This window comes from Vibrio sp. 1-1(7), assembly GCF_013048485.1.
In the GTDB taxonomy this organism is placed as follows: domain Bacteria; phylum Pseudomonadota; class Gammaproteobacteria; order Enterobacterales; family Vibrionaceae; genus Vibrio; species Vibrio fujianensis.
The window spans coordinates 173,015-230,685 of record NZ_VHSP01000004.1; the positions used below are offsets into that span (position 1 = coordinate 173,015).

The following is a 57,671-nucleotide window of genomic DNA, read 5'->3' on the forward strand; positions in this document are numbered from 1 at the left end:
ATCATTGCACCCCATGATTGCTATGGCGGCACCTATCGACTGCTCAACTCCAGAGCGAAAAAAGGGGATTTCAAGGTGCTATTTATCGACCAATCCGATCCGCAAGCTTTAGCGGATGCGTTCGCTCTAAAACCTAAACTGCTACTCATCGAAACACCATCAAATCCACTCGTTCGCGTGGTTGACATTGCCGATATTTGTCAACAAGCCAAAGCCGTGGGCACACTGATTGCCGTCGACAATACTTTTCTTACACCGATTTATCAAAAACCACTAACCTTAGGGGCTGATTTTGTCATTCACTCCACCACCAAGTATCTGAATGGTCATTCTGATGTGATTGGTGGTGCTATTATCAGTAAAACCAGCCCGCATGCAGAAGAGCTAGCATGGTGGGGTAACTGCCTCGGTTCTACCGGTACCCCGTTTGATAGTTACATGACACTTAGGGGGCTACGTACTTTAGCAACCAGAATGCGTGGACATGAAGAAAGTGCGCAACGTATTTTAACTTATCTACAAAGTCAGCCTTTAGTGGCCACCATTTATCATCCCAGTTTAACCTCTCACCCTGGCCATACTATCGCTAAACAGCAACAAACTGGTTTTGGTTCAATGCTCAGTTTTGATTTTGCAGGCTCATTTGCTCAACTCAAAGCTTTTGTCGGTCACCTTGCTCTTTTCTCGTTAGCTGAATCATTAGGCGGGGTCGAAAGTTTAGTCTGTCATCCTGCCTCCATGACCCATCGCGCAATGGGAGAAGAGGCGTTAGCAAAAGCGGGCGTTTCAGAACAATTATTACGTTTATCCGTTGGCCTAGAAGAGGTGACAGACTTAATTGCGGATCTCGATCAAGCCTTTAAAAAAGTACAGGAGAGCTGTTAATGGAGAGACAACTGCATAAATTTGGAGGAAGTAGCCTCGCCGATGCCGCTTGCTACCAAAAAGTGATCGGGATTCTGAAAACCTATTCACAAGCAGAAGATCTGATTGTCGTCTCCGCGGCAGGAAAAACGACCAATCACCTCATCGCTTTTTTAGAACAACGAGCAACCGATGGCCGTATCGCTCATGAATTATTACAGTCATTACGTCAATACCAAAGTCAACTGATTGAAGCCCTATTACCCGATAATAGGGCCGCCATATTACTAGAAAAACTCAATGATGAGTGTTCAGCACTCAGTGAATTGCCTACGCCACTGTCTAGTGCTGAGCGCGCTGCCGTACTTGGCCATGGTGAAGTGTGGTCTGCACGCTTGCTGGCTGCTTTACTCAATGATCAACAGCTTCCAGCGGTAGCTCTGGATGCACGCGATTTTTTGCGAGCAGAAAACGGCCCACAGCCAGAAGTCGACCGTGCACGCTCCTACCCCTTGCTAAAAGAAGCATTAATACAACAGACACAGCAACGAATCGTGATTACTGGGTTTATGGCACGTAATCATCAAGGTGAAACGGTACTGCTGGGGCGAAATGGTTCCGATTACTCCGCAACGGTCATTGGTGCTTTAGCTGGCGTTTCCCGCGTGACCATTTGGAGCGATGTCGCAGGCGTATATAGCGCCGATCCTCGAATCGTGGACAATGCTTGTTTGTTACCATTACTGCGTTTGGATGAAGCCAATGAATTGGCACGACTAGCAGCGCCCGTTTTACATAGCCGAACCTTACAGCCGGTTGCACAAAGCACCATGGATTTATATTTACGTTGTACTCATCAACCTGAATCAGGCTCGACACGCATTGAACGTATTTTAGCGTCTGGACGCGGCGCAAAAATTATAACCTCATTAGATGATGTATTACTGATTGAGTTGTCATTACCATCAGGACAAGACTTTCAACGTCTACAACAAGATATTCAATCACGCCTACAGCGCGCTCAACTCGAACCTCTTGCCTTTGAAATTCAAGCCGACCAGCAGCAACTTCGCCTTGCCTATACTCGTGAAGTCGCCAGTGAAGTGTTCACCTATTTACAAGATTCCGCTCTCGCGGCAGAAAGTAAACTCAAAGAGGGGTATTGCTTATTGGCTGCGGTTGGCGCGGGTGTGACCCGTAATGCTCAACACAACTTTGCATTTTATCAACAACTTAAAAATGCACCGGTCGAATTTATCTGCCCTGCCGAATCAGAACTTAGCTTAGTCGCAATACTACGCCACACCCCGCTAAATCAACGTGTGATTGAACTACATAATCAACTATTCCAAGCTCAGAAACGCGTTGCGATTGCACTATGCGGTAAAGGCAATATAGGATCGAGCTGGTTAAAGCTATTTACAAAACAAAAAACCGCACTGGAAAAACGCTACGGCATGAATTTCGAACTAGTCGCCGTCATTGATAGCCAAACCTATTGGTTTAATGAACAAGGAATAGATGCCCGTAAAGTCGATGATGATTATCAAGATGAAGCTCAACCTAATGATGGACAAACGTGGTTAACGCAGTTAGGTCGATTATCTGGCTATGATGACGTGATCGTGCTCGATGTCACCGCTAGTGAAGAACTTGCTTATCGATATTTAGAGATTGCTCAGCAAGGGCTGCATCTCATCTCAGCTAATAAAGTCGCGGGGTCCGCTAGTAGTGAATACTACCAGCAAGTCAAAGAAGCCTTTAGCAAAATTGGTCGCCACTGGCTTTATAATGCAACCGTCGGCGCAGGCTTGCCTATCAACCATACCGTACGGGATCTGCGGGAAAGTGGGGATGAAATCACCGCACTCTCAGGGATATTCTCCGGTACCCTTTCTTGGTTATTTCAACAGTATGACGGCACCATTCCATTCAATGAATTAGTTGACCTCGCTTGGCAGCAAGGCTTAACAGAACCTGATCCTCGACATGATCTGGACGGCTCAGACGTAATGCGTAAATTGGTTATTTTAGCGCGCGAATCAGGACTCAACCTTGAACCACAACAAGTCAAAGTAGAATCACTGGTACCGGAAAACTTACAACGACTATCCTTGGACGACTTTCTCGATCAAAGCCAGCAATTGAATCTAAATTTAGCAGAGCGTCTCACTCGCGCTCAGCGAGAAGACAAAGTGTTACGTTATGTGGCTAGGTTAGAGAAAAGTGGCAAAGCGACCGTGGGTGTTGAAGCCTTAGATCAAGAACATCCTTTGGCAAATCTACGCCCTTGTGACAACATTTTTGCGATTGAAAGTCAGTGGTATCGAGATAACCCATTGGTCATTCGTGGTCCAGGAGCTGGGCGGGACGTCACCGCGGGAGCCATTCAATCCGATATCAATTTACTGGCCCGATTACTCTGACACGGCTCGCCTATCTACGTTTTCAGCTCACCCATCGTGGTGAGCTTTTTTGTATCAAACCAGAGTGATTATAAAAGCGACGACAGCCCGATCATAGTAGGCTAAATTATCTTACATTAGCCTCACAATATGATCGATTCACAAGTCGCTGAGACTTGAAATCCCTTCACCTTGAAGATGAAAAAACTTCATATGATGAATGTTGACATTAAAAACCATTCAAGAGATGCTACAGACATATGGACGTCTATACGTAAATAATACTTAGGTTAAGTATTCGCCGCAGGGAGAGAAAAATGGGATACACACACGCAAGTCATATCGATGCTCTAAATCAAAGCATTTCTGAAGTTTCAGATATTAATGTCTCTTTTGAATTTTTCCCACCCAGCACTCCCAAAATGGAAGAAACATTGTGGAATTCGGTGCATCGGCTAAAAAATCTTAACCCTAAATTTGTTTCTGTCACTTATGGTGCCAATTCTGGCGAACGTGACCGGACTCATTCGATTATTAAAGCCATTAAAGAACAAACAGGGCTGATTGCCGCACCACACTTAACCTGTATTGATGCCAGCCGCGATGAATTAATCACCATCGCTGATGACTATTGGCACAACGGTATTCAAAGTATCGTTGCACTACGAGGTGACATTCCTCTCGGTGGCGGTAAACCAGAGATGTATGCCGCTGATTTAGTGGCTTTGCTAAAATCTCGCCATGACTTTGATATTTCGGTGGCCGCTTTTCCAGAAGTTCATCCTGAAGCCAAAAGTGCTCAAGCCGATCTCCTTAACCTAAAACGTAAAGTCGAAGCCGGAGCAAATCGAGCCATTACTCAGTTCTTCTTCGATGTGGAAAGTTATTTACGCTTTCGTGATCGCTGTGTCGCCGCCGGCATTGATGTGGAAATTGTCCCAGGTATTTTACCCGTTTCTAATTTCAAGCAAGCCTCTCGCTTTGCTGCGCAAAATCATGTCAAAGTCCCGCAATGGATGGCAAAACAGTTTGATGGTTTGGATGACGATCCCGTGACTCGTCAACTGGTCGGCGCGAGCCAAGCGATCGATATGATCCGCATCCTGAGCCGTGAAGGCGTGAAAGATTTCCATTTTTATACTCTCAATCGTGCCGAGATGACTTATGCACTCTGTCATACCCTAGGGGTAAGACCTCGCTAAAAAATGGCGAGTGATAAAAAAACACGCCGATTCAAGTCGACGTGTTTTTTTATTGATTGAGCATGTAACCGCTAACGGCAGTATCCTTACTCAACCTCTTCCATTTTACCCAACAAGCTGCGAATACGCTCTTGCCACTGTGTGTGTTCTTGTTCCATTTGTTGTGCTTTCTGCTCTAGTGCTTCGCGGCTGGATTTTAGCTCATGCACCTCAGTCACTAGCTGCTGTTTTTCTTCTTTCAGCTCTTCGACTTCCATTTGCAGTAAAGCGATTGTATCAACCGCCGTTTGAATTTTTGCTTCTAGCTGTTCTAGTACTTCAAAAGACATGCTACTTACCCTTTCATTGATTCAGTTGAGTGAACAATCTTCACTTTATCGCTCCATTCTACTCAGCCGAGCGCAGAGAAACACTCACTATATTCGATCTAACTCATCATTTGGCTAAAAAAAACTCATAATTTTACTTGAGACTCACATTGCTACTTTTCTCTGATAAAAAAGCAGGCTAAATACGGGTTTTTATACCTGATTTTGATCCACTGCAACTCCCAAGCTTAGTAAATAGCAAACGTTTTCTTATTAGTGTGCTAAAATCCGCGCACATTTTTCCCTCTTTCAAATCTCAGCTTGGAGTGATCATGAAACGCGATTTAGCAATGGCCTTTTCTCGAGTAACTGAAGGTGCGGCATTAGCTGGTTATAAATGGCTTGGCCGTGGTGATAAAAATAGCGCTGATGGCGCTGCCGTTGAAGTCATGCGAACGTTATTAAATAAAGTCGACATTAAAGGTGAAATCGTTATTGGAGAGGGCGAAATTGACGAAGCCCCAATGCTCTATATCGGTGAGAAAGTCGGGTTAGGTGGCGATGAAGTGGATATCGCGGTCGATCCTATCGAAGGGACCCGTATGACGGCGATGGGACAATCCAACGCTTTAGCCGTACTTGCGGTCGGAGAAAAAGATAGCTTTTTAAAAGCCCCTGATATGTATATGGAAAAATTAGTGGTTGGCCCTGGCGCTAAAGGCTGTATTGATTTAACTAAGCCATTAGTTGAAAACCTGACCAATATTGCTAGCGTCTTAAATAAACCACTCAATCAACTCACCGTGATTACTTTAGCAAAACCTCGCCATGATCAAGTGATCAACGAAATGCAGCAAATGGGGGTGCGCGTCTTTGCCGTTCCCGATGGTGATGTTGCTGCCTCTATCCTTACCTGCATGCCAGACAGCGAAGTTGATGCCATGTACTGTATCGGAGGGGCTCCTGAGGGCGTTGTCTCTGCTGCAGCGATCCGTGCTTTAGATGGCGATATGCAAGGTCGCCTTTTACCACGTCATCAAGTGAAAGGAGAAACAGAAGATAACCGCATTTGGGGTGCGAAAGAACTGGCTCGCTGCCAAGCAATGGGGGTAGAAGCCAATAAAGTTCTCGCCCTAGAAGAGATGGCACGCAGTGATAATGTGATTTTTTCCGCCACCGGCATCACTAAAGGGGATCTACTAGAAGGCATCACTCGCCAAGGCAATATAGCCACCACTGAAACACTATTGATTCGTGGCCGCTGTCGTACGATTCGTCGAATTAAATCCACCCACTATTTAGAACGCAAAGATCCTGAAGTGCGAGAAATTATTTTATAACCGAATGGCGTTAACTCACTCCGATAAAAAAAGACCGCCTAAGCGGTCTTTTTTAAGTCATCACAAATCAAGCGAGAACTTAAAATAGCTCTTCTGCGACTTTGAATAGATCTTGACGCACAGGGCGTTTCATCGTTTCAATCGCTTCAATGATGTCATGGTGAACCAACTCTTCTTTTTGGATACCGACACAACGGCCACCGTAACCTTCTAGTAAGAGATGCACCGCGTAGTTCCCCATACGAGAAGCTAAAATACGGTCAAATGCGGTTGGTCGCCCGCCACGTTGAATATGGCCCAAAACCGTTGCCCGAGTTTCACGTCCGGTTGCTTTTTCAATTTCTTTTGCCAACTGGCTGGCATCGGTCATGAGCTCAGTCAATGCAATGATTGCATGCTTTTTGCCTTTAGATATTCCATCTTGAATATTAGAAATCAATTGCTCCATATCCAAACCAGTTTCAGGCGTAATCACATACTCACAGCCACCGGCAATCGCAGACATCAGCGTCAGATCACCACAGTGACGGCCCATGATTTCTACAATTGAGATACGCTGGTGAGAAGAGGAGGTATCACGCAGGCGATCAATCGCATCAATAACGGTGTTAATCGCAGAAAGGTAACCAATGGTGTAATCGGTTCCGGCAATATCGTTATCGATCGTGCCCGGTACACCGACACAAGGGAAACCCATTTCAGTCAGTTTTTTGGCTCCCATGTAAGAGCCGTCACCACCGATTACCACAAGAGCATCGATGTTATGTTTCTTTAAGTTCTCAATCGCCTTTTTACGCACTTCTTCATCACGAAATTCAGGGAAACGAGCCGATCCAAGAAAGGTTCCCCCTTTATTGATCACGTCAGAAACACTGTAGCGGTCTAGTTGTTTGATATTATCTTGGTATAAACCCAAATAGCCATCATAAATACCATAAACACCTAAGCCAGCACCTAATGCGGTACGGACAACGCCGCGAATTGCAGCATTCATGCCTGGTGCATCACCACCACTTGTCAAAACACCGATATTCTTAATCATGCTCACCCTCGATTTTTTGAGAATTTAATACTCATTTTTAACGTTGCTCACTAACGAAAAAGAGCAACAAAATCTGTTTAAATTATCTGTTATGTTACCTTGCCCAAGCAGGAATACTACTGTTATTTGAGCGTATTTTGTAACTTTACTACTTCTGTAAGAGTATTACAGCTTTACCCGATAGCTTTGTTGATTCATATCAGGATCACGTTTTTTAGTTGTATTGGGTAAAAGATAGTCAAACTCAACTCATCTTTCCTTACCAAGCATGATGTTTTTGTTTTTTCTCCGCCCCAAATACGACGGAATAAGGATCCTGATGGATCAAGACATCTGCACCGGGAAACGTTTGGCACAATTTATCTTCAACTTGATCGGAAATATGATGCGCCTCAATCAATGGAATTTGATCTTCCAACTCAAGATGTAACTGAATGAAGCGAATCGGCCCGGCCATTCGCGTGCGTAATTGATGCACGCCCAGCACCCCGTCTACCGACAATGAAACAGCTTGAATCTGGGCTAATTCTTCATCAGGTAACTTTCTATCCAATAACGTTTGTACCGCCTGATACGCCATATGAAAGGCACTGTAAAGAATGTAAATACCGATGCCAATAGCAAAAATAGCATCCGCTTGTTTGAAACCAAACCAGCTTAAACCTAATGCCACAATAATGGCCGCGTTCATATAGAGATCGGTTTGGTAATGCAGTGAATCGGCGGCAATCGCTTGGCTGGCGGTTTTTTTCACCACGTAGCGCTGAAACATCACTAAAGCAAAGGTAACGAGCATGGCGAACACACTGACATAAATACCGTATTCAGGCGACTGTAATTCATGCGGCCGGAAAAAACGCTCAACACCGTTCAAAATTAAGAAACAGGCGGAGCCAGAGATAAACATCGCTTGCGCTAAAGCCGCCAAGGACTCAGCCTTACCGTGACCAAAAGTATGCTCCCGATCGGCCGGTTGTAAGGCATAACGAACCACGATTAAATTAACGACGGAAGCGGCAATGTCCAATAACGAATCAACCACTGACGCCAATAAACTCACCGAGCCTGTCACCCACCAAGCGGCTATTTTCACTAGCAATAAAAAACTAGCAACCAAGGTTGCCGTCCAAGCAGCAAGTGTGACTAGACGCGCATATTCCTTTTTCATTACCGATCACCGTTACGTTACGAGAGATATAAGAGACAAAGAATTAATTATACACATGAAGGGGCGATCAGCGGCAGATTTCATGCTCAGTAATAAGGCACATAACAGACAAAAAACCCAAGAAGAATACCAGCAACCATAAAGCGTCATTGAACGCTACAAAAACCAAAAGCAGCACATTCAGCGCTGCTTTTGTTGCCGTCAAGTCAGTGTTAAGCGTAATTAAAAACGCCCCTTACCTCTTGAACCATCATGATGTCCGCGAGGCCGATCATTGTTTGCTCTTGGATTTTGCTGCCAGTTTTCATCCATGCATGTTTGCTGTAATGTTTGTAATTTGTCTTTCTGCTCATCCGTAAGAATACTCATCATCTGGTGGCGATTTTTCATCCTATCGACCCGATGCTCTATGTGTATATCGACCATCTGTTTTGCCAATTCAGTTGCCGCAGCTTGATCAAAATCAGCGGCAAGCATCAATTGACGCTCTTGCTCACGTAACGAACGCATTGCATCACGAGGGCCAGATGTACGCTTTTCTTGCATGATTTGACGATGTTGCTCACGCAGAGCGTTTATTTGACTTTGCTGCTCTGGCGTTAACTGAAGTTCTCTCGCCATCGTACGCTCATGGTGCATGCCACACAGACCATCGTGATTCGGTTTTCCTTTACCACCGCCATATGCGAAAACACTCGCAGAACCCAGAGTTAAAGGTAAGACCATTGCCGTCAACACCCATTTTTTTGTCATATTCATCATCATGTCCTCTCTATGAAGGTTACCGCCCAGCTTCTGCGATAACTAAAGTCTGGTACGATAAGAAAATCTGCCTACGCAGTGCTTAACTTGATCATAGGCTCTGGTAAGTAAAGTGGTGTTTAGCGTGAGTAAAGAATCGTAAAGAGTAAACTCTCTGCTGCTGCTTTGTTTACTTTCACAGTAAACTATCACTAACCTGATGTGAATGAAGAGGCATTTATGGCACATATTCTTCTGATTGATGATGATACAGAACTGACCAGCTTGCTCAAAGAAGTGCTGAGTTATGAAGGGTTTGAAGTCTCAGAGGCCAATGATGGGTTATCTGGGCTTGAAGCTCTAAATGAGCATGTTGACCTGATTTTACTGGATGTCATGATGCCCAAATTAAATGGCATGGAAACGCTGAAAAAACTCAGGGAGCAATGGCAAACACCAGTTTTGATGCTGACAGCAAAGGGAGAGGAGATCGATCGAGTGATCGGTTTAGAACTTGGTGCCGACGATTACCTGCCTAAGCCTTTTAGTGATCGAGAACTTCTCGCTCGTATCCGTGCGATTTTACGTCGCACACAAAGCCATTTAGCGAATAAATCGCTTGATGTTATCGAATGCCAAGACATCCAACTCTATCCCGGTAAACAAGAAGCCTACTGCCAAGGCCAACTGTTAGACTTAACCAGTACCGAATTTGCTTTGCTGGCTCATTTTGTGCAAAACCCAGGAGAAACATTGACCAAAGAAGCACTTAGCCTCGATGTATTAGGTAAACGACTCGCCGCCTTTGATCGAGCCATTGATATGCATGTTTCTAATTTACGAAAAAAATTACCGGCTCGATCCGATAACAAACCACGGATCAAAACCTTACGGGGTCGTGGCTACTTAATGGTTCAGGAGGATTAATGCGTCTTCCTAAAATCAATAACTTATACGGACGTATTTTTGCTATTTTCTGGCTAACCATGTTATTGGTGATTATCGCAGTGCTGTCTCTCCCACATCTCGATCCGAGAAAATCCCGAGATTTGCCCGCAAATAGCCACCAACGCATGCTCGATTATAAACGCAATATTGAAGATCGATTTAGTAAGCAAACTCAATTATCCAGTATCATTGCTCAGTTGGAAGCAATGGGAAATATGCATAATGACACCCGCCCTCGTTTTTTTATCGCCGATCAAGAGGGAAATATACTCACCACTAAACGGCATGAAGATTTTAAACTCAAAGCACTCAGAAATTTCACCACCAGTATCGAATCCATTGACAAACCTCAACAACGTTTATATGGACGCTATATGATCTCAGGCCCGGTGCCCATTCATCTCGCTCAACAAGATTTATTACTGTATATCGGTTTACGCTGGGATGAGCCACCGCCCTTCTTATTACGCTTATTTGACAAACCCTTGCATCTTTTACTGTCGGTCATGCTAGTCAGTACGCCATTATTACTCTGGCTCGCTTGGGCACTCAGTCAACCAGCCCAACGGCTTGCCTCGGCGGCACAGCGAGTCGCAAGGGGAGAATTTGTGGTTGACCCTAATCTAGAAAGAGGCACCACAGAATTTCGTCAAGCAGGGCGTAGTTTTAATCAGATGGTTGAAGCCGTCAATCTGATGATTTCTGGCCAACAACGTTTATTGTCAGATATCTCCCACGAATTGCGTTCACCACTCACTCGCCTGCGCATGGCCAATGCCTTAGCCACTCGAAAGCAAGGACAAAGTAGTGAATTAGAACGAATCGATACCGAAGCTCAGCGGTTAGAGCGTATGATTGGTGAGCTACTCACGCTCTCACGCATGCAAACCAATAGCCATCTTAGTCGAGAGATTCAACCATTAAGCAGTTTATGGGAGGCGATCCTAGAGGATGCACAGTTTGAAGCGGAACAAATGCACAAAACGCTGATTCGTGATCCGATTCCAGAACGGTACATTTCAGGTAATCCCAAACTCTTAATGAGCGCTTTGGATAACGTGGTTCGAAATGCAATTACTTATGGTACTGATCATATTGAAGTACGCTTTATCGCCGAGCCTCATCAACTCACTATCACCGTCGAAGATAATGGCTCCGGCGTTCCCGAGCATGAATTAAATGATATTTTCCGACCGTTCTATCGCGTTTCAACCGCTCGTGACCGACACAGTGGGGGAACCGGATTAGGGCTAGCGATTACAGAAAGTGCGATTCGCCAACACAGTGGCCAAGTGATCGCCAGCCGTAGCTCATTAGGCGGGCTAAAAGTACAAGTCACGTTACCGATCCAGCCTTGAGTCAGGTATACTCAGCGACTCCATTGAAAAAAGTAGCTCACTATGTTTGACATTGCTCTTTATGAACCAGAAATTGCCCCCAATACTGGGAACATCATCCGTTTATCGGCGAACTGTGGGGCAAACTTGCATCTAATTGAGCCATTAGGCTTTGATTTAGAAGAGAAAAAAGTTCGCCGTGCTGGGTTGGACTATCATGATTTAGCGCGAGTCACGCGTCATAAAAATTATCAAGCTTTTCTCGATTATTTAGCCACTCGTGGCCATTATCGTATTTTTGCTTGTACCACCAAGACCACTGGCCATCATGTTGATGCACAATTTCAAGCTGGCGATGTATTGCTATTTGGCCCAGAAACACGAGGACTACCAGCCGATCTGATTGAAAGTTTGCCTATGGCTCAGCGCATCCGCATTCCGATGATGCCAGAAGCTCGTAGCCTTAACTTGTCTAATGCGGTCGCTATCATTGCTTTTGAAGCTTGGCGACAAATGGGATTTAACGGTGCTCAATAACGCAGCGCTTAGATGACTCTCACTCACCATTAAACGCCCGTTAAAACAGACCAAAACAAAAACTAACGAAAAGCAAAAAGGTCGCCTAAGCGACCTTTTATATATTCTGATAAGTATCAGTCTATTATAGAGTTACAACTTGAGCAGCTTGTAAACCTTTTTGACCGTTTTCAACGATAAACGATACTTTTTGACCTTCGATAAGCGTTTTAAAGCCTTCAGAAGCGATAGCATTGAAATGTACGAATACATCTGCGCCACCGTTGTCTTGAGATAGGAAACCAAAACCTTTAGTTTCGTTAAACCATTTTACTGTACCAGTTGCTTGATTAGACATAATTTGTCCCTTAATTTATAAAATTCATTGAATGATGCGCTGATGCGCCAATTCGCTTTAGCATGAATTATTTAATGTAACGAATCAGGTAAGGGAAATATTAGGACAACAACTTTTACGATGGGATACTAAGAATTTACTTTTACTTTTGATTTCATTAATAACTCTTAACTCTAGAGCCAGGACACTATAGGGTTTTATTCGATAATAAGCAATCGTTTTATTCCAAAACTGAAAAATAATTCTCCATACTTTAGCTAACGCAGAGGCCAGAGCTAACGCAGAGGCAAGCGACACGCTATTAACTAGTTAAGTCGAGGTGACTAGTTAAGTCGAGGCGGCGCATCGTGATCATCATCGTCATTTTTACGTTCAAACTCCCCATCAAAAGTATCGCCGTGTGACGTGCTATGACCGTCAAACGTTGAACTGCTGCTATAAAACGTTGCACCGTCCATGGAGTGAACCACCACCTTACCCATTAAATAATTTGCCAAGTAAGCGCGCGGAACGGGTAGCAACAAAAGTAACCCAAGAAAATCGGTCACAAAGCCCGGCGTGAGTAATAATATACCGGCCACGGCCAACATAACCCCTTCCATGATCTGCAGAGCAGGCAACTCACCCTGCTGCATTCGTCTCTGCACCGCTGCCAACGTTAATATCCCCTGACTACGAACCAATGATGCGCCAACGATCGCCGTTAATACCACAAATGCTATTGTCGGCCATAGCCCGATAAAGCTCCCCAACTGAATAAATACAGCGATTTCGATAATCGGCACCGTTATAAAGGCAACCAAAAAAATAGCAAACACACTCGCTCCTTAACTTACACAGCTTATCGCTCAACAGACCCTAACAACGAGCGCTTCACGTAACAGATAAACCATAGCTAACCGTTGGTCTTATAATTCTCACTCACGGTAACGTGATGAAAAAAAGACTGCAACTTCTCCGCCTTATTTCTCACATTTTAGTTAGACATTTAGGGCCAAAAAACGAATTCTGCTTAAGGAGAATCATTCCTATTTCCCGCCAATTCGTAGACGTTTACTTCTTTTTCTACCCAGATTGAGATCGCCGTGTGATATCCGGTAAATCTTTTCATATCATTGGTAAAAAAGGTGATCCACTTCCTGTTTTTTATATATCACTCAAGTATTATGCCCGAAGAAGTCAGGACAGATTTTTCAGCCCCAAATTCTGATGAATGGATTCTTAAGGCAGATGTGGCTAAGCATTATCAATCTAAAGTTAGAATTATTATCTTAAGGATCCTGTTATGGCTACCCTATCCGATGCCCCTATCAACACCCCGAAAGCAACCCGAATCGAAGAAGATTTACTCGGTCAGCGCCATGTTCCCGCTGATGCTTATTACGGTATTCACACATTACGTGCGATTGAAAACTTCAATATCTCTAATGTTACCATTTCTGATGTCCCTGAATTTGTTCGCGGCATGATTATGACTAAAAAAGCAGCCGCGCTGGCGAACAAAGAGTTAGGCGTCATTCCGAAAGAGGTAGCGAACTACATCATCCAAGCTTGTGATCTAATTTTAGAGACCGGTAAATGCATGGATCAATTCCCATCCGACGTATTCCAAGGTGGCGCAGGCACTTCTGTCAATATGAATACTAACGAAGTAATTGCCAACGTCGCACTCGAGCTAATGGGGAAAGAAAAAGGTCAATACGAATTCATTAACCCAAATGATCACGTGAATAAAAGTCAGTCCACCAACTGTGCTTACCCAACCGGCTTCCGCATTGCTGTGTATAACAGCGTACTTAAACTGATTGAATCAGTTGAATATATTAAAGGGGCTTTTGAACTCAAAGCCGAAGAGTACAAAGAGATACTCAAAATGGGCCGCACCCAATTGCAAGATGCGGTTCCCATGACCGTGGGTCAAGAATTCCACGCTTGGGCAGTGACGCTCAACGAAGAAATTCGCGCCCTACAATATACCTCAAAACTGTTGCTTGAAATTAACTTAGGTGCCACAGCCATTGGTACTGGGTTAAACACCGCTCCAGGTTATCAAGCAGCCGCAGTTAAGCACTTAGCGGAAGTGACTGGCCTTGAAGTGGTTGCTGCAGAAGACTTGATCGAAGCAACCTCTGACTGCGGTGCGTATGTCATGACCCATGGCGCACTGAAACGCTTGGCGATGAAACTGTCTAAGATCTGTAACGACTTACGACTACTTTCTTCTGGCCCTCGTGCGGGCTTAAATGAAATTAACCTGCCTGAATTGCAAGCCGGCTCTTCTATTATGCCAGCGAAAGTAAACCCCGTGATTCCTGAAGTGGTTAACCAAGTGTGCTTTAAAGTATTTGGTAACGACAATACCATCACCTATGCAGCTGAAGCGGGCCAGTTACAACTTAACGTTATGGAACCGGTTATCGCACAAGCGATGTTTGAATCGATTTCTCTGCTTTCTAATGCTTGCGTTAACTTACGCGATAAGTGTATCGATGGTATTACGGTCAATAAAGAGATCTGTGAGAATTACGTCTTTAACTCTATCGGGATTGTCACTTATCTAAACCCTTATATTGGTCACCATGAAGGTGATATTGTCGGTAAAATCTGCGCCGAAACAGGAAAAAGCGTTCGAGAAGTGGTACTTGAACGCGGTCTGCTCAGTGCTGAAGAGTTGGATGATATTTTCTCCGTTGAGAATTTAATGCATCCTCAATATAAGGCAAAACGCTACGAATAGTAGCAACGTATTGATGAAGGCTCTGATTAACAGAGCCTTCTTACTTTCTGACGGTCAAAAAATGGAAAAAACTTATTCTATGTCATGGCATAATCATTTTTTTATTTTCTGTCGTTAATGAGTTTCCCTTAGCTAATGTGATGAGTTCGCTCATTTGACCGACAGCAAAAGGGAGTTAGGAATGATTAATAATCTTTAGGAGTATAAGATGTTTATAATTGAGTTCCTTATCGTATTAGGATGTATCCTAATTGGTGCAAGGATTGGTGGTATTGGACTTGGTGTGATGGGGGGGATCGGCCTTGCGATACTGAGCTTCGGCTTTGGCATGCATCCAACCAGCCCCCCTATCGATGTTATGTTAATGATTATGGCCGTTGTTGCCGCAGCTGCTTCTATGCAAGCGGCCGGTGGTCTTGACTACTTAATCAAAATCGCCAGCAATATTTTGCGCAAAAACCCTCGCCAAATCACGTTTATCGCACCTTTAGTCACCTACTTCTTTACGATGATGGCTGGTACTGGGCATGTGGCATACTCAGTACTCCCTGTGATTGCTGAAGTCAGCCGTCGTAGTGGCATTCGTCCAGAACGCCCATTGGGTATGGCGGTTATCGCCTCTCAGTTTGCCATTGTGGCTAGCCCGATTGCTGCCGCGGTGGTTGCTCTCGTGGCATTTTTAGAACCACAAGGTATCACTCTAGGTGATGTACTGATGGTCACCATTCCAAGTACTTTTCTTGGTTTGGCTTGCGCTTGTATCTTTGTCAATAAAATTGGTAAAGAACTGAAAGATGATCCTGAGTATCAACGTCGTCTACAAGATCCTGAATTCCGCGCAGAAATGGAGCAAGAGGTTGAAGTCGAAGATATTGTCATTACGCCTCAAGCGAAAAAATCTGTCTCTCTCTTCTTATTTGGTGCCATTATCGTCGTACTCATGGGCGCAATCCCAAGCTTACGTCCCCATTTTGATGGTTCACCAATGGGGATGGCCCATACAATCGAAATCGTCATGCTATCGATTGCGGCACTGATCATCTTAACCTGTAAGCCTGATGGCAATGCGATTAGCCAAGGTTCTGTGTTCCATGCCGGGATGCGTGCCATTGTCGCTATCTTCGGTATTGCTTGGTTGGGGGACACCTTTATTGCTGGTCACAGTGATATGGTGAAAGAAGCCGTTTCAGGCTTGGTTGAAGTCGCACCATGGACGTTTGCCTTCGCCCTATTTGCGCTTTCTGTGATGGTAAACAGTCAAGGCGCAACAACGGCAGTATTGGTGCCGGTAGCGATTACTCTTGGCCTACCACCAGCGATCATCATTGCGGTATTTGTGGCAGTTAATGGTTACTTCTTTATTCCAAACTACGGCCCCATCATTGCGTCGATTGACTTCGACCGCACGGGAACAACACGGATTGGTAAGTACATCTTTAACCACAGCTTTATGTTACCGGGCTTATTGAGCATGGTATTTAGTATTGGTTTTGGTCTACTTCTAGCCAATATTTTGCTCTAATCAGCGTGTAACGAATCAAAAAGCCGCGAGGGTTACCCTCGCGGCTTTTTGATGTCTGACAGAAATGGATTAAACCATTAAGCTGCGTTAGCTTGTGTGATCACTTGCAACGGTAAATGCAAACTGGGTTGAACAAATTCTTGCTGCGCGGCAATGGTTTGCAACTCCCATTCTTTCGCTTGATAGGTGGCCGCCAAAACGCCGTAGCAAGCATCATGGCAGTGCTGAAATGCTTGTTTTGCTCCCCAGCCTTTAACTAAACCAGCGGTGAACAGCGCGGAGATTAAATCCCCAACCCCAACGGGCGCTCGGTCAAATTCAAATTGAGGCCGTTGGGCTAAATAGACCCCGTCTTGAGTCGCTAACAACATATGGAACTCGGTGTTAGATAAACAGTATAAATGCTTCACCAATACCATTTTCGGCCCTTTACTGAGGGCTTTTTGGCAAGCCAGTAGCGCATCATCTAATGTTTGAATCTCCATCTCAGCAAACTGGCTTAATTCAAATTGATTCGGCACGATAACATCAGCCAACGGCATCAAACGAGTTAACAGATAGTCACTGATACCCGGAGCCACAATGCAGCCTTTGTCTGGAGCAGACATCACCGGGTCGCAGATGTATAGCGCTTCGGCATTGGCTTGCTTCACCTTGTTGACCGTTTCTTCAACCGCCAAACACTGTTCGGCACTGCCTTGATAACCCGTCAGAACAGCTTGGCATTTTTCTAACGCTCCAATGTTGGCTAACCCGCGTACCAGCTCTCGAATATCCTCTGCGGCAAAAGCTCGTCCAGTCCAACCTTGAGGGTATTGAGTATGGTTAGAAAATTGGACCGTATGAATGGGCCACACTTCAAATCCCATCCGTTGCATAGGAAAAACAGCACTGCTGTTACCCGCATGGCCAAAAGAGACGTGTGACTGGATAGTAAGGATACCTTGCATCGTTCCTAACCTTTTGTTATCAAGTTCAAAGACAGCGACTGCGTCAATCGCAAAGCAAATAGTGTATCTGACAATCTTGTATTGTCTAAATTATTTGTAAGAAAATATTAAGATAATTCACTTACTGTATCTTCAACAAGAGCTCGTATATAGTAGCGTTTTCGATTAACTCATATGTTGTGATAATGCGCCTGTTTCTTGCTCTCTTATTACTCTTAACGTCCGTCACTAGTTCGCCGCTATTCGCTGCATTTGAGACGAAAAGTGGCTTCGATTTTAACCCGCAAAACCGGTTTGTTTCCGTTGATAGCGCCTTTCCATTCGCCTTTTTCCAGCAAAATGATCAATTATTTCTCGATTGGCAAGTCAAGGAAGGTTATTACCTCTACCAAGATAAATTGTCTATTCACGTCGAAAAAGCACAACTCGGCGAATACACGTTACCTGACGGCTTACCTTATCAAGATGAATTTTTTGGCAAGGTGACTATTTATGATGCGCCACTCTCGCTGGTGTTACCCTTAAATAGCTATCAACCCGGTGCGCAATTAATTGTCGAATATCAAGGCTGTGCCAAGGCAGGATTTTGCTATCCCCCAGAAACACGCATCATTCAGATCGCGCCTTTCAAGGCTCAACCGACCCCCCTCAACCAAGACAATAATCCGTCCTTAACGCCGAGCGCCGTATCGACGACATCCGCAAGCTCACTGACTGAACAACTGGCCCAAAGCCGCTGGACACCGCTGCTCTTTTTACTACTCGGAATTGGGCTTGCATTTACCCCTTGTGTTTTACCTATGTACCCCATCCTCACCAGTATTGTACTCGGTGGAGGCTCGCTGTCTCATCGCCGCGCCTTGTTATTAAGCTTTATTTATGTGCAAGGGATGGCCGTTACATACACTTTGCTTGGTTTAGTCGTCGCATCGGCTGGCTTACAATTTCAGGCGGCACTGCAACACCCTTATGTCTTAATCGGGTTAAGCCTGCTGTTTATTAGCCTCGCCCTCTCGATGTTTGGCTTATACAGCTTACAACTTCCCAGTTCACTACAAACCAAACTTAACCAATTGAGCCAACAGCAACAAGGCGGCCGACTCGGGGGTGTCTTTATCATGGGCATCATTTCTGGTTTAGTCTGTTCACCTTGTACCACAGCGCCGCTGTCAGGGGCTTTGCTATACGTTGCCCAAAGTGGCGATCTGCTGACCGGAGCGCTTGCTCTTTATGCCTTAGCACTAGGCATGGGAATTCCGTTGATTCTCGTGGCCGTATTTGGTAATAAATTGCTGCCTAAAGCAGGAGAATGGATGAACCGAGTCAAAGTGTTATTTGGCTTCGTATTACTTGCTGCACCGATTTTCTTACTCGAACGAATCTTACCCTCTTTTTGGTCAACCATACTGTGGTCGTTCCTCGGCTTAACGGCGTTTGGCTGGTTGTATCACATCAAAAATAGCCTGCCTTTTGCCGGATGGAAACAGAGTTTACTTGGGATTATTGCCATTCTAGGCTTATTAGCATCTGCTCAGCCGCTACTTAACCACTGGTTCAATCCGGCCGGCTATCAAGTTAAGCAAACCGCCCCCATGTTTCAACGCATTGATAACGTTGCAGAGCTAGAAGCGCAACTGGCATTAGCCAAAACCGCAGGGAAGCCGGTCATGTTAGATTTTTATGCCGACTGGTGCGTGGCGTGTAAAGAGTTTGAAAAATACACCTTCCACCGGCCATCGGTTGAAAGCAAGCTGCAACCGTTTATCTTACTGCAAGCCGATGTCACAAAGAACCAACCGCAAGACATTGAGTTATTGAAATACCTTGAAGTATTAGGCTTACCCACCATTGTTTTCTGGGATGTTCAAGGACAACGGCTTCCTCAAGCCCGAATCAGCGGATTTATGCCTGAAGAACCTTTTCTCGCTCATCTGGATAAGTTCAACCTATAACCATCTTCATCGCTACACTGGGCCATCACTCGTTTGGCGCTATGGTTTAGCCGTGAATGGTTTGGCTATGAATAATTTGGCCGTGAATCAGCAAAAAGAGGGATACAGTTCAGAGTTTTTATGTCTCGCGATTGTCCCTCAAGTCAAACAAGGTAATAATTTCGATAACCAAATAGTCAAAAGTAATTAACATCATGGACTCAAGCTACACCATCATTATTGCAGATGACCATCCGCTATTTCGTAATGCGCTCTTCCAATCCGTACATATGGCTGTCAGCGGAGCCAACCTTCTGGAAGCTGACTCACTAACGGCTCTCCTGAGTCTATTAGACAAACAAGCAGACCCTGATTTACTGTTGCTGGATTTAAAAATGCCCGGAGCCAATGGCATGTCAGGATTAATTCAATTGCGATCCGAATACCCGGAGCTACCGATTGTGGTCGTGTCTGCCAATGAAGAACCGACCATCGTGTCACAAGTAAAAACCCACGGTGCTTTCGGCTTTATCCCTAAGTCGAGTGATATGCGAACTTTGATCAATGCGCTTAATCAAGTCCTCAATGGTGATCCCTATTTTCCAGAAGGGTTGATTACCAATCACGCCGCTTGTGACGATTTGACCGAAAAGCTTGCCGCATTAACGCCACAACAATACAAAGTGTTAGGCATGTTATCTGATGGGCTGCTCAATAAGCAGATCGCCTATGAACTGAATGTTTCTGAGGCAACCATTAAGGCGCATATGACGGCCATTTTCCGCAAACTTGGCGTGAAGAATCGGACACAGGCCGTTATTTTATTAAAGCAGGTGCATGAATAATTAATGGTCTAAGCTTCCTTCAGCCACTTCAGAAGATAAAGGCAACCGCAAACCCACCTTGGTAACCTGCCAATCCACCACATCCGCCACGATCCAGTGTAAGCCATACCACTCAAACTGGTCGCCTAAGACAGGAGTGGTACCCAAATGCTCAGTCACCAATTCTCGCAGCGTCATTTGATGATCGAGCTGACCAAGATCCAACCCATACAGTAGCGCAACATCGACCAACTTAGCGTCAATATCTAAGAAAAAATCCCCAAAGAAACGTGATAAAGAGGCTTTTTCCGGTGCTTCGCTAAATAGTTGACTCAATGCTTGAAGATCTTTTTCTTGCCCTAACACACACAGAATGTCGCCTTCTTGCAACTGAGTACTGCCGGAAGGGTGTAACAGTTGCTGTTGACGAAATACTGCAGCGATCCGAGTTCCTTCCGGCATAAATAAGTTACGCAGCGGTTCACCGATGCACCATTTATCTTGCTTTAGCGTGTAAACAAAAAGCTCCCATTCACTCGTAGGAAAAGCCTCGACACCGGTCCGATAAATCGGTTCTGGTTTCGGAGGCAACTCAACTTTCGCCAAACTCATCGCCTTAGTCAATGTACCGCCCTGCACAACCAAGGAGACCATGACCACGAAAAACGCTAAATTGAAGTAGAGTTGCGCCTCTGGTAATCCAGCCATCATTGGAAAAACCGCTAAAATAATAGGCACCGCCCCTCTTAAACCAACCCAAGAGACAAACCATTTTTCACGCGCAGTAAAGCTCTTAAACGGCAACAATCCAATCCAAACCGAGAGCGGTCGAGCAAAGAAAATCATCCCGAACGCCAACGCCAACCCGGGCAACATAATAGCCATCAGATTAGACGGCGTCACCAATAAGCCTAACACCAAGAACATACCGATTTGAGCGAGCCAGGTCATGCCATCAAGCACATTGAGTATTGAATGACGACTACGCGTTGGGCGGTTACCAAGCAAGAGCCCCACCAAATAGATAGACAAAATTCCACTGCCCCCTAACGCATTAGAAAGGGCAAAAATAATCAGTCCACCGCTGACCGTCAGGATGGAATAAAGTCCTTCTGGTAATTGCGTTTTGTTAATCAGTTTCCAGAGCAACCACCCACCCACTAAACCGAGCACTGCGCCTATCCCAAATTGCTGCACAAAGCTTAACGCCAAAAACCCAGCGCTTAATTCCACTCCTTGATGACCAAGCACCGTAATCAGCGTCACGGTTAAAAATACCGCCATCGGATCGTTAGTGCCTGACTCAATTTCCAGCGTGGCACCTACCCGTTCATTTAAACTTCTCCCTTTCAGCAAAGAGAAAACGGCCGCCGCATCGGTCGAGCCAACGATCGCGCCAACCAACACACCTTGCAACAAGGTCAGATCAAATAGCCAAGTCGCCATCAACCCTGTTAACAAGGTCGTTGCTGCTACACCAAAGGTTGCCAACGAAACAGAAGGCCAAAATGCGACACGAAAGCTGCTGACACGTGTGCGCATTCCCCCATCAAGTAAAATAATGGCCAGAGCGAGATTACTCACCAAATAAGCAAGCGAGTAATTATCAAAAACAATCCCCCCGACGCCATCTTCTCCAGCAAGCATACCGACAACTAAGAACACTAACAGAATGGGGATTCCTAACTTAGAAGAGACAGGGCTTAGCAATACACTTAATGCAATCAGTAAGGCACCCACCAGAAAAAAGCCATTAATTGTTATTGCGTCCACTTATCCTCCCAATTGTATCCATCATACCCTAGCCCTACGCATCACTATGTTAATCTAATTTCACTCAGTATTGTGCACGAATTCATAACCTCTTAACGAAAACTTTACGTAAATAATGTCAGGCACACCCTTTCTCTTCTTCACAAAACGTTGATACCACCACACCGCTCTGTTTAGTCAGCCATTCAGCTGGCTTATTATACTTTTGGCTACATTCATCAACCAACCTCAGCAAATAAAATCAAAAAATAAACATAACCAACTGAATATAAAAAAATAAAATAAAAAAAACGCCAGACTAAAGTTGCACAGATCCCTTACCGAAAGACTGCTAACCTACAGGTGTTAACAAAATTTTAACACCCATTACTATCGCAAAGGAGAAGGTTATGGCGTTCGAATCAACCCAACACGCACAAGCCTACTGGAAAGAAAACTTAACCATCATGGGCTCACTACTCGCCATCTGGTTTGCCGTCTCTTATGGGGCAGGCATTTTATTCGTCGAACCCCTAAATAACATTCAATTCGGCGGCTTTAAATTAGGATTTTGGTTTGCACAACAAGGTGCCATCTACACCTTTGTCGCCTTAATCTTTGTCTATGTCTGGCGTATGAACGCGCTTGATAAAAAATACCAAGTTCAGGAAGACTAAAAGGTGGATCATATGGATATTCAAACTTGGACCTTTATTTTGGTCGGCATCACCTTTGCCCTCTACATCGGGATTGCAGTCTGGGCTCGAGCGGGCTCAACCAGTGAATTTTATGTCGCTGGCGGCGGCGTCCATCCTGTGGCCAATGGCATGGCAACGGCTGCTGACTGGATGTCAGCGGCTTCTTTTATTTCAATGGCAGGTATCATCTCTTTTGTCGGTTACGATGGTACCGTTTACTTGCTCGGCTGGACAGGAGGGTATGTTTTACTCGCCCTATGCCTCGCGCCTTACCTGCGTAAATTTGGTAAATTTACCGTGCCCGATTTTATCGGCGATCGTTACTATTCTCGTACTGCGCGAATGGTTGCGGTATTTTGCGCCATTTTTGTCTCATTCACCTACGTTGCCGGACAAATGCGCGGTGTCGGGGTCGTCTTTGCCCGCTTCCTAGAAGTGGATATTAACCTAGGGATTATCATCGGTATGGCGATTGTGTTCTTCTATGCCGTGATGGGTGGCATGAAAGGAATTACTTATACCCAAGTGGCTCAATACTGCGTCTTGATTTTTGCCTTTATGGTGCCTGCTATCTTCACCTCACTGATGATGACAGGTAGCCCTATTCCACAAGTTGGTTTTGGATCAACACTTTCGGGCAGTGATGAATACCTCCTCACTCGATTAGATGGTTTAACTCAGGAGTTAGGCTTCAATGCTTATACCGACGGAACCAAGAGTATGGTCGATGTGTTCTTTATTTGTGCCGCATTAATGGTCGGAACCGCCGGACTTCCTCACGTTATTATTCGCTTTTTTACCGTCCCTAAAGTTTCCGATGCACGCATTTCTGCCGGTTGGGCTCTACTATTTATCTCTTTTTTATACACCACGGCTCCCGCTGTCGCCGCCTTTGCGCGAGTAAATATGATAGACACCATCAATGGCCCAGACATGCAAGGGGTGACCGCAGCTGAAGCGCCAAGCTGGTATCAAAACTGGGAGAGTACAGGATTAGTCAAATGGGAAGATAAAAATGGCGATGGCAAAATGTTCTACTCAGGAGATGAGCGAAATGAAATGCAAATAAACCGAGATATCATTGTGCTTGCCTCACCAGAACTCGCACAACTCCCCAACTGGGTTGTTGCTCTGCTTGCTGCCGGTGGCCTAGCGGCGGCCCTTTCAACGGCGGCCGGATTATTACTTGTAATATCAACCGCCATTTCACATGATCTACTCAAAAAAGGCTTTAAACCCAACATGAGCGATAAACAAGAGCTTTTAGCCGCGCGGCTAGCGTCAGCAGTAGCGATTATCGGTGCCGGTTATTTGGGGATTAACCCTCCGGGCTTTGTTGCTGAAGTCGTCGCTTTCGCCTTTGGATTAGCCGCCGCCTCCTTCTTCCCTGCCATTATCTTAGGTATTTTCTATAAAAAGATGAATAAAGAAGGGGCCATCAGTGGCATGATCGTTGGCGTCATTTTTACCGCTGCTTATATTATCTACTTTAAATTCATCAACCCAACCGCGAGTACGCCGGATAACTGGTGGTTCGGGATCAGCCCAGAAGGGATTGGGACGCTCGGTATGTGCCTCAACTTCGTTGTCGCCATGGTGGTCAATAAATTTACCGCACAAGTACCAGACGATGTACAGGAGATGGTCGAGTCGATTCGTTATCCTAAAGGGGCTGGTGAAGCTCATAACCACTAGCCAATAGAAACAAGCATGATCAAAGCCCAGCGTTTTCTGGGCTTTTTAATTATTTCTTCGTAATGCGATGATTTAGTTACTGGGCACTTGCTGTGATGATAATGCTGGGTTCACTAAGGTCAGTTTACCAATCAAGTAATTTAGCAGCACCCCATACATGGGTACAAATAAGCCTAAACTGATGATCAATTTAAAACTGTAATCCACGAGAGCAATCTCTGTCCAGTGCTGTGCCATGAAAGGGTCGGGGCTTTGATAGAATGCAATCGCAAAAAAAGCTACCGTATCCAACGCATTACCAAACAAAGTTGAGGCTGTCGGTGCCACCCACCACTGCTTCATTTGGCGTAACCGATTAAAGACATGCACATCCATAATCTGACCTAACAAATAAGCCATAAAGCTGGCCGCTGCGATACGAGCGACAAACAGGTTAAAATCACCCAAAGGGGCAAAGCCTTGAAACTGCCCCTCATAAAAAACCACAGACAGCAGGTAAGAGACCAGCAAGGCGGGTAACATCACCCAAAAAATAATTTTCCGAGCCAGTCCAGCACCAAAAATACGTACCGTTAAATCGGTCGCTAAAAAAATAAATGGAAAAGTAAACGCACCCCAAGTGGTATGAAAACCGAAAATCGTAAACGGGATTTGCACTAAATAATTGCTAGAAGCGATAATCACTAAATGGAATAGCACCAAGTAAGTTAACGCTTTGCGCTGTTGCGCGGGGGTAAAATGACTCATATTGAACCTTTTTCGTTTGGTTTGGGGGTGAGGGAACCCAAATCGCAGCCGAAGCTGTCATATCGTTATTACTCAGGAAAGCAGTCGCATTTCCCATTAAGGGCGGCGATTATACCTTAACCACTCGCCCCTGCAAGCCCCTAATCTCAAGCAAACGTTTGACCTTTATTTTATCAATAGACAGGCATCAACTCAGCTTTTACTTGAGAAGATCCTTCCGATCATGCTAATCTTCGCCTCCATTTTTCTGACCAAAATAACCACTTTCTGTGTCAAAATAACTCGGTCAGTGCTAGCTTTAGCATAGTGAAAGCTTCGTTTTTCACTTGTCTCCCAACCAAAAGTGGAATCAAACAAATGGGTAACGGTACTCTTTACATTGTCTCAGCCCCAAGTGGCGCAGGAAAATCGAGCCTGATCGCGGCATTATTGGAACAAAATCCAACTTACGCGATGAAAGTGTCGATCTCGCACACCACTCGCGATATGCGCCCCGGTGAACAAGACGGTGTACACTACCACTTTGTCGAAAAAACCCATTTTGAAACCTTAATTGAAAAAGGCGAATTTCTTGAATATGCCGAGGTATTCGGTAACTATTATGGAACCTCTCGGGTATGGATTGAAGAAATGCTGAGCAAAGGCATTGATGTGTTCTTAGATATCGACTGGCAAGGCGCTCGTCAAATCCGCGAACAGATGCCACACGCAAGAAGTGTATTTATTCTTCCGCCTTCAAAAGAAGAGTTAGCGCGCAGGTTAAACACTCGCGGCCAAGATAGCGAAAGCGTTATCGCAAAACGTATGAGTGAAGCACGTTCAGAAATTTCTCACTACCGTGAATACGATTACGTCATCATCAATGACGATTTCGATGCCGCGTTAGTCGATTTTAAAGCCATCTTGCGCGCGGAAAGATTGAAGCAAGATAAGCAAGCGGCTAAATATAGCAGCATGCTTTCCGCACTTTTAGCGGACTAATTCCGTAACAATAAATTGGTCACCGCCTGCCGCTAGTATCTATTAACGTTAGGCTGTATACTTTCTCGTCAATCATATTTTAGTTAACTATTTGGAGTTCTCATGGCACGCGTAACTGTTCAAGACGCTGTTGAAAAAGTTGGCAACCGTTTCGACTTAGTTCTGATTGCGGCTCGCCGCGCTCGTCAAATTCAAACTGGTGGTAAAGACGCTCTAGTGCCAGAAGAGAACGATAAAACCACGGTTATCGCTTTACGCGAAATCGAAGAAGGTCTTATCACAAAAGACGTACTGGATGCTCGTGAGCGCCAAGAGCAACAAGAGCAAGAAGCAGCAGAACTAGCCGCGGTTAGCAGCATCGTGCACAACCGCTGATTCTGTCTCAGGAATCACTCAACATTCGGGCCTGAAATTTGTATCTATTCGACAGCCTCAAAGATGTTGCCCAAGAATATCTCACAGAGCCTCAAATAGAGGCTCTGCGCCAATCTTATATCGTGGCAAGAGATGCGCATGAGGGGCAAACCCGTTCCAGCGGGGAACCTTATATTATTCATCCGGTTGCCGTCGCTCGAATTCTGGCAGAAATGCGCTTGGATCTAGAAACGCTCCAAGCAGCCCTACTCCACGATGTCATTGAAGATACGCCTGCAACCAAAGAAGAACTGGAAAACCAATTTGGTACCGCCGTTGCTGAACTGGTCGATGGAGTTTCCAAACTAGACAAACTTAAGTTCCGAGACCGTAAAGAAGCGCAAGCGGAAAATTTTCGTAAAATGGTGCTTGCTATGGTGCAAGACATCCGCGTGATTTTAATCAAACTCTCGGATCGTACACATAACATGCGTACTTTAGGTGCATTACGACCGGATAAAAAACGCCGTATTGCTCGTGAAACCTTAGAGATCTACGCCCCGCTTGCACACCGGCTCGGCATCCACAATATCAAAACAGAGCTAGAAGAACTCGGTTTTGAAGCCCTATATCCCAACCGCTATCGAGTGCTAAAAGAAGTCGTAAAAGCGGCACGGGGCAACCGTAAAGAGATGATTCAACGCATCCACAGTGAAATTGAAGGTCGATTACATGACGTTCATTTGCCTGCACGAGTGGTTGGACGCGAAAAAAATCTTTATTCCATCTACAACAAGATGAAAACCAAAGAGCAACGCTTCCATACCATTATGGATATTTATGCATTTCGAGTCATTGTCGATAGCGCCGATACCTGTTATCGCGTATTGGGCCAAGTGCATAGCCTGTATAAACCACGTCCGGGTCGTGTCAAAGATTACATTGCGGTACCGAAAGCCAATGGTTATCAGTCTCTGCATACCTCGATGGTTGGGCCACATGGCGTGCCTGTTGAGGTTCAGATTCGTACCGAAGATATGGATCAAATGGCCGACAAAGGGGTCGCGGCCCATTGGTCATATAAAACCAATGGAGAGCGCGGTGGCACGACCGCCCAAGTTAAAGCGCAGCGTTGGATGCAAAGCTTGCTCGAGTTACAACAAAGTGCGGGCAACTCGTTTGAGTTTATTGAAAATGTTAAATCTGATCTCTTCCCTGATGAGATTTACGTTTTCACCCCGAAAGGACGGATTGTCGAACTACCGGCGGGAGCCACCGCAGTCGATTTTGCCTATGCTGTGCATACCGATGTCGGCAACACCTGCGTTGGCGCGCGAGTTGATCGTACGCCTTATCCTCTAAGTAAAGCGCTAAAAAATGGCCAAACGGTTGAAATCATCAGCGCGCCAGGCGCAAGGCCGAATGCCGCTTGGCTCAACTATGTAGTCACCTCAAGGGCCAGAACCAAAATTCGCCAAGTATTAAAAACCATGCGCAGAGAAGAGTCGATCACCTTAGGTCGTCGCTTACTCAATCATGCACTCGGCGATTTCTCACTCAGCGATATCAGCCAAGACAACATCAAGCATGTTTTGACTGGGCTTAAACTGGCAACAGAGGACGATCTACTCGCTGCCATCGGCCTCGGTGAACTGATGAGCATTGTCATTGCCCGCCGTTTATTAGGTGACGCTGATGAATTGACAGAGAGCATCCATAAAGATGGCACGCCGAAGAAAAAACTCCCGATTCGTGGCGCAGAAGGCATTTTATTAACCTTCGCCAACTGTTGTCATCCGATTCCTGATGATTCGATTATTGCTCATGTCTCTCCGGGACGCGGCCTTGTGGTACATAGAGAAACCTGCCCTAACGTGCGCGGTTATCAAAAAGAACCCGATAAGTATATGGCCGTCGAATGGACAAAAGATTACGATCAAGAGTTCATTACCGAATTACGGGTAGATATGCACAACCGGCAAGGTGCCTTGGCCGATCTCACCAATGTGATCTCCAATACAGGTTCCAATATTCACGGGCTTTCAACCGAAGAGCGTGATGGTCGGCTGTATACGGTGATGGTATTACTCACCACCAAAGATCGTGTCCATTTAGCCAATATCATGCGTAAAATCCGCGTTATGCCTAATACGCTTAAAGTTCGGCGCAGACGGTACTAAGCGCCCCCGACGAATTGAGCCCTTGCATCACAACAAGGGCTTTTTATTGATCAAGATGTCACGGCTGCTGATCACACTTGCGCAGCGTAGACACAAAAACTGATACCCATGTTATGAATTTAGAACGCTACTTACGTATTCAAGAGGTGCTCAAAGCACGCCAGCCAGACTTAACCGTTTGCTTGGAGGAGGTACATAAACCGAATAATGTTTCTGCTGTCATTCGGACTGCAGATGCGGTAGGACTGCACCAAATCCATGCCGTCTGGCCGAGTGAACCCATGCGAACGCTGAGCCACACTTCTGCTGGTGCTCGTAACTGGGTAGAGGTCGAAACTCACGATAGTACCCAAGAGGCCATCACCCATCTGAAAGCGCAAGGTATGCAAATACTGGTGACCAACTTATCTGAGCATGCGGTGGATTTTCGGGCCATTGATTATACCCAACCAACCGCCATCGTCGTTGGCAGTGAAAAAACGGGTATTTCTCACCACGCCTTAGCGTTAGCTGATCAAGATATTGTCATCCCCATGGTTGGGATGGTGCAATCGCTTAATGTCTCGGTCGCCTGCGCGCTGATTCTCTACGAGGCTCAACGGCAACGGCAACAAGCGGGCATGTATCAACGAGAACAAAGTCCGCTATCCGAGCAGACCATTCAACGCATTTTGTTTGAAAGAGGCCATCCGGTCTTAGCCAAGGTCGCTAAACGCAAAGGGCTGCCTTACCCATCATTAAATGAAAAAGGCGAGATTATTGCCGACCCAAATTGGTGGAACGCGATGCAACGCGGATAATTTCCCTGTACAAATACACAGCTCAATGGTTGAATAAAGCCCATTGAGCCTAACTCAGTGGGTTGATCCTATGTCGCAACTTCTTTCAGCTATCCCGTTAACGTCACTCTCTGGTGTCGGCGCTAAAGTCGCTGAAAAATTGGCTAAAGTTGGCTTACACAGCGTACAAGATCTACTTTTCCATTTACCGCTGCGCTACGAAGACCGTACTCGAATTTATCCCATCATCAAACTCCACCCTGGGTTATGGGCAGCAGTACAAGGTAAGGTCATGACGGTGGACACCCATTTTGGTCGTAAAAAAATGCTCACGGTCAAAATCAGTGATGGCAATGGCACCCTCACCTTACGCTTCTTCAACTTTACTGCGGCGATGAAAAATAATTTTGCCGAGGGAAAACCCATCTACGCTTACGGTGAAATCAAGCGTGGTCATCAGGGGTTAGAAATCATTCATCCTGACTACCAGTTTTTTACCGCCACGCAAGAGAGCGTCACCGAAACCCACTTAACCCCCGTGTATCCCACCACTGAAGGGTTACGGCAAACCACCTTGCGTAACCTCACTGAGCAAGCGTTAAGTTTACTCGATAAAGCGGCGGTGGATGATCTATTACCCAGTGGGTTATATCCTGATCAACTGACTCTCGCTCAAGCACTGCACACCATTCATCGTCCTCCGGCAGGCCTCGACCTCACCCTCTTTGATCAAGGGCGTCATCCCGCTCAACTTCGCTTGATCATGGAAGAATTATTGGCCCAAAACTTATCCATGCTAGCGGTGCGCAGTCAAGGCCAGCAAGATACGGCCCTTCCGTTGCCAGAATGCCAGCAATTAAAACATCAATTGTTAGCTCAATTGCCTTTTAGCCCAACCCAAGCCCAAGCTCGCGTGGTGCGTGAAATCGAAGCCGACCTTGCTAAACCGCACCCAATGATGCGTTTAGTTCAAGGTGATGTGGGTTCAGGAAAAACCCTTGTTGCCGCCCTAGCCGCAGTTCGAGCTATCGAACACGGTTATCAAGTCGCACTGATGGCTCCGACCGAACTGCTGGCAGAACAGCACGCGATTAATTTTAGCCAATGGCTTGAACCGATGGGTATTGCTGTCGGCTGGTTAGCGGGTAAATTGAAAGGTAAAGCCAAACAAACTGAACTTGCTCGCATTGCCAGTGGTGAGGCGCAAATGGTGGTGGGCACACATGCGCTCTTTCAAGAGCAAGTGGCGTTTCATCAACTCGCGTTAGTGATTATTGATGAGCAACACCGCTTTGGTGTCCATCAACGTCTTGAGCTGCGTGAGAAAGGCGCTAAACAAGGAGCGTATCCACATCAGTTAATTATGACCGCCACACCCATTCCTCGCACCTTAGCCATGACTGCTTACGCCGATTTAGAAACCTCAGTGATTGACGAACTGCCTCCCGGTCGAACACCGATTCAGACCGTGGCGATTCCAGACACCAAACGCGCAGACATCATTGAACGGGTTCGACACGCTTGCCTTAACGAACATAAACAAGCGTATTGGGTTTGTACTTTAATTGATGAATCAGAAGTCTTGGAGGCACAAGCGGCTGCCGATACCGCACAAGAACTGCAGCAACAATTAGCCGAACTCAATATTGGTTTAGTTCATGGGCGAATGAAAGCAGCTGAAAAACAGCAAGTTATGCAAGCCTTCAAGGACAACCAACTGCATCTACTGGTCGCGACGACCGTTATCGAAGTTGGGGTCGATGTCCCAAATGCCAGTTTAATGATCATTGAAAACCCAGAGCGCTTAGGATTAGCACAACTGCACCAATTACGTGGCCGAGTCGGACGAGGCTCTGTCGCCAGCCATTGCGTCTTGCTTTACCACGCCCCACTCTCAAAAACCGCTCAAAAACGCCTTGGCGTATTACGCGAAAGCAATGATGGTTTTGTTATCGCGCAGCGCGATTTAGAGATTCGAGGCCCGGGCGAACTCTTGGGCACCAAGCAGACCGGCCTAGCCGATTTTAAAATTGCCGATTTAATTCGCGATCAATCGCTGATTCCTGAAGTACAACGCCTTGCGCGTCATATTCACGATCACTATCCCACCAATGCGAAAGCGATTATTGAGCGTTGGTTAGCAGAACGAGACGTTTACGCCAAAGCCTAATTGCGGTGGCGTACTTTTACCCACCATAACAGAGCAAGGGATCAACGCCCAAAAGCAATCGTTTGCTTTTTTGATAAAAACCTCTATAATCGCCGCCCAAAATAACCTGATGGTTATTAACACTCAGAGTTGAGCCTGATTAACAGCAATCACAGGTAAACACTCAACTCGACGGTGACTGCCCATTCAGCGCACTCAGCCAGACACGATAGGAATAACACCATGAGTCAGCCACACGCTTCACGCCAATCGGACTTGATCTATCAATTAAATGATCGTCCACCTCTACCACAAACCCTATTTGCGGCACTGCAACACTTGCTTGCCATGTTTGTTGCGGTCATCACACCGTCCTTGATTATTTGTCAATCACTAGGGGTTCCTGCGGATCAAACCAACACCATCATTAGCATGTCGCTGTTTGCGTCTGGCTTATCATCCTTTATTCAGATTCGCACCTTCGGCCCGATTGGCTCCGGTTTGCTCTCTATTCAAGGCACCAGCTTTAACTTTTTAGGCCCAATTATTGGCGCAGGTTTAGCGTTAAAAGCTGGTGGTGCCGATATCTCCAGCATGATGGCGGCCATCTTTGGTACCATTTTAGTCGCCTCTTTTGCGGAAATTTTGCTCTCGCGCATTTTGCAGTTTGCCCAACGTATCATCACCCCATTAGTGTCCGGTATTGTGGTAACCTTGATCGGCTTAACCTTGGTGCAAGTTGGCCTTGTCTCTATCGGCGGTGGTTATGCCGCATTAAGTGATGGCACGTTCGGCAGTTTAGATAAGCTAGCGTTAGCGGGCACCGTATTGGCCTTGATTGTGATCTTAAATCGCGCCCGAAACCCTTATGTCCGAGTCGCTTCGATTGTGATTGCCATGGTGGTGGGGTATATCATGGCTTACTTGATGGGCATGGTGGATACCAGCCAAAAGCCACAAAGTAGCTTGATGGCGCTGCCGATCCCAATGCAGTACGGGCTCAGTTTTGATTGGTCGTTATTTATTCCTTTAGTTCTTATTTTCTTGATCACCGCGTTAGAGGCAATTGGAGACATTACCGCCACATCGGAAGTGTCTGGCGAGCCGGTCAAAGGCCCAATTTATATGAAACGGATTAAGGGCGGCGTCTTGGCCGATGGCCTGAACTCGGCCCTAGCGGCTGTCTTTAATAGTTTTCCTAATTCCACGTTTAGCCAAAACAATGGGGTAATTTTGCTCACCGGTGTCGCCAGCCGTTATGTCGGATACTTTATTGCCGCAATGTTGGTTTTACTGGGTTTATTTCCCGGAGTGGCAAGTTTTGTACAACTGATCCCAGAGCCGGTACTCGGGGGAGCCACCATTGTGATGTTCGGCACCATTGCCGCAGCCGGGGTACGAATTATTTCTCGCGTTGACCTCGACCGACGTGCGATTTTGATTATGGCTCTGTCGTTTTCAATGGGCTTAGGTATTGCACAAAAACCAGAAATTCTGCAATTTATGCCCGAGTTTATTAAGAGTATTTTCTCATCTGGCGTCGCCGCAGGTGGCATTACCGCCATTGTGCTTAACTTGCTGTTACCCGAGCATAACGCTCGCGCTAAAGCAACCATAACCGAGCAAGCCCTAGAGCAAGAATAAAATGCCCGCAATGCTTACCGCGCTCGCGTCACCGAGGATAACTGTACTTTCTTCACATGATAGTCAATAAACTTGATGACGCTTAATATTTAAACCCAATTAGAACATCTCGCACCTTCCCCCAAGCCGGTTGTTCTGGGCAACCGCTTCAATAATCTAACGAGATTGGGTTGGGAAACTGAGTTGAATTTTTAAGCCGCCTTCGGCACGGTTATTGAGCACCACCGCACCATGGTGCTGGCTTACAATCCGTTTTACAATCGCCAGCCCAAGTCCGGTGCCTTCACTTCCTCGAGCGGTATCGCCACGAATAAAGGGTTCAAACACTTTATTGACTTGGCTGGGCTCAATCCCTGGGCCATTGTCTTGCACACACACCCAAGCCATTTTTTTATCTGCGGTGATCCCAGTGCTCACTTGCACCCAGCCATTGCCATAGCGCAGGGCATTAACCACTAAATTACTGACCGCCCGCTTAATCGCAATCGGGTTGCCAAACACTGGCTCAATGTCTTGTGATAATTGCGCATCGATCTGCACTTCATATCCACCTTCAGAACACGCGACATCACTGGCAATGTCATTTAAATCGACCGATTGAAACGTCTGCTTATCGACCGGTTTTAAATAGTCCATAAACTGGCTGATGATTTCATTGCACTCTTCAGTATCGCTAATGATCCCTTCCGCTAAGTAGCTATCTTCTGGTGACATCATCTCGGTGGCTAAGCGAATACGTGTTAATGGCGTTCTTAAATCATGGCTGATCCCGGCCATCAGTAGTGCCCGATCCTCTTCTAATGCTTGAATGCCTTGAGACATTTGATTAAAAGCCCGAGTGACCGCACGGATTTCGCTGGCCCCTTTTTCGGCAATAGGTGGCGGAATTTCACCGCGTCCCACCGAGATGGCGGCTTTTTCTAACAGGCTCAATGGGCGATTCTGTAAGCGAATGAATAACCAACCTCCGACTAGAATGAAAATCGCCACCACGATGCTATTACGAAATAATGGGGCAAAATCCTCTTCTCTCAGCTCAGAAAGAGGAATCCGTAATATTTTGTCTGGTAGTGCTTCGATCTTCATCCATAAAATATAGCTTTCTTTGCCTACTCCCATACGGACTTGCGTGAATGATCCCAGCTCTTTACTCATCTCTTCACTCATTAAGTCAATGCTGATCGCCCGCTGAAATTGCTCTCCTGCCGAGCTGTCAGCATGGAATAATTCAACGCCCAGTTTTTCCAGCACTCGTAAACGCATTGAGGCATCCAATTCATGGTCGACCTCGCTAAACGAGTCATCCAACATCAGGCTGATTTCATGGCTAAGAATTTTATTAAACTGCTGCAAACTGGGGATAATGGCGTAGTTGATTAATGCATAGTAAGAGTAGGCTTGGCTAGCAATCAACAAAGTAAAAAAGAGTAATAACGTTTGGGTAAAAGAGCTGCGAATGCGCATAAGGCACCTACAATCAATGGGGGGAAAAGGAGTACCACGGCAGATGCCGCATCGGTCCAATCCTCTATGCTGGAAAAGCCAGTCACACCACTGGCTTATCGTTCAATCAACTGGCTGATTTTCCATCAGGAACAAAGACATAGCCTAAGCCCCATACGGTTTGAATGTAACGCGGCTTACTGGGATCCACTTCTAGCATCCGTCTTAAACGTGAAATCTGCACATCAATTGAGCGCTCCATTGCAGAATATTCTCGTCCTCGTGCCATATTCATTAATTTGTCTCTCGACATCGGCTCACGAGCGTGGGTGACCAGCGCTTTGAGTACGGCGAATTCTCCTGAAGTTAACGGCATGGGTTCATCACCACGAAACATTTCTCGTGTGCCCAAATTGAGCCGAAATTCGCCAAATTCGACAATGGTATCATCGGCACTCGGTGCGCCCGGTGCTTCAATGACTTGACGACGTAAAACCGCTTTAATACGTGCCAGTAACTCTCGCGGGTTAAAGGGTTTGGGTAGATAGTCATCGGCACCCACTTCAAGCCCAACGATGCGATCAATTTCATCCCCTTTTGCGGTAAGCATTAAAATGGGAATGGTGTTATTGGCATTTCTCAAGCGGCGACAAATCGAGAGGCCATCTTCTCCCGGTAGCATCAGATCTAACACCATTAGATGAAAGGTTTCCCGCTTGAGTAAACGATCCATCTGCTCACTGTTTGCCACACTCCGGACTTGAAAGCCTTGTTCAGATAGGTAGCGCTCTAACAGTGCACGTAATCGCGCATCATCATCAACCACTAAGATTTTATAATTTTCTTGCATGTTCACAGATCCCACGAAAAAGAGAGGCCACCCAAACGGGTTTATCACTCAAAATGTAACACTGTTTGTCGGCGAGCCACTCAAAGAATTGTTAGCATTTATTACTTATCAATATCATAGCGTAGATGGTTGACAAAAAAAGCGACATCGACGTCGCTAGGGTCTATTGACATTAGAGAAAAAGCCAACCTTACGGTTGGCTTGCTCGATTATCGTTCGCGTATCAGTTGCGCTAACGCATCCCAGTCACCGCGGTCGATCAGTTCAGTCGGCACCATCCATGTTCCACCACACGCCACAACGGAGCTTAAAGCAAGGTAATCTTGCACGTTACCGGGGTTGATACCACCGGTTGGCATAAACCGCACCGGATAAACAGCCGCCAGTGATTTAAGCATCGCAATGCCACCAGAAGGTTCAGCAGGGAAAAACTTTAATGTGGTTAACCCCATTTCCATTGCTTGTTCAACTAAGCTTGGATTATTGACCCCAGGGACAATCGCAATGCGTCGCTGCTGGCAATATTTCACTGTGGTTGGGTTTAGCCCTGGGCTGACAATAAAATCAGCACCGGCTTGCTGTGCTTTATCCACTTGTTCTGTTGTCAATACGGTGCCTGCACCAATTAACATCTCTGGATACGCTTCACGCATCAACCGAATTGACGCTTCTGCCGCTTCAGTGCGAAACGTGACTTCGGCACAGGGTAGGCCGTTCTCCACCAAGACTTTAGCTAATGGAACCGCCTGTTTGGCATCGTTAATCGCAATAACTGGGACAACTTTTATCTCAGCTAATCGTTGTTCAAGAGTAATCATAGATCCACCTTACAAAATAAAGCTTAGGGTCGCGACAATAATAAACGCGATACTACCAAGCAGAGTTTCCATTACTGTCCAAGTTTTGAGTGTGGTTTTCTCATCCATCTCAAGTAAGCGAGAGACTAACCAGAACCCTGAATCATTAAAGTGTGACAATACCGTTGCCCCACCCGCGATGGCGATCACGATAAAGCATAAATCCAGTTCAGACAAACCAGTCGTTTGCGAGACAATCGGGGCCATCAGCGCGGCGGTAGTCGTTAAGGCAACCGTTGCTGAGCCTTGTGCAACCCGCAAACAAGTTGAAATAACAAAGGCAGCAACAATCACCGGCATTCCGGTGTGTGCTAGTACGTCGGCCAACGCTTGACCAATACCGCTGGCACGCAGAACACCACCAAACATCCCTCCCGCACCGGTAACCAAAATCACCGCACAAATCGGAGCCAATGCATCGGTACACAGTTTTTCTAGTTTACTCATACCGTATTTACCGGCAAAGGTTGTCAGGCAAACTAATAAGGTGATGAGCAGCGCTATCGGTGTTTTACCCAACATGCGTAAAAAACCGACCAGAGGATTTTGACCATCAATCATCCCTGCTACCGCTAAGGTATTGAGCCCGGTGTCCATGAAAATGAGTAACACGGGTAACACCAAAATTAATAGTACGGTCGAAAATTTTGGTAGATCGGAGGGATCTTTAAACATCACTTCGGTGTTTAAAAACGCTTTAGAGAGTGGAATGTTAAATTTCTCACCACAATATAAACCAAAGAGATAAGCCCCTAAATACCAAGTAGGAATAGCCACCAGTAATCCGACAACCAGCAGTAAACCGATGTCGGCACCAAGCAGTTCGGCTGCCGCGACTGGGCCTGGATGAGGCGGTACAAAAGCATGCATAACCGCAAATGCCCCTGCGGCAGGTAACGCATACTTCAGCGGAGAGCCTCCGAATCGTTTCGCCACACTAAACAGAATCGGCATCATGACGATTAAGCCAGCATCAAAAAAGATCGGAAAACCAAACATCAGGGATGCGACCCCGAGAGCTAATGGGGCGCGTTGTTCACCAAATCGACCGATTAATGTATCGGCGAGCACTTTTGCGCCGCCGGTCACTTCTAAAATTTTGCCGATCATGGCACCAAGGCCAACCAGTAGTGCTACGGAGGCTAAGGTACCACCAAAGCCGGACATCATGCTGGGGACGACTTTTTCAGCAGGAATTCCGGTCGCAAGCGCGGTACCAAAGCTCACTAAAGTGAGCGACGCAAAAGCGTGTACTTTTAACTTCATTATCAGCACCAACAACGCAAGGATGGCGCAGGCAGCTATCAGTAATAGATAGGTAGGGCTATGTGCAAGTTGTTCCATGTTGTTCACCTTTATCAAGGATAGGATGTTTGTGTCTTAGTTCACAAATCTAAAAGTTACGGGTAACATGTTACCGATAACAACACTAAGATAAAGTCAATTTTTACGGCAAAGTTCAAAATTGAGATCTGGCTCAGATCTCGCAATAAGGAGTCGCTATGACGGGTAATAGCATTATTGTGATGGGCGTCAGTGGTTGCGGAAAAAGTACAATTGGCGCATTGATCGCCCAACGCCTTGGCGCAAAATTTATTGATGGCGATGATCTTCATCCTCGGGCAAATATTGAAAAAATGCGCCGTGGTGAACCCCTCAATGATCATGACCGAGCACCTTGGCTAGAGCGCATCCGCGATGCCGCTTTCAGCTTAGAAAATAAAAGTGAACAAGGCATTATCGTCTGTTCAGCATTGAAAAAAGCGTATCGCGATCAGATTCGAGAAGGCAACCAACATGTAACTTTCCTATTTCTTGATGGCGATAAATCGCTCATTATCGAGCGAATGCGTGCACGTCAAGGGCATTTTATGAAAAGCGACATGTTAGACAGCCAGTTTGCGACTTTACAACGGCCAAGCGCAGAAGAAAAAGATGTGCTTACCATCAATATTGCTCGAGATATTGATGGTGTCGTCGAACAGGCCATCGCCGCGCTACAACAACGGGAGACGCAATCATGTTAGATAACGCAATCATGTTAGATAAAACGGTATTCGCTGTCACAGAACGTATCGCGGCCCGAAGCCAAGCTTTGCGTCAAGAATTTTTAGACCGGACAGAGCAACAACGGGCCAAAGGGAAAGGAAAGGCAAGCTTATCCTGTGGCAACTTAGCGCACGCTATTGCCGCCTCTTGTCAGAATGAAAAATCCCAGATTCTGGATTTAACCAAAGCCAATTTGGCGATCATTACAGCCTATAATGACATGCTCAGTGCACATCAAGTTTATCAAGATTACCCTGCACGAATTAAAGCTGCACTCAAAACTTGCGGCCATACGGCACAGGTGGCCGGTGGGGTTCCTGCAATGTGCGATGGTGTCACTCAAGGTCAACCAGGGATGGATATGTCGCTATTTTCCCGTGATCTGATTGCGCAAGCGACGGCTATGTCACTCAGCCACAACATGTTTGACGGCACACTGTTACTTGGCATTTGCGATAAAATTGCACCGGGACAATTAATGGGAGCACTCAGTTATGCTCATCTCCCTACGGCATTTATTCCCGCTGGCCCAATGTCAACCGGGATCAGTAATGAAGAAAAAGTCGATATTCGGCAAAAATATAGTGCTGGGCAAGTGGGCCGAGATGCATTGCTTGAAATGGAGTGTAGCTCCTACCACTCACCGGGCACCTGCACCTTTTACGGTACCGCAAACACCAATCAATTAGTCTTTGAGGCAATGGGCTTAATGCTTCCTGGTTCGGCGTTTGTAGCCCCCAACACCCCTCTTCGTCACGCATTAACTGAATATGCTGCTCAGGCCATTGCCGCAATGGCACCGGGCACACCGAATTATCGTCCGCTTTGCCACGTGGTGACAGAAAAAAGCCTGGTTAATGGCTTAATCGCTCTTTTGGCTTCAGGCGGAAGCACCAACCATACCATTCACTTGGTGGCGTTGGCTCGAGCAGCTGGCTTGATTCTCACTTGGCAAGATATGAGCGATTTATCTCAAGTCGTGCCTTTGTTGACCAATGTTTACCCAAATGGAACGGCCGATATCAATGCCTTCGAGCAAGCGGGGGGCGTTCCCATGTTGATGACGCGTTTACACGAGCGGCATTTGTTGCATTGTGATGTCACGCCTGCTTTTGGCCAATTTAGCGACCAGTTAACTCGTCCAACGCTCATTGATGGGCAACTGCATTGGCAAGCCTGCCAAGAAAGCCACGATCCACAAGTGATCGCAACTAAAAATCAACAATTTCAAACAAGCGGGGGGATTAAGGTATTAAAAGGCAACCTCGGGCAAGCGGTGATTAAAATTTCTGCGGTAAAACCTGAGCATCACTGCATTGAAGCTCCGGCCAAGGTGTTTGACTCACAACATGATGTCGAAGCGGCATATCAAGCTGGAGAGCTGAATCAAGATTGTATTGTCGTGGTTCGCTATAGTGGGCCAGCAGCCAATGGCATGCCGGAATTACACAAGCTGATGCCCATTCTGGGGAATGTGCAAAAAGCAGGTTACCAAGTGGCATTAGTAACCGACGGCCGTTTATCTGGTGCATCAGGTAAAATTCCAGCCGCAATACATGTTTCACCAGAGGCATTACGCGGAGGAGCAATCGGGTTACTTCGTGATGGTGATCGCTTACGGTTGGATGCGAAAAATGGCGAATTAACTTGCTTAGTCTCGTTAGCAGACCGCCAGCCTCCCCTTCTGTTCACCGAACAAGAGCAGCAGAGCTGGGGGCGTGAACTGTTCACGATCGCGCGTCAACACGTCACGCCTGCCGATCAAGGGGCTAGCTTTCTCTTTGCTCCACTTGAGCCATGATTACCAACTTGCACCCGGGGTTAAGCGATAACCTAAATCATACACTTTAGGCTCAACCGATTGACCCGACAGTGCCGTCAGCAATAGCTCGGCACTTTTTTTACCAATCGCAAAACGCGGAGTCTCAACACTGGTTAATTTAGGAATAATGGCCTGACCAATGTCGAGCGCATTATAGCCCACCACAGCAATTTGTTGAGGCACCGCAATACCATGATGAGAACAATACATCATGGCACCAATGGCTAGGTCATCATTGGTACAGAAAATCGCATCCATATCTGGATATTGCTCGAGCGCCTGCTGTAATAACTCGCCGCCCAAGGTAAAACTAGAATGCTCTCCGGTAGAGACTTGGATGGGCAAAAGCCCCGCTTCCTCCATCGCACGCTGATAGCCTTGCATCCGCAGTTTTGTTCGAGTATCCAACCGAGCCGCTAAATAGATGATTTTTTTTCGACCTCTGGCGATCAATTGCTGTATCACTTCATAAGAGATCTGTTCATGATTCAACCCGACCGCCATATCAATCGGCTGAGAGGGGATCTCCATCGTTTCCACGACCGGAATACCGGCGGATTTAAGCATTTGTAACGCGCGTTCGGTATGGTTGGTTTCGGTTAAAATCAGCGCATCGACCCGATAAGAGAGAAAAGCGGCAATTTTGTTTTCTTCGACCTGCACGTTATAACCGGTATGGGCAATTAAGGTATCGTACCCCGCCGCTTGAGTGACCTCTTCAATACCTTGTACTAGGTGAGCAAACACTTGATTCGATAGTGACGGTAATATAATCCCAATCGCCCGACTAGAGGATTTAGACATAATAGAGGGCACGCGGTTATGAATATAACCTATACTTTCAATTACTTGAGATATTTTTTTTTGCGTTTTTTCTGCCACTGAACTGGGGTCACGCAAATAGCGTGAAACCGTCATTTTGGTCATACCAACCTGATCGGCAATATCTTGCAAAGTGGGTCTTGTTTTCTTTTGCATACGGTTCCTAGCCCCAACCTATCTTATCGGTTGGTGGACTCTTTCTCATAACGAATAGCATTAATAAACCAGAGTTTATCACCAGTTGGCGTTTTTACCGTGACTTCGTCATCCACTTGTTTTTTTAACAAGGCTCGTGCCATTGGAGAATCAATCGAGATATAACCTTTCGCCTCACCATAAATTTCTTCTGGCCCAACGATGCGTAAGGTTTTTTTCTCGCCCATTTCATTCTCTATTTCTACCCAAGCACCAAAAAAGACTCGCCCTTCTTGCTGAGGGGAGTAATCGACAATGGTTAACTCTGGTAATAACTTACGCAAATAACGAACACGACGATCAATTTGCCGGAGTAAGCGTTTATTGAAGGTGTAATCGGCATTTTCTGAGCGGTCACCAAGGCTGGCTGCCCACGTCACGATCTTAGTAATTTCCGGACGCTTCTCATGCCATAGATGATCGTGCTCTTGTTTAAGCTGATTATAACCCGCGCGAGTGATGAGTTTGGTTTTCACTATTGACTCCCAGGACAAGGTGATTACAGAAATTAAAATAATTCATTTTCGTGATAAACCTCACGAAAAGTATTGAAATTAAAAACAGCGTTCATATAATAATCGACTACGCTTTCTCCACAACTAGGATCCGCCAATGAAACAACTCACCGCCAGGCAAACGGTTCAGCGACACATTCTAGAAGCTCTATTACTGACTTTCTTAACCTTACTGGCTCCCATCATGGTCTATGTGGATCTCAACATTTTCCAACACGGTGTACCAGAAATTGGAGCTACCGAAATTACCCAAGAACTCTTTGCCTTAATCAGTGCACTATTATTTACAAAACTAGCCTACAAATTACCACAACAACGCGGCTTCTATACTCTTGTAGCTGGATTTTTCTTCTGCGTTGTTATTCGCGAACTTGATCAGTTTTTTGATCTCCTTTGGCATGGTTTCTGGCTTATTCCTGCAATCTTATGCGCTGTTGTTGCTATTGGTTATGCTGTCTTTCGCTGCCAAGGCTCCGTGTTACAACCCATGGCTAATTTTACTCACACCAAAGCCTACCCTTTTTTACTTATTGGTTTATTAATTTTGCTTATTTTTAGTCGAGTATTTGGTAGCGGTAGCCTATTTTGGATGAGTATCATGGGTGATGCCTATGTACATGGCTTCAAAAATGCCCTACAAGAAGGGCTAGAACTGCTAGGCTATAGTTTTATTTTTTATTCCGCTTGTCTAAATTACGTTAAAAATCATCCAATCACAGAAAAGACGTTGCAGCCGATGCCTGGCTACGTACAATCTGTACATCATTGATAGACAAAGAGACGACGGATGAGCCAAGCTATCTGCCAACAGATTGCCGAGGAGCTAAATGTTCGCTCCGAACAAGTAATCGCCGCTGTAACCCTAATTGATGACGGTAACACCGTCCCTTTTATTGCCCGCTACCGTAAAGAGGTGACGGGCGGTTTAGACGATACGCAACTGCGCCACTTAGATAGCCGCCTAGCTTATCTGCGAGAGATGGAAGATCGTCGCCAATCGATTCTCAAATCGATTCAAGAGCAAGGTAAGTTAACACCTCAATTAGAGCAAGCAATTCTCAGCGCCGAGAATAAAACTCGCTTAGAAGATCTCTACCTGCCTTACAAACCTAAGCGACGCACGAAAGGACAAATTGCCATTGAGGCTGGGCTTGAACCTCTGGCGGAACGCTTATGGCAACACGCCGATGTTGACCCAGAACAAGAAGCCAACCGCTACTTAAACCCCAACCAAGGTATTACCGATGCCAAAGCGGCCCTTGATGGTGCTCGAGCTATTATTATGGAACGTATTGCGGAAGATGCCGACTTACTCGGAAAAATTCGTCAGTACCTCCAACGCCATGCTGAGATTGTGTCGTTAGTTGTCAGTGGTAAAGAGCAAGAAGGTGAAAAATTTAAAGATTATTTTGCCCACCGCGAGCCAATCAGCAAAGTGCCGTCGCACCGAGCTTTAGCTATGCTGCGTGGTCGTAATGAAGGTTTTTTAACTTTAAGCGTGAATGCAGACCCAGAACAAGAAGAGACGCTTCGCCACTCCTATTGTGAAACCCTGATTGCAGAACATTACGGTTTGGCGCTGAGCCAAGCACCGGCAGATTCTTGGCGTAAACAGGTGGTCAGTTGGGCATGGCGAATTAAAGTGTCGATGCATATGGAAACAGAATTAATGGGGGCGATGAAAGAGCGAGCGGAACTCGAAGCCATTGATGTATTTGCCACCAATCTTAAAGATTTATTGATGGCCGCGCCTGCCGGCCCAAGAGCAACACTCGGTCTCGATCCCGGTTTGCGTACCGGATGTAAAGTTGCGGTGGTGGATGCAACAGGTAAAGTGCTTGCCACCGAAACCATTTATCCTCACCAACCCCAGAATCAATATGATCGCGCGTTGCAAACGCTCGCCACTTTGGTCAAAAAACATCATGTTGATTTGATTGCAATTGGCAATGGAACCGCCTCACGAGAGACAGACAGCTTGGTCGCCGATTTAATTAAACGTGAGCAGTTAAAAGTGCAAAAAATAATGGTCAGTGAGGCGGGAGCTTCCGTGTACTCAGCCTCCGAGCTGGCCGCAAAAGAATTTCCAGATATGGATGTTTCACTACGAGGCGCAGTTTCCATCGCTCGTCGTTTGCAAGATCCATTGGCCGAGTTGGTCAAAATTGATCCGAAGTCGATTGGTGTCGGTCAATATCAACATGATGTGAGCCAGACTTTACTGGCAAAACGCCTTGATGCAGTGGTAGAAGATTGTGTTAACGCCGTCGGGGTCGATGTTAATACCGCATCAGCCGCCCTGCTAACACGTGTCGCTGGGTTATCAGCCACTCTAGCGCAAAATATTGTTCACTATCGCGATGAGAATGGCCGATTTGATAGCCGCAACACCTTGAAGAAAGTCCCTCGCCTTGGGCCTAAAGCCTTTGAACAGTGCGCGGGCTTTTTGCGCATTATGGATGGAAAAAATCCTCTGGATGCTTCCGCGGTTCACCCCGAAGCTTATCCAGTGGTAAAAATGATTGCGGAAAAAAATCATAAAGCGCTCAAGTCACTGATTGGACATAGTGACTTCCTTCGTTCACTCCATGCGGTTGATTACACCAACGATCTCTTTGGTGTTCCAACGGTCACCGATATTATTAAAGAACTGGATAAACCGGGGCGAGATCCCCGTCCTGAGTTCAAAACCGCGACCTTTGCGGAAGGCGTTAATCGTGTTGCAGACTTAGAAATTGGCATGGTGCTCGAAGGGGTGGTGTCGAATGTGGCTAATTTTGGTGCTTTTGTCGATATTGGCGTCCATCAAGATGGCTTAGTGCATATTTCAGCACTCACCGATCGCTTTGTCTCTGACCCGAGAGAAGTGGTTAAAGCGGGCGATATTGTCAAAGTAAAAGTGATGGAAGTTGATACGCAGCGTAAGCGAATCGCTCTGTCTATGCGTTTAAATGATGAGCCCGGGCAACATTCAGCGCGGGCAACTCGCGCTTCATCTCGTTCAGAAGCTTCGCCTCGTCAGATAAAACCGACTCGACACAATGAAAAAGCCAACGCTGGTGCCATGAGTGGTGCCTTTGCGGCCGCATTTGCTAAAGCCAAAAAGTAGCCACGGGCTCGCTTGAGCCAGAAAAAATCCCCATCGACTCATTGCCGATGGGGATTTTGCTCTTTTATCATCCACCTTGTGATGACGACTACAAGATGGCTATCACATCCGAGGGCGTATTGGGCGCAACCGCGTGCCCGTAATAGAATTTTATCACGGTACGCCGGCGAGCCATTTGGCCCTCAGCTATCGCTGCATCAATGATTCGCTTTGGCAATCGAAAGCGCATCGCATAACCCTTACCTTGCTCTTCACTGTAAGAAGCTAAGGCTAATAAATCAAACAAGCGATCTAACTCATTACGTGACTCTTCACGTAATAATGCGGCGGTATCGCGCTCGCTCTCCTTCTCATAACCAGGATGCTCTGCTGGATCCCAAGCCGAATGTTTACGCCGCTTATCATCCTCCTTGATTTTACGCTCAGCCTGAGATTTGGTCAGCTCTACGGTTGCCGTAACAGGCGCGCGGCTCCGATTATCTCGTGACGCTTGCTCTGTCTGAATATTCACTGATGGGGCAATAAGTGGCACACTAACATGCGTTGGTGACACGATCATCGCTGAAACCTCCTCAGCATCGCCCGTCCCTCAAGCACCTTAACGCTTTCGGGTTAGCTTAATTATCGACCAATGGCAGAAAAGATTGAGCGCTAATTTACCGATTTGAAACAAAATTTACACCTGATTTGCAAAACGAATAATTCGCTGACAGAACTCATCCAGCTCGGTCAAAAAAGGGGCATGGGCTGAACATTGAAAAATATGTACCGCACTCGTTGGCATTAACGCGTTTAATGACTGTGCAATATAAACCGGCACCAAGCCATCTAATCGTCCATAAAGGCGCAGGATAGGAATAGAAAGCTCCGTCAGTGGAGCCCGTAAATCTGTATTCGCTAAAATGTTTAACCCAGCCCGTAACGCCTCAGGATTCGGCGCAGGTCGCGACAAAATGGCTTGCTTTAATTGCTTAATATCTTGCCGTGCTGAAGGGCTTCCCATCGCTTGTAGAGCCAGAAAACGTTCCACAGTCGGATGAAAGTCAACTAATAATTGCTGCGTAAAAGCCGTCAACACATCAGGTTTAATCCCCCGCCATGCCGGCTCGTTCGGTTTTGCCGCGGCAAATTTGGGCGAAGAGGCAACGGTAATCAACTGTACAACATAATCTGGATAATTAATTGCCATATAGGTGGCGACTAATCCCCCTAATGACCACCCTAACCAAATCGCTTGACGTGGTGCTTGCCTCACTAATGCTTGCGCTATCTGGGCTAAATTTTCTGCATGACACCCAGCACTATGGCCATAACCAGGAAGATCGACAACATGGACGCGAAAGTTGGCCTGTAACTGTTCACACGCTTGCTGCCACACGGCCCCATTCATCCCCCAACCATGCACCAGTACCAGATCAGGGCCTTTCCCTTGAACTTGCCAATACAAATCTGTTGCCATCTTCACTTTTCCTCCTACCAAAATCAGCCTTATTTTCCCGCTCAAGCTGCACAATATAAACGGATACCTTATTCAAGGCTAAAATATGTCACTCGGAGTGATCGACACTTTCAAAAAAATACCCACTTGGTTAGCACCAGCCTGCGCATTATGCCGTCTGCCACTGGATAATCAGGCACAATATGGTCTCTGTTCTGCTTGTCAGGCTTGGTTTGCTGCCACTGTTCGCTGTCCTCGCTGTGGTTTGCCCTGCTTAACCGTAACCGACGCATGTGGTCAATGTTTACACTCGCCCCCGCCTTGGCAACGGCTATTTTGTATCGGCGATTATCAATTTCCGCTTAGTCACATGATTCACCAGTTCAAATACCAGCGCCAATTCTGGCAAGCCCGTGACTTAGCCGCCCGTCTTGCTGACACGATCAAACAGCCCGCGCCACTGCTCACCGCTGTGCCTCTTCACTGGCGACGCCAATGGTACAGAGGGTTTAATCAAAGTGAGTTACTGGCGCAAGCATTGGCTCAACAGCTCGGCAGTCAGTTTTCACCAACGCTATTTACTCGTCGACGAGCAACACCAGCACAACAGTCGTTGACCAAACAACAACGAGAACGTAATTTAACTGGCGCATTTGAGCTTAATCAGCGCCCGACTCACTCACATATTGCGATTGTTGATGATGTGGTCACCACGGGCAGTACAATGCGACAATTATGCCATTTACTACTTGAAGTCGGTATCGAAAGGATTGATATTTACTGTCTATGCCGTACTCCTGAGCCGAGTGATCTCTTAACCCCTTGAGTATAAAAAGGGCTGGATCCTCTCTGTCACAGGAGTAGAATGGTCAACAGTAACCTACAAAACTACTCAGGTATTCGTCGTGTCAAATCCTATTATTATTACAGAATCTGCTCAGTCCCACTTCGCTAAACTCTTGGCTCAGCAACCTGAAGGTACCAATATTCGGGTGTTTGTGGTTAATCCCGGAACACAGAATGCTGAATGTGGTGTCTCTTATTGCCCGCCAGAGGCCGTTGAAGCCACGGATACTGAAATCTCATTTACTGGTTTTTCCGCCTACATTGATGAGTTAAGTCTTCCTTTTCTTGATGATGCAGAGATTGACTTTGTGACCGATAAAATGGGCTCACAACTCACACTCAAAGCGCCTAATGCCAAAATGCGTAAAGTAGCGGATGATGCGCCACTCATGGCTCGGGTTGAATACGCCATCCAAACTCAAGTTAACCCACAACTGGCTGGACATGGCGGCCATGTTAGCTTAATCGATATTACTGATGAGGGAGTGGCGTTAGTTCAATTTGGAGGCGGTTGCAACGGTTGTTCAATGGTCGATGTCACATTAAAAGATGGCATTGAGAAAGAACTGCTCGCTCAATTTGAAGGGGAATTGACCGCCGTGCGCGACTCCACCGAACATGATCGTGGTGAACACTCGTACTACTAAGGTCTGCTGACCTTGCGCGGTTAAATTTTGCTCGAGATAAAAGCGTTTTCATCGTAGCGAGAGGTTTGTGGCCTAGTCATACTAAGCAAAAGGCCTCTCAACCAAGAGTAAAATACCGGTTTTGCCGATCAGCTGATGCCAAACATCAGCTTTTTTATTCTCACAGACCCTTTTTTCTCATATATTAAGAAAGCGTTGTCTATGAAGGAGTTCGCCAATGCCCTCTAAAACCTTACCCGAGATTTTGACGCAACATACGGTTGCGCAATCTAAGCTTTTTGCAATCGAGGCACTTGATCTGCGCTTCTCGAACGGGGCAGAACGAACTTATGAACGGATGAGACCCAGTGGGCGTCATGCGGTAATGATGGTTCCGATTACTCAACAGGGCGATATTTTATTAGTTCGCGAATATGCTGTAGGCACAGAGCGGTATGAACTTGGTTTTCCGAAAGGGTTAATCGACCCCGGAGAGTCACCAGAGCAGGCGGCTATTCGTGAGTTAAAAGAAGAAATTGGCATGGGAGCAACGCAACTAACCCCATTAAAGGAGGTGGTGTTGGCCCCCTCCTATTTTTCTAGTCGCATGACCCTTTTCATTGCTCAAGGGCTATACTCAGAACAGCTAGAGGGCGACGAGCCTGAACCCCTTGAAGTGGTACGCTGGCCTTTAGCTCAAGCAGAAGAGTTGATCACGCATCTCGATTTTAGTGAAGCGCGCAGCATTAGTGCTCTGCTGCTTACTCTTCGTTGTTTATCAGCCTCTCCCATTCAGCGATAGGAGCGAGTATGCCAACGGTTAACGATCTTGCCCATTTATTGCCGGAAGTGATCAGCATTGCGCGTTCTGCCGGGCAGCTTATTCTCGATATTTATGAAAATAAATCGTACCAAGCGTTCACTAAGCAGGATGACACACCTGTCACGAGTGCTGATCTTGCCGCACATAAGCTAATTACAGAACGGTTAAGTGCACTGACTCCCGACATTCCAGTGTTATCGGAAGAAGCAGCGGATATCAGTTTAACGACACGAGAAACTTGGCGACGCTACTGGCTGGTTGACCCATTAGATGGTACTCAGGAGTTTATTGCCCGTAGCGGTGATTTTGCGACAGTGATTGCTTTGGTTGAAGATCATCAGCCAGTTATGGGCGTGGTGTATGGGCCGGTTTCTGGGGTCACTTATTACGCCTATAAAGGTAAAGGAGCATGGAAAATCCCCGATATGGCAGAAAGCCTGCGAATTCAGAGCCATAAACATCAGTTACCTGGTCAACCGATTGCTATCGCCATTAGTCGTCGACAAGATATTAATCGCATTACACGGCATTTGAGTGCGCAATGGAATTATGATTTAGTTCCCCTAGGCTCAGCAGCTCTGAAAGCCTGTCTGGTAGCAGAAGGGGCGGTTGACTGTTATCTAAGATTAGGCCCTACCGGAGAGTGGGATACTGCGGCAACACAATGTATTGTTGAAGAAGCAGGTGGACGAATCCTTGATACTGAACTCGACCCTCTATCTTATAATGAGCGGGATACATTAGAAAACCCTAACTTCATTGTATTAGGGGATGCCGACTTACCTTGGCAGGATATATTAATCATCCAACACCAATGCTAAAGCAGGGCGTAATGCCCTGCCCGACTAGAAACGCCCTTGCTGATTAAACGAATAACGGCCTAACCCATCCGGAGTCGGCAAATAGTTTAACTGCTCAGCTAAACGAGTAGGAAAATCTGCCCCAGGTTTGAACCATGCTTGCGCACTAAAACGGCGATCGGCCTGCACTTCCGCTGAAAATTCACTGCTCATTTGCTTGTTTTGCTGGCTACCATGCACCGTCAATACACTTTGCTGGCAAGAAAGATCAGCCATTATTGGGCCAAGCTCCAATTTACCGAGAGGGGTTCCAATTTCACTTTGCGTCCAAGCCAGTACGCCCTCCGCCTGAGCACACCACGGCGCTTGGTAACGATAATGCCGCAGCGTCAATTCAATTTGCCCTTGTAAGCTCACCGGAACTGGCAACCTTAAGTAAGGCTGCACCTGCTCGGCAGGCAAAGAAAGCACCATATGCTCAGCAAATGGGCCAGAAAAATCATAGCCCACGACGCCTTTACCTTGCACCTGCTTATCGCTTCCTCGACCAAAACGAACGTTAAGCTGGGCTTTCGCGGTAAATAAGGCAGACCAGTCCCATTGCCACTGTACCTGTCCCCAGTTTTGCTGCTGCCAACGCACTTGCTTAGCACTGCCATGCCATACGGTGCCATCAACACCTTGGATCACCAAACCGGTAGGTAGTGGAAGATGAGTGAAAACAACCTGAGCGGGTAAATGTGCAATTGCACTCACCACCATGACCAACACAAATAAACAGCTATAACGCACTATCGGTTTCATCTCACCCTACCCGTTTGAACTGCAAACGTTTTACCTCAACCACACCCGAGGTTTTTCCTCGCTCCAAATCCATATACTCAACATCAATGCCTTGCCGTTCTTTTAAATAAGCCAGCCAATCAACTAATTGAGAAAAAGGGACGGGTTGAATCCAAACCTGCATTCTGTCACCACGCGGCTGGACTCTCACCAGCTCAACTTTAAATTGTCCAGTTGAAGAAGCAATCACCTGATTCAATGGCTGAGTTGAGCGAACCACACCGCTCTGCTGACGCAAGCTAACAATTTGATCAGCGCGCTTTTCTACCCACTGAAGTAATTGCTTTTCCGTGTTCAGACGCACATTTACGGCGGCACTCTGCTGCTGCAGAGGGACTAGGATTCCCCAATAAAATAGCCCGAGTAATGCTGCAGCACCACCAATCAGCAATAATCGCTGCTCACGCTGGCTAATGATCTGCCACCACAGTCCAAGTGCGGTTAATTTCTGTTTCATTCGTCACGCCCTGCCATTGCTTTCAGTACAAAGGAACCGAATACCCGCTCAGCATTCTTATTTAATTGCCCCTGCTCTACCACAAAATATTGGGCTAATTTTACTCTCGCCTGCTCAAAGCTCTGAAAATCAGGCCCGCTCACGTCAAGATGGAGCTCGGCTCGATTGGCATCAAAACGTAAGCTTTGAATTTCCATCCTTTCCATCTGTCCAATGCTTTCGGGGAGTAAATTCAGCCAGTTGAGTAGCACTTCAGCTTGCGAACCACCAGACAGAGCCGTTAACTCGTCACTCATTTGTCGTTTTAAATAACTCACCGTGGGAATACGTTGCTTATCAGGAAAAATCGTTCTGAAAATGCGTTCACTTTCAGCCCGATAGGCTTGTGCCGTTAAGCGAGCTTGATGAAGGTGTAACCCTTGGCTGACCAAGAGCACCACCAATAAGAACACCGCAGAGATGGCCGTCTTTCGCCAGATAAGCCAATGTTTAAGCCAAGATGATTTGGGTTTGAAGCTTCCGGTCAATAGGTTGATTTTATGGCTAAAAAGCTGCTCAGCGATCAATGGCATCCAAGGCCGTTCAAGAGCGTTCTCCCACACCTGATCTGCCGCTAACGGTAAGTCAGGCAAGGGCGTATAAGCAATAAGAGGCAGCGGTTGATCCGCCCCATTCACCCATTCTGTCGCACAAAACCAAGATAGCCAATCTTGCTCTATGCTAATACCGTGATAGTTTCCTTTACGGATCAACCAGTCAGATCCCAGCTGCAATGCACTCAGCCCGTCGTGGTTGACCGGCAGCGTCAACACATCTGGTACCACACGCTTAACGACAATCCCGAATGATGCCAGCTGATCTAGGATCGACTGCAACCAAGCTCGCTCGATCACGGCGACAAAAGCCTGTTCACCTTGCCTATCCACCACGGAGAAATGCAACTCATCAACATCCTGAGCGAGTTCATCTTCCAATAAATACGGTAAAATAGAGGAGAACTGGCGGCTGGCTCCGGACGGGATCGTCACTTGCGTTAATAACAGATCACTGCTGGCTAACAAGACAATGGTTGAGCGCTGAAGCGCATGTGGGGCTAACTGATCCAGCTGTTGCCACCCCTCCAGCGTTCCATGGTCAAGCACTTCCTGTTGAGTGGAAGACCAGACAAACCAAAGAATGGGCGCATTTTGTTGACTACTCAGCCGAACGATTAAGCTCTCGCTCACCGACTCCTCCATAGCGACGGCGTATCACCGTTGCATCCTTTTTATTACGACTATAAAACAGGCTGCGAATCCGTACTTGAGACGTATCCACTTTCACCTGTGCATCTAATTCAAAATAGTGGCTATCAACGCTTAAATAAGCACGAGCTTCTTCACGACGAGCTTGTTCTACCGCTGCAATCTGTGGTTCAGCTAAAAAACTTGCCACACTGTCCCAACCATCAAAAGAGCGAGACTCTAACACGCTTTTGGCGTTCGATTCACTTAAATATGGGCTGAACATGGCCACCAATAATTTCGCTTGTTCTGGCGCAAGAGTATTGATGTTTAAACGCCAATCTTGGTCTGGAAGGGCACACACATAGGGGGTGAGTAAATGCATTACCTTCCCTCCCATTTGATAAACCGCTCGAAGCTCACTGCTATCGGCTAATCGCCCATTAGGGGGTAAATAAGCTGGCGTCATTGATTCATACAGTGCATCTTCCGCACCATTGGCTCGGTTTACACGGTCATCATTGTCAATAAAATCCCACGTTGCATCGGCGATGGTTTCTGCTTGATAATTCTCGACCTCTAATTCATCCAGTAACGCTCGCCACACTCGGTAAACATAAGGTGGTGTATTATTACTGTTGGCTGCCAACCCTGAGAACACATTGACATTAAAGCAGGCCTGTTTATCGATAATACTTCCAGTGACCTGCCCATAATCAAGTGGGTAGGTACGGTTGCTTTGCGCCCAAGGTTGATTGAGGTTGATGGTGTCGTTGTCTTTATAGCTTTGTTCAATCGCGACTTTCGCTAATGATTCCACGCCAATCGAATACCAATACGCCTGCTGATAACCAACCTGATGATTAGCTCGCTGAAATTGGCTAAACATCCGTTGAGACATGGTCGCAGCAATCGAGACCATGATTGCTAAGAGCAATAATACAATGATCAGTGCCACGCCTCGCTGGTTATGATGACGAGTCATTCGTCTCTCCCACCGAGCCACCGGTTAATAAATAAATACGTTCAATCTCACCATAATCTTTTAATGTCAAACCGATCGCGATAGCTTGTGGTAGCACTTGTTGGGTTTCCCATTGATTAGACCATTGCCCATTAAGATAGAAGCGAACCGACCAAGCTTCGACATCATTCAATAAAGGGGCAATGATCGGCTCTTGCCCGGTCGGTGTATCGGGATAACGCCACCAGACTCTTTCGAGCACTTGCTCTTTGATTCGATAGCCGACTTTCAACACTTCCCCGCGTGGAAATTGTTGTTGAGGATTGTGCCAACCAAGACGAGTGAACAGCAAGCCTTTCGTGTCAGAGTCGAGTAAGTAATCCTGCCATTGTACAAGTTGTGCTGACGCCGATTCACCCTCGTGACGAAAGGGACGCAACGCCATCTGGCGGAAATCTGCATCCATAATGACCATCGCTCGCTGTAACTCACTCAACCTTGCTTCGCGCTGAGCCGAAACTTGATTACTTTGCTGAACTTGATACAACACTTGATAAGCTGCCACACTCAAGCTGGCAAAAATCGCCATCGCAACCAGCACTTCAATGAGTGTAAACCCGTGCGCTGTGCTTCTATTTCCCCGCGCTGTGCTTTTATTTGGCCACATAGCTTCTTACCGTAATAACCGGAGAGGCTTTGGCCTCCGTGGCCACACTCACATCAAAAGCGGCTAAAATAGCGTTCGAAGTTTTCACTGGAGTGATGCGCCAATACCAGGTTCTGCCAGCGAGTTCTTCTCGTCCTTCACGTTCAGCTAATGACTTTGCATTCAAGTGCACTTTTGCCATCTGGTTATCAGCGACCATGGCAGCAAATGCCTTCTCTTCCAAATAACTGATGGTATTGACGTGTTGAGTCACTGTGCGCATCACACTCATGGCGGCGGTGGCAAAAATGGCTAACGCCACCAAGACTTCTAATAAAGTAAACCCTCGTCTATGGTGTATCATCTGACTCTCCGGGAGCAAGTAGACGAATCTGTCCATTCTCTTTCACCACGATCTGCCAACCAGTGTCGATACTTTGCTGAGTGGCATAAATAGTAAGATGAAACGGAGTGATCTCTCCACTGGATAAAATAAACACTTGAGGGGCGGGCTGTACTAGCTGTGTTTCGGATTCGGCAAACATTTGTTCGTCGAATAAGGTGCTGGGAATAAATAATCTATCTTTGTCTTGCCAAGCCCCCCCACCGACCGAAAATTGCACACTGAGTTTATCATCTAACAATAGCTGTGCCGCAAAGCCGGTTTTATCAATCCGCTGCCAACCTTTCTCACTCAATTGCAAAAATGTCATGCGTTGTTTTTGTTCATCAACTCGCAGTCCAAAATCTAAACCACTTAACAAGGCTTCTTCATTCAACAATTGCAAACGCTGAAACAGACTTTGAGCACTTTTTTCAATTTCATCATTGTGTTTGGCAGGTAAGGTCGCAATCACAGCAACAGCGCTGAGTGAAAGTAACACTAACACCAACATTATTTCGAGAAGCGTAAAACCGCGCTGCCATCTCATCCAACATCACCCAATACCATAACCACCAAGATCAACGTGCTCATTCGCCGTGTTTATCGAAACCTTTATTGTTTATCGAAACCTTTATTGGAAATCTTGTAGATTCCAGTTACCAATATCGGCATTGGCCCCTTCGCCCCCTTCCTGACCGTCCGCGCCTAAGGTAAAGACATCAACACGACCATGTTCACCGGGGCTTAAGTATTGATAGTCATTGCCCCAAGGGTCTTTCGGTAAGCGACGAATGTAACCATCGTTGCGATAATTTCTTGGTTCTGGATTGGATGGTTTGCTCACCAAAGCGTCTAACCCTTGATCGGTAGTTGGGTAAACACTGTTATCTAATCGATACATGTCTAATGCGTTCTCGAGTGCAACAATATCGGTGATCGCTTTTTGTTGATCGGCCTTATCTTTATTGCCCAACAAATTCGGTACCACCACGCTGGCAAGAATGCCTAGGATCACCACAACCACCATGACTTCCAATAGAGTAAAGCCTGACTGTTTCGTTAGTTTTTTATTCATAATCACTCCATCTTGCGCTTATCATTCGCCCATTAGCGGCTCATTAAATTATTCATCTCTAAAATTGGCATTAAGGTGGCCATTACAATAAACAGGACTAATCCCGCCATCAATGCAATCAGCACTGGGGTAAAGATACCTAATGCAATATTAACCGTAGATTCAAAACTGGTGTCTTGGTTATCTGCCGCTCGTGTCAGCATACTTTCCAGTTCACCACTTTGTTCACCACTCGCTATCATATGTAGCATCATTGGGGGAAATAGCTTGGTTTGAGTCAACGCTTGGCGCAAGCTAGAGCCTTCACGAACGTTATCCACCGCCAATAATACTTGCTGTTTAACGTACTGATTTGTCATCACATCAACGGCAACGCGCATGCCATCAAGAATGGGGATCGCACTTGAGGTACAAATCGATAAAGTTCGCGCAAAACGCGATGTATTTAGCCCCCGGGCAATTTTACCTATCATGGGTAAATACAACAGTTTTTGATGCCAATAGAGCCGAATACTCGGCTTTTTCAGCAACCACTTGGCGAAATAGCTTAGTGTCAACATCAATAACAACAACGGGATACCCCATTGCTGAATAAAATCACTGGCCGACAACAAAAACTGCGTCGAAGTAGGTAAAGCCTGCCCCATTTGTACAAATTGGCCTATGATTTTAGGCACGACCGCCGCAAGCAAAAAGGCGACAATACCAACGGCAAAGATCACCAAAACAATCGGATACAATAAGGCTTGCAGTAATTTTGAGCGCATTTTTTGCCGATTCTCAGCATAATCGGCCAGTCGTTGTAAAATCGCATCGAGATGCCCTGACTTTTCTCCCGCAGCAACCATGGAGCGAAAGAGATCATCAAAAATATGGGGATAATCTGCCAAACTGTCAGCCAAGGTGTACCCTTCCGTCACTTTTGCTCTAACCGCCGCCAGCATGTTACGTATTCTTGGTTTTTCGGATTGCTCAGAGACCGCTTTTAAACACTCTTCAAGTGGCATCCCAGACTGAACTAAGGTCGAAAGCTGACGGGTGAGCAAAGCTAAATCGGGTGTACTGATCCCTCTCGGTTTAGTCCAACTGGTTTGGCGCGCTTTGGCAGCTTTAGCCTGCGTCTCGACCACTTCGATAGGGATCATCCCTTGCTCTTTTAACCGCTGACGCACCTGACGCGCATGATCACCTTCGATGATACCTTTCTTGCGTCGTCCTGCTGCATCCAGTGCTTTGTATTCAAATGCCGCCATTACGACTCCTTGGTCACTCGCATCACCTCTTCTAACGAAGTGATGCCTTGGCGAACTTTATCTAGTCCATCATCCCGTATACTAGGGGTTTTACTGCGGATCGCTTGTTCAATCGCTTGCTCGCCAGCTTCGCGGTGAATTAATGTCTGAACGTCATCATCCACCAACATCAGCTCGTGGATACCGGTTCGCCCGCGATATCCTTTAAAATTACATTTTTCACACCCATGGGCTCGATACAGGGTCAATGACTCTTTTTTGCCCAAGCCAAACCATTTTTTTTGCTCTTTGTTGGCCTCATAAGGCTCTTTGCAATCAGGACATAACGTCCGCACGAGACGTTGAGCCAGAACCCCAAGTAAAGAGGAAGAGATAAGAAAAGGTTCGATTCCCATATCACGTAAACGGGTAATCGCACCAATTGCAGTGTTAGTATGCAAGGTTGACATGACCAAGTGGCCGGTTAATGACGCTTGCACCGCGATTTGAGCCGTTTCTAGATCGCGAATTTCACCGACCATCACAACGTCTGGATCTTGCCGTAGAATGGCTCTCAAGCCGCGGGCAAAAGTCATATCGACTTTCGGATTAACCTGAGTCTGGCCGATACCATCAATATCAAATTCGATAGGGTCTTCTACCGTAAGAATATTACGCTCACTACTATTGAGCTCTTGCAGACCGGCATATAGCGTGGTTGATTTCCCTGATCCTGTTGGACCGGTGACCAATAAAATACCGTGCGGACGTGCAATTAAATGGCAGAAATTATGTTGGTTTTGCTCGGTCATGCCTAAGCTGTGCAGATCAAGCCGAGTGGCATTCTTATCGAGTAAACGCATCACCACTCGTTCACCGTGAGACGCTGGCATGGTAGAGACTCGGACATCTACCGAACGGCCACCAATGCGCAAGGAGATGCGGCCATCTTGTGGCACCCGCTTTTCGGCAATGTCTAACTTAGCCATCACTTTCACCCGAGACACCAATAGGGGAGAGAGCTTACGACTGGGCGATAACACTTCTCGCAGTACGCCATCCACTCGAAAACGAATCGAGAGCGTCTTTTCAAAGGTTTCGATATGAATATCAGAAGCGCCTTCTTTAATCGCTTCACCAAGCATGGCATTGATCAACTTAATGATGGGGGCATCATCTTCCGATTCCAGTAGATCTTCGCTGTGTGGCAACTCTTCAGCGAGTGAAAAGAAATCATCGCTATCTGCCCCAATATCTTCCATAAGCTGACGCGCTTCTGACGAGTCTCGTTGATACACTTCAGTTAATTTGGCTTCAAACACGTCTGCGCTCAATGCAGTTAAGGCAAACGGATGCTGTAACACTCGCTTTACCTCAACCAAAGCCAATAAAGCGATAGGCGCGACATAATAAAGAGTGGCATTTTCTTGTTGCTCATCCCATTCCAGCACGAGCTTATGCCGATTCGCAAAACTAAAC

At 46.3% G+C, this 57,671-nt stretch carries 55 protein-coding genes (2 of these 55 running past the window's edge); 28 read left to right on the plus strand and 27 right to left on the minus strand.

The annotated features are described in order from the left end of the window. The 3 genes from FKN05_RS13625 to metF all read left to right on the plus strand — a co-directional run. A protein-coding gene (locus FKN05_RS13625) for an O-succinylhomoserine (thiol)-lyase (protein ID WP_170887782.1) crosses the window boundary here: on the plus strand, positions 1 to 885 show its 3' portion. It extends 282 nt beyond the left edge of the window; 885 of the gene's 1,167 nt are visible here — the last part of the coding sequence; its start codon lies off the left edge, out of view; the stop codon is at positions 883 to 885. After that, entirely contained in the window at positions 879 to 3,290 is a 2,412-nt protein-coding gene (gene metL / locus FKN05_RS13630; RefSeq protein ID WP_170887783.1) for a bifunctional aspartate kinase/homoserine dehydrogenase II, read from the plus strand. The genes FKN05_RS13625 and metL overlap by 7 nt, the downstream gene beginning before the upstream one ends. A gap of 296 nt (positions 3,291 to 3,586) precedes the next feature. Continuing rightward, complete coding sequence (metF, locus tag FKN05_RS13635; RefSeq protein WP_161428382.1) at positions 3,587 to 4,471, plus strand: methylenetetrahydrofolate reductase; 885 nt, start codon at positions 3,587 to 3,589, stop codon at positions 4,469 to 4,471. A gap of 86 nt (positions 4,472 to 4,557) precedes the next feature. On the opposite strand, the gene zapB is transcribed toward metF, so the two are convergent. Continuing rightward, positions 4,558 to 4,800 carry a cell division protein ZapB gene (gene zapB, locus FKN05_RS13640; RefSeq protein ID WP_099610267.1) on the minus strand — a complete coding sequence of 81 codons (243 nt, stop codon included), beginning with the start codon at positions 4,798 to 4,800 and terminating at the stop codon, positions 4,558 to 4,560. A gap of 311 nt (positions 4,801 to 5,111) precedes the next feature. On the opposite strand from zapB, the gene glpX reads away from it, so the two are divergent. Next, complete coding sequence (gene glpX / locus FKN05_RS13645; RefSeq protein ID WP_099610266.1) at positions 5,112 to 6,119, plus strand: class II fructose-bisphosphatase; 1,008 nt, start codon at positions 5,112 to 5,114, stop codon at positions 6,117 to 6,119. A gap of 79 nt (positions 6,120 to 6,198) precedes the next feature. Here glpX and pfkA read toward each other — a convergent pair whose 3' ends face one another. From pfkA to FKN05_RS13660, 3 genes are all read right to left on the minus strand, one after another. Further along, positions 6,199 to 7,161: a 6-phosphofructokinase gene (pfkA, locus tag FKN05_RS13650; protein ID WP_099610265.1), complete on the minus strand. Its 963-nt coding sequence runs from the start codon at positions 7,159 to 7,161 to the stop codon at positions 6,199 to 6,201. A gap of 259 nt (positions 7,162 to 7,420) precedes the next feature. Continuing rightward, a complete protein-coding gene (fieF, locus tag FKN05_RS13655; RefSeq protein ID WP_161428380.1) occupies positions 7,421 to 8,329 on the minus strand; it encodes a CDF family cation-efflux transporter FieF in 909 nt (302 codons plus the stop codon). A gap of 222 nt (positions 8,330 to 8,551) precedes the next feature. After that, entirely contained in the window at positions 8,552 to 9,088 is a 537-nt protein-coding gene (locus FKN05_RS13660) for a CpxP family protein (RefSeq protein WP_099610283.1), read from the minus strand. 222 nt (positions 9,089 to 9,310) lie between these two features. On the opposite strand from FKN05_RS13660, the gene FKN05_RS13665 reads away from it, so the two are divergent. From FKN05_RS13665 to FKN05_RS13675, 3 genes are read left to right on the plus strand one after another with little or no spacing between them, the layout of a single operon-like run. Further along, positions 9,311 to 9,997 (plus strand): response regulator, encoded by a 687-nt coding sequence (locus tag FKN05_RS13665; protein ID WP_099610263.1) that lies wholly within the window; start codon positions 9,311 to 9,313, stop codon positions 9,995 to 9,997. Continuing rightward, entirely contained in the window at positions 9,997 to 11,376 is a 1,380-nt protein-coding gene (gene cpxA / locus FKN05_RS13670; RefSeq protein WP_170887753.1) for an envelope stress sensor histidine kinase CpxA, read from the plus strand. Before FKN05_RS13665 ends, cpxA begins: the two co-directional genes overlap by 1 nt. A 42-nt stretch (positions 11,377 to 11,418) precedes the next feature. Then, positions 11,419 to 11,892: a tRNA (cytidine(34)-2'-O)-methyltransferase gene (locus FKN05_RS13675; RefSeq protein ID WP_099610261.1), complete on the plus strand. Its 474-nt coding sequence runs from the start codon at positions 11,419 to 11,421 to the stop codon at positions 11,890 to 11,892. A gap of 124 nt (positions 11,893 to 12,016) precedes the next feature. Here FKN05_RS13675 and FKN05_RS13680 read toward each other — a convergent pair whose 3' ends face one another. Next, positions 12,017 to 12,229, minus strand: coding sequence for a cold-shock protein (locus FKN05_RS13680; protein ID WP_099610260.1), 213 nt, complete (start codon positions 12,227 to 12,229; stop codon positions 12,017 to 12,019). A gap of 323 nt (positions 12,230 to 12,552) precedes the next feature. Then, entirely contained in the window at positions 12,553 to 13,047 is a 495-nt protein-coding gene (locus FKN05_RS13685; RefSeq protein ID WP_170887754.1) for an FxsA family protein, read from the minus strand. A 467-nt stretch (positions 13,048 to 13,514) separates the two neighbouring features. Here FKN05_RS13685 and aspA point away from each other — a divergent pair, with 467 nt between their 5' ends. Both aspA and FKN05_RS13695 read left to right on the plus strand, forming a co-directional pair. Then, the gene (gene aspA, locus FKN05_RS13690; protein WP_161427020.1) at positions 13,515 to 14,966 is read left to right on the plus strand and encodes an aspartate ammonia-lyase; all 1,452 of its coding nucleotides are present in this window, start codon (positions 13,515 to 13,517) and stop codon (positions 14,964 to 14,966) included. A 208-nt stretch (positions 14,967 to 15,174) separates the two neighbouring features. Beyond that, complete coding sequence (locus tag FKN05_RS13695) at positions 15,175 to 16,488, plus strand: anaerobic C4-dicarboxylate transporter family protein (protein WP_170887755.1); 1,314 nt, start codon at positions 15,175 to 15,177, stop codon at positions 16,486 to 16,488. 77 nt (positions 16,489 to 16,565) lie between these two features. Here FKN05_RS13695 and pdxY read toward each other — a convergent pair whose 3' ends face one another. Next, complete coding sequence (gene pdxY, locus FKN05_RS13700) at positions 16,566 to 17,438, minus strand: pyridoxal kinase PdxY (protein WP_170887756.1); 873 nt, start codon at positions 17,436 to 17,438, stop codon at positions 16,566 to 16,568. A 185-nt stretch (positions 17,439 to 17,623) separates the two neighbouring features. Between pdxY and FKN05_RS13705 the strand changes: the two genes are divergently transcribed. From FKN05_RS13705 to FKN05_RS13710, 3 genes are all read left to right on the plus strand, one after another. Next, positions 17,624 to 19,390, plus strand: coding sequence for a protein-disulfide reductase DsbD (locus tag FKN05_RS13705; protein WP_170887757.1), 1,767 nt, complete (start codon positions 17,624 to 17,626; stop codon positions 19,388 to 19,390). A gap of 67 nt (positions 19,391 to 19,457) precedes the next feature. Further along, positions 19,458 to 19,580, plus strand: a complete 123-nt coding sequence (locus tag FKN05_RS16795; protein WP_272870160.1) for a hypothetical protein — start codon at positions 19,458 to 19,460, stop codon at positions 19,578 to 19,580. Positions 19,581 to 19,584: 4 nt separating this feature from the next. Then, a complete protein-coding gene (locus tag FKN05_RS13710; protein WP_161427017.1) occupies positions 19,585 to 20,214 on the plus strand; it encodes a response regulator transcription factor in 630 nt (209 codons plus the stop codon). On the opposite strand, the gene FKN05_RS13715 is transcribed toward FKN05_RS13710, so the two are convergent. Continuing rightward, positions 20,215 to 21,966 (minus strand): potassium/proton antiporter, encoded by a 1,752-nt coding sequence (locus FKN05_RS13715; RefSeq protein ID WP_170887758.1) that lies wholly within the window; start codon positions 21,964 to 21,966, stop codon positions 20,215 to 20,217. It abuts the gene before it with no gap. Positions 21,967 to 22,355: 389 nt separating this feature from the next. Here FKN05_RS13715 and FKN05_RS13720 point away from each other — a divergent pair, with 389 nt between their 5' ends. Both FKN05_RS13720 and FKN05_RS13725 read left to right on the plus strand, forming a co-directional pair. Further along, on the plus strand, positions 22,356 to 22,622 hold the full coding sequence (locus FKN05_RS13720) for a DUF4212 domain-containing protein (RefSeq protein ID WP_170887759.1): 267 nt from the start codon (positions 22,356 to 22,358) through the stop codon (positions 22,620 to 22,622). Positions 22,623 to 22,634: 12 nt separating this feature from the next. Next, positions 22,635 to 24,338 carry a sodium:solute symporter family protein gene (locus FKN05_RS13725; RefSeq protein WP_170887760.1) on the plus strand — a complete coding sequence of 568 codons (1,704 nt, stop codon included), beginning with the start codon at positions 22,635 to 22,637 and terminating at the stop codon, positions 24,336 to 24,338. 72 nt (positions 24,339 to 24,410) lie between these two features. Here FKN05_RS13725 and FKN05_RS13730 read toward each other — a convergent pair whose 3' ends face one another. Beyond that, positions 24,411 to 25,085 carry a 7-cyano-7-deazaguanine/7-aminomethyl-7-deazaguanine transporter gene (locus FKN05_RS13730; protein ID WP_099610253.1) on the minus strand — a complete coding sequence of 225 codons (675 nt, stop codon included), beginning with the start codon at positions 25,083 to 25,085 and terminating at the stop codon, positions 24,411 to 24,413. 357 nt (positions 25,086 to 25,442) lie between these two features. Here FKN05_RS13730 and gmk point away from each other — a divergent pair, with 357 nt between their 5' ends. From gmk to FKN05_RS13760, 6 genes are all read left to right on the plus strand, one after another. Continuing rightward, positions 25,443 to 26,066 carry a guanylate kinase gene (gmk, locus tag FKN05_RS13735; RefSeq protein ID WP_099610252.1) on the plus strand — a complete coding sequence of 208 codons (624 nt, stop codon included), beginning with the start codon at positions 25,443 to 25,445 and terminating at the stop codon, positions 26,064 to 26,066. 102 nt (positions 26,067 to 26,168) lie between these two features. Further along, positions 26,169 to 26,441, plus strand: coding sequence for a DNA-directed RNA polymerase subunit omega (rpoZ, locus tag FKN05_RS13740; RefSeq protein WP_099610251.1), 273 nt, complete (start codon positions 26,169 to 26,171; stop codon positions 26,439 to 26,441). Between the two features lie 38 nt (positions 26,442 to 26,479). Continuing rightward, positions 26,480 to 28,600: a bifunctional GTP diphosphokinase/guanosine-3',5'-bis pyrophosphate 3'-pyrophosphohydrolase gene (spoT, locus tag FKN05_RS13745; protein ID WP_170887761.1), complete on the plus strand. Its 2,121-nt coding sequence runs from the start codon at positions 26,480 to 26,482 to the stop codon at positions 28,598 to 28,600. A gap of 113 nt (positions 28,601 to 28,713) precedes the next feature. Continuing rightward, positions 28,714 to 29,400: a tRNA (guanosine(18)-2'-O)-methyltransferase TrmH gene (trmH, locus tag FKN05_RS13750; protein WP_099610249.1), complete on the plus strand. Its 687-nt coding sequence runs from the start codon at positions 28,714 to 28,716 to the stop codon at positions 29,398 to 29,400. 70 nt (positions 29,401 to 29,470) lie between these two features. Then, positions 29,471 to 31,549, plus strand: a complete 2,079-nt coding sequence (recG, locus tag FKN05_RS13755; protein ID WP_170887762.1) for an ATP-dependent DNA helicase RecG — start codon at positions 29,471 to 29,473, stop codon at positions 31,547 to 31,549. A 222-nt stretch (positions 31,550 to 31,771) separates the two neighbouring features. Beyond that, complete coding sequence (locus FKN05_RS13760; protein WP_099610248.1) at positions 31,772 to 33,172, plus strand: uracil-xanthine permease family protein; 1,401 nt, start codon at positions 31,772 to 31,774, stop codon at positions 33,170 to 33,172. Between the two features lie 156 nt (positions 33,173 to 33,328). Here FKN05_RS13760 and envZ read toward each other — a convergent pair whose 3' ends face one another. The 4 genes from envZ to FKN05_RS13780 all read right to left on the minus strand — a co-directional run bounded on the left by envZ (position 33,329) and on the right by FKN05_RS13780 (position 37,666). Next, the gene (gene envZ / locus FKN05_RS13765; protein WP_170887763.1) at positions 33,329 to 34,636 is read right to left on the minus strand and encodes a two-component system sensor histidine kinase EnvZ; all 1,308 of its coding nucleotides are present in this window, start codon (positions 34,634 to 34,636) and stop codon (positions 33,329 to 33,331) included. Between the two features lie 106 nt (positions 34,637 to 34,742). Continuing rightward, a complete protein-coding gene (ompR, locus tag FKN05_RS13770) occupies positions 34,743 to 35,465 on the minus strand; it encodes an osmolarity response regulator transcription factor OmpR (protein WP_170887764.1) in 723 nt (240 codons plus the stop codon). A 209-nt stretch (positions 35,466 to 35,674) separates the two neighbouring features. Further along, positions 35,675 to 36,283, minus strand: a complete 609-nt coding sequence (locus tag FKN05_RS13775; RefSeq protein WP_099610245.1) for a bifunctional 4-hydroxy-2-oxoglutarate aldolase/2-dehydro-3-deoxy-phosphogluconate aldolase — start codon at positions 36,281 to 36,283, stop codon at positions 35,675 to 35,677. A gap of 9 nt (positions 36,284 to 36,292) precedes the next feature. Next, complete coding sequence (locus FKN05_RS13780; protein ID WP_099610244.1) at positions 36,293 to 37,666, minus strand: GntP family permease; 1,374 nt, start codon at positions 37,664 to 37,666, stop codon at positions 36,293 to 36,295. A gap of 158 nt (positions 37,667 to 37,824) precedes the next feature. Between FKN05_RS13780 and FKN05_RS13785 the strand changes: the two genes are divergently transcribed. Together FKN05_RS13785 and edd are read left to right on the plus strand one after the other, a co-directional pair. Next, positions 37,825 to 38,349 carry a gluconokinase gene (locus tag FKN05_RS13785; protein ID WP_099610243.1) on the plus strand — a complete coding sequence of 175 codons (525 nt, stop codon included), beginning with the start codon at positions 37,825 to 37,827 and terminating at the stop codon, positions 38,347 to 38,349. An 11-nt stretch (positions 38,350 to 38,360) separates the two neighbouring features. After that, entirely contained in the window at positions 38,361 to 40,172 is a 1,812-nt protein-coding gene (gene edd, locus FKN05_RS13790; protein WP_170887784.1) for a phosphogluconate dehydratase, read from the plus strand. On the opposite strand, the gene FKN05_RS13795 is transcribed toward edd, so the two are convergent. Both FKN05_RS13795 and greB read right to left on the minus strand, forming a co-directional pair. Further along, positions 40,173 to 41,171 (minus strand): LacI family DNA-binding transcriptional regulator, encoded by a 999-nt coding sequence (locus FKN05_RS13795; protein WP_099610242.1) that lies wholly within the window; start codon positions 41,169 to 41,171, stop codon positions 40,173 to 40,175. A gap of 23 nt (positions 41,172 to 41,194) precedes the next feature. After that, a complete protein-coding gene (gene greB, locus FKN05_RS13800) occupies positions 41,195 to 41,686 on the minus strand; it encodes a transcription elongation factor GreB (protein ID WP_099610241.1) in 492 nt (163 codons plus the stop codon). 136 nt (positions 41,687 to 41,822) lie between these two features. Between greB and FKN05_RS13805 the strand changes: the two genes are divergently transcribed. Both FKN05_RS13805 and FKN05_RS13810 read left to right on the plus strand, forming a co-directional pair. Next, entirely contained in the window at positions 41,823 to 42,494 is a 672-nt protein-coding gene (locus FKN05_RS13805) for a hypothetical protein (RefSeq protein WP_170887765.1), read from the plus strand. 18 nt (positions 42,495 to 42,512) lie between these two features. Then, a complete protein-coding gene (locus tag FKN05_RS13810) occupies positions 42,513 to 44,834 on the plus strand; it encodes a Tex family protein (RefSeq protein WP_161427885.1) in 2,322 nt (773 codons plus the stop codon). Positions 44,835 to 44,922: 88 nt separating this feature from the next. Here the strand turns inward: FKN05_RS13810 and FKN05_RS13815 are convergent, their stop codons facing one another. Together FKN05_RS13815 and bioH are read right to left on the minus strand one after the other, a co-directional pair. Beyond that, positions 44,923 to 45,393: an ATP-dependent Lon protease gene (locus FKN05_RS13815; RefSeq protein ID WP_161427886.1), complete on the minus strand. Its 471-nt coding sequence runs from the start codon at positions 45,391 to 45,393 to the stop codon at positions 44,923 to 44,925. Between the two features lie 117 nt (positions 45,394 to 45,510). After that, positions 45,511 to 46,293: a pimeloyl-ACP methyl ester esterase BioH gene (gene bioH, locus FKN05_RS13820; protein ID WP_170887766.1), complete on the minus strand. Its 783-nt coding sequence runs from the start codon at positions 46,291 to 46,293 to the stop codon at positions 45,511 to 45,513. Positions 46,294 to 46,378: 85 nt separating this feature from the next. Between bioH and FKN05_RS13825 the strand changes: the two genes are divergently transcribed. From FKN05_RS13825 to cysQ, 4 genes are all read left to right on the plus strand, one after another. Further along, a complete protein-coding gene (locus tag FKN05_RS13825) occupies positions 46,379 to 47,098 on the plus strand; it encodes a ComF family protein (RefSeq protein WP_170887767.1) in 720 nt (239 codons plus the stop codon). Positions 47,099 to 47,177: 79 nt separating this feature from the next. Further along, positions 47,178 to 47,765, plus strand: coding sequence for a Fe-S biogenesis protein NfuA (gene nfuA, locus FKN05_RS13830; protein ID WP_099610237.1), 588 nt, complete (start codon positions 47,178 to 47,180; stop codon positions 47,763 to 47,765). Positions 47,766 to 47,982: 217 nt separating this feature from the next. Further along, a complete protein-coding gene (gene nudE / locus FKN05_RS13835) occupies positions 47,983 to 48,546 on the plus strand; it encodes an ADP compounds hydrolase NudE (RefSeq protein ID WP_099610236.1) in 564 nt (187 codons plus the stop codon). Positions 48,547 to 48,554: 8 nt separating this feature from the next. Continuing rightward, positions 48,555 to 49,388, plus strand: a complete 834-nt coding sequence (cysQ, locus tag FKN05_RS13840; protein ID WP_099610235.1) for a 3'(2'),5'-bisphosphate nucleotidase CysQ — start codon at positions 48,555 to 48,557, stop codon at positions 49,386 to 49,388. Between the two features lie 24 nt (positions 49,389 to 49,412). On the opposite strand, the gene gspN is transcribed toward cysQ, so the two are convergent. The 10 genes from gspN to gspE form a co-directional block, all read right to left on the minus strand. Then, the gene (gspN, locus tag FKN05_RS13845) at positions 49,413 to 50,171 is read right to left on the minus strand and encodes a type II secretion system protein N (RefSeq protein WP_099610234.1); all 759 of its coding nucleotides are present in this window, start codon (positions 50,169 to 50,171) and stop codon (positions 49,413 to 49,415) included. A gap of 1 nt (position 50,172) precedes the next feature. After that, positions 50,173 to 50,667 carry a type II secretion system protein M gene (locus tag FKN05_RS13850; protein ID WP_170887768.1) on the minus strand — a complete coding sequence of 165 codons (495 nt, stop codon included), beginning with the start codon at positions 50,665 to 50,667 and terminating at the stop codon, positions 50,173 to 50,175. Beyond that, positions 50,664 to 51,893 (minus strand): type II secretion system protein GspL, encoded by a 1,230-nt coding sequence (gene gspL, locus FKN05_RS13855; RefSeq protein WP_170887769.1) that lies wholly within the window; start codon positions 51,891 to 51,893, stop codon positions 50,664 to 50,666. The genes FKN05_RS13850 and gspL overlap by 4 nt, the downstream gene beginning before the upstream one ends. Then, positions 51,862 to 52,875 (minus strand): type II secretion system minor pseudopilin GspK, encoded by a 1,014-nt coding sequence (gspK, locus tag FKN05_RS13860; RefSeq protein ID WP_170887770.1) that lies wholly within the window; start codon positions 52,873 to 52,875, stop codon positions 51,862 to 51,864. The genes gspL and gspK overlap by 32 nt, the downstream gene beginning before the upstream one ends. Continuing rightward, positions 52,859 to 53,521: a type II secretion system minor pseudopilin GspJ gene (gene gspJ, locus FKN05_RS13865; RefSeq protein WP_099610230.1), complete on the minus strand. Its 663-nt coding sequence runs from the start codon at positions 53,519 to 53,521 to the stop codon at positions 52,859 to 52,861. The genes gspK and gspJ overlap by 17 nt, the downstream gene beginning before the upstream one ends. Next, positions 53,508 to 53,861 carry a type II secretion system minor pseudopilin GspI gene (gene gspI, locus FKN05_RS13870; protein ID WP_170887785.1) on the minus strand — a complete coding sequence of 118 codons (354 nt, stop codon included), beginning with the start codon at positions 53,859 to 53,861 and terminating at the stop codon, positions 53,508 to 53,510. Before gspI ends, gspJ begins: the two co-directional genes overlap by 14 nt. Beyond that, complete coding sequence (gspH, locus tag FKN05_RS13875) at positions 53,851 to 54,432, minus strand: type II secretion system minor pseudopilin GspH (protein ID WP_170887771.1); 582 nt, start codon at positions 54,430 to 54,432, stop codon at positions 53,851 to 53,853. The genes gspI and gspH overlap by 11 nt, the downstream gene beginning before the upstream one ends. Before the next feature lie 84 nt (positions 54,433 to 54,516). Beyond that, positions 54,517 to 54,960, minus strand: coding sequence for a type II secretion system major pseudopilin GspG (gene gspG, locus FKN05_RS13880; protein ID WP_099610227.1), 444 nt, complete (start codon positions 54,958 to 54,960; stop codon positions 54,517 to 54,519). Between the two features lie 32 nt (positions 54,961 to 54,992). Beyond that, entirely contained in the window at positions 54,993 to 56,213 is a 1,221-nt protein-coding gene (gene gspF, locus FKN05_RS13885) for a type II secretion system inner membrane protein GspF (protein ID WP_099610226.1), read from the minus strand. Further along, a protein-coding gene (gene gspE / locus FKN05_RS13890; protein ID WP_170887772.1) for a type II secretion system ATPase GspE crosses the window boundary here: on the minus strand, positions 56,213 to 57,671 show its 3' portion. Its footprint extends 44 nt past the window's final position; the window shows 1,459 of its 1,503 coding nt (coding positions 45-1,503); its start codon lies off the right edge, out of view — the gene reads right to left on this strand; the stop codon is at positions 56,213 to 56,215. The genes gspF and gspE overlap by 1 nt, the downstream gene beginning before the upstream one ends.

Coding starts and splice junctions, on each gene's coding strand:
- gspK (WP_170887770.1), bottom strand. CDS start 52,875: ATGACTCGTCATCATAACCAGCGAGGCGTGGCACTGATCATTGTATTA.
- gspN (WP_099610234.1), bottom strand. CDS start 50,171: ATGAAACCGATAGTGCGTTATAGCTGTTTATTTGTGTTGGTCATGGTG.
- cpxA (WP_170887753.1), top strand. CDS start 9,997: ATGCGTCTTCCTAAAATCAATAACTTATACGGACGTATTTTTGCTATT.
- FKN05_RS16795 (WP_272870160.1), top strand. CDS start 19,458: ATGAATAATTTGGCCGTGAATCAGCAAAAAGAGGGATACAGTTCAGAG.
- bioH (WP_170887766.1), bottom strand. CDS start 46,293: ATGGCAACAGATTTGTATTGGCAAGTTCAAGGGAAAGGCCCTGATCTG.
- pdxY (WP_170887756.1), bottom strand. CDS start 17,438: ATGCAAGGTATCCTTACTATCCAGTCACACGTCTCTTTTGGCCATGCG.
- nudE (WP_099610236.1), top strand. CDS start 47,983: ATGCCCTCTAAAACCTTACCCGAGATTTTGACGCAACATACGGTTGCG.
- cysQ (WP_099610235.1), top strand. CDS start 48,555: ATGCCAACGGTTAACGATCTTGCCCATTTATTGCCGGAAGTGATCAGC.
- FKN05_RS13695 (WP_170887755.1), top strand. CDS start 15,175: ATGTTTATAATTGAGTTCCTTATCGTATTAGGATGTATCCTAATTGGT.
- FKN05_RS13780 (WP_099610244.1), bottom strand. CDS start 37,666: ATGGAACAACTTGCACATAGCCCTACCTATCTATTACTGATAGCTGCC.
- FKN05_RS13675 (WP_099610261.1), top strand. CDS start 11,419: ATGTTTGACATTGCTCTTTATGAACCAGAAATTGCCCCCAATACTGGG.
- FKN05_RS13815 (WP_161427886.1), bottom strand. CDS start 45,393: ATGATCGTGTCACCAACGCATGTTAGTGTGCCACTTATTGCCCCATCA.
- FKN05_RS13730 (WP_099610253.1), bottom strand. CDS start 25,085: ATGAGTCATTTTACCCCCGCGCAACAGCGCAAAGCGTTAACTTACTTG.
- trmH (WP_099610249.1), top strand. CDS start 28,714: ATGAATTTAGAACGCTACTTACGTATTCAAGAGGTGCTCAAAGCACGC.
- FKN05_RS13710 (WP_161427017.1), top strand. CDS start 19,585: ATGGACTCAAGCTACACCATCATTATTGCAGATGACCATCCGCTATTT.
- pfkA (WP_099610265.1), bottom strand. CDS start 7,161: ATGATTAAGAATATCGGTGTTTTGACAAGTGGTGGTGATGCACCAGGC.
- gspH (WP_170887771.1), bottom strand. CDS start 54,432: ATGAGATGGCAGCGCGGTTTTACGCTTCTCGAAATAATGTTGGTGTTA.
- FKN05_RS13760 (WP_099610248.1), top strand. CDS start 31,772: ATGAGTCAGCCACACGCTTCACGCCAATCGGACTTGATCTATCAATTA.
- FKN05_RS13665 (WP_099610263.1), top strand. CDS start 9,311: ATGGCACATATTCTTCTGATTGATGATGATACAGAACTGACCAGCTTG.
- fieF (WP_161428380.1), bottom strand. CDS start 8,329: ATGAAAAAGGAATATGCGCGTCTAGTCACACTTGCTGCTTGGACGGCA.
- aspA (WP_161427020.1), top strand. CDS start 13,515: ATGGCTACCCTATCCGATGCCCCTATCAACACCCCGAAAGCAACCCGA.
- FKN05_RS13810 (WP_161427885.1), top strand. CDS start 42,513: ATGAGCCAAGCTATCTGCCAACAGATTGCCGAGGAGCTAAATGTTCGC.
- gspJ (WP_099610230.1), bottom strand. CDS start 53,521: ATGTGGCCAAATAAAAGCACAGCGCGGGGAAATAGAAGCACAGCGCAC.
- FKN05_RS13785 (WP_099610243.1), top strand. CDS start 37,825: ATGACGGGTAATAGCATTATTGTGATGGGCGTCAGTGGTTGCGGAAAA.
- metF (WP_161428382.1), top strand. CDS start 3,587: ATGGGATACACACACGCAAGTCATATCGATGCTCTAAATCAAAGCATT.
- FKN05_RS13725 (WP_170887760.1), top strand. CDS start 22,635: ATGGATATTCAAACTTGGACCTTTATTTTGGTCGGCATCACCTTTGCC.
- FKN05_RS13850 (WP_170887768.1), bottom strand. CDS start 50,667: ATGAAACAGAAATTAACCGCACTTGGACTGTGGTGGCAGATCATTAGC.
- glpX (WP_099610266.1), top strand. CDS start 5,112: ATGAAACGCGATTTAGCAATGGCCTTTTCTCGAGTAACTGAAGGTGCG.
- ompR (WP_170887764.1), bottom strand. CDS start 35,465: ATGCAAGAAAATTATAAAATCTTAGTGGTTGATGATGATGCGCGATTA.
- FKN05_RS13805 (WP_170887765.1), top strand. CDS start 41,823: ATGAAACAACTCACCGCCAGGCAAACGGTTCAGCGACACATTCTAGAA.
- FKN05_RS13720 (WP_170887759.1), top strand. CDS start 22,356: ATGGCGTTCGAATCAACCCAACACGCACAAGCCTACTGGAAAGAAAAC.
- recG (WP_170887762.1), top strand. CDS start 29,471: ATGTCGCAACTTCTTTCAGCTATCCCGTTAACGTCACTCTCTGGTGTC.
- edd (WP_170887784.1), top strand. CDS start 38,361: ATGTTAGATAAAACGGTATTCGCTGTCACAGAACGTATCGCGGCCCGA.
- FKN05_RS13680 (WP_099610260.1), bottom strand. CDS start 12,229: ATGTCTAATCAAGCAACTGGTACAGTAAAATGGTTTAACGAAACTAAA.
- rpoZ (WP_099610251.1), top strand. CDS start 26,169: ATGGCACGCGTAACTGTTCAAGACGCTGTTGAAAAAGTTGGCAACCGT.
- FKN05_RS13775 (WP_099610245.1), bottom strand. CDS start 36,283: ATGATTACTCTTGAACAACGATTAGCTGAGATAAAAGTTGTCCCAGTT.
- zapB (WP_099610267.1), bottom strand. CDS start 4,800: ATGTCTTTTGAAGTACTAGAACAGCTAGAAGCAAAAATTCAAACGGCG.
- gmk (WP_099610252.1), top strand. CDS start 25,443: ATGGGTAACGGTACTCTTTACATTGTCTCAGCCCCAAGTGGCGCAGGA.
- FKN05_RS13660 (WP_099610283.1), bottom strand. CDS start 9,088: ATGAATATGACAAAAAAATGGGTGTTGACGGCAATGGTCTTACCTTTA.
- FKN05_RS13825 (WP_170887767.1), top strand. CDS start 46,379: ATGTCACTCGGAGTGATCGACACTTTCAAAAAAATACCCACTTGGTTA.
- FKN05_RS13795 (WP_099610242.1), bottom strand. CDS start 41,171: ATGCAAAAGAAAACAAGACCCACTTTGCAAGATATTGCCGATCAGGTT.
- FKN05_RS13705 (WP_170887757.1), top strand. CDS start 17,624: ATGCGCCTGTTTCTTGCTCTCTTATTACTCTTAACGTCCGTCACTAGT.
- gspF (WP_099610226.1), bottom strand. CDS start 56,213: ATGGCGGCATTTGAATACAAAGCACTGGATGCAGCAGGACGACGCAAG.
- envZ (WP_170887763.1), bottom strand. CDS start 34,636: ATGCGCATTCGCAGCTCTTTTACCCAAACGTTATTACTCTTTTTTACT.
- gspG (WP_099610227.1), bottom strand. CDS start 54,960: ATGAATAAAAAACTAACGAAACAGTCAGGCTTTACTCTATTGGAAGTC.